We start from the raw sequence: 57,671 nt of genomic DNA, 5'->3' as shown, positions 1-57,671 counted from the left end.
TAATCTGGTTACAACTCAAACGCTGGATCAAAGCAAACATCTTTGTTTTGAATGGCAAAAACTTACTGTTCACTTTTCTTGGCTACATCGCTTTATCGTGGTCGATGCTGTATTTGGCGGGTGAAACAGATTTAACCAGTTCGGTTACCGTATTCGCTTACTACTTGGTGGTGACGGCTTCTACGGTTGGTTATGGTGATTTATCACCGACCACGGTAGCGGGGCAGTGGATCGTTATTCTATTTGTGATTCCAGGCGGGTTGAGCCTTTTTGCCGCGTTGCTCGGTAAAGTGGCGACAGAAGGTGTTGAATATTGGCGAGCGGGCTTGCTAGGAAAAAGGAGAGTTAGAGTGGACAACCACATTTTGATGTTGGGGTGGAATGAGCAAAGAACCATTCATCTCATCCGCATGCTACAACACGAAGAAACGGGTAAACGACCAATCGTGCTATGTACGCGTTCAGATATCGAGAACCCGTTACCCGGTGAAATCAATTTCGTCAAAGTAAACAGCTACACCGATGGCAAAGAGATGGAGAAAACGGGCATTGAGTCTGCAAGTTGCATCCTGATTGATAACCCAGAAGACGACATTACGTTATCTGCGGCGCTTTACTGTGCCAACCGAAACCCTAAAGCGCACCTTCTTGTTTACTTTAAAGATGAAGCGCTGAGCGATTTGTTACACAAGCATTGCCCTAACTCAGAATGTATTCCAGCGGTGGGTGCTGAGATGCTAGCAAAGGCTGCGGTAGACCCAGGTTCCAGTGCGCTTCACCAAGAATTATTGAGCTCAACAAGAGGCATGACACAGTATTCAACGTATTTCCCTGAAGACGCTGAGTCTGTCACCGTCGCGCCTATTTTCTCAGTGTTTAAAGAGAAGTATCAAGCAACTCTGATCGCCATTGATACGGGGAGCGGTATTGAACTCAACCCAGAGTTAGATCAAGTGGTCAGCAGTGGCACTAAGCTGTTTTATATTGCTGATGAGCGAATTGATGACTTCGATTGGAAAGGCTTCTAAAGCGACTATTTTATTTCGTCTGAAAACTAAAAAAGGCCTCATAATGAGGCCTTTTGGCTTGTATAAAGCTAACTGTTATTGAGCTTCAGCCAGTGCAATGCCACGCTGCGTTAGTCCGCAAAGCATCACAGGAACAGCGTTAAAGATCTCTTCGAACTGCTCTAGGCCTTCGATGCCTTGCTCTGCAAGCGTAGCAATTGACGTTTCTGGATCGTAAAGCATGCTCAGTGACAGCAGGACACCGCCAACGAGTGCGTTATCTTCGCTCTCTTCAGGCATTAGTGTTTCCCAATCGTCGCGAGCAATCTGCCAGCCTTGAAGCAAGCCTTCACAAAAATCACGAGCGGCAGTGTTCACCACTTCTTCGTCGTCTAATTGACAAGCTTCAGGCCAAACCCAAGTCCCTTCAATCAGTTCTGGGCGGGTTTTATTCCAAAGCTCGATGATAACTTCAATGTAGCTTTCTAGCTGTTCACCATCCGTAAAAGGTGCGACTTCTTCGCCACCCCATAAGAACGGTAGCCACTCATGCGGGGTTAACACATTCGGTGCCGCTGCCATTGCAGTGACAAAGCCCATTGTTTTGTGTTCTGTGATTAGCTTTCCTTCCAACTCTGGAAGCGCAAGAATATCTTGTAAAGTCAAAGTGAGGTACCGTAAAAGGGAACATATTTGCGCTTATAGTACCAATGAACTTGTGCCAATCAAGCTTCAATCTAAAAAGGCTTGATGTCATGGATGATAAACACTAGGTTTAACAGAAAAGAAAACAATAAAAGAATTATGCAGATACGGTCGTCTTTAAAGAAAAAAAGCATGGTAGCGCTTGGATTATACCTTGCGATGTTTATTGCCATTGTCGGTAGTGTGACGTATTACGTCGTAGAATCCCCTGTGCGCGCCAAATTACAACAAAACCTCGACTTGCGTACGCAACTGTTATCCGCATTGATTACAGAGCCACTCAGTAGTTCTCGAGGCTTCGTAGACAGTCTCGTTGGGTTTGCTCAAGCGCATCGTAACGGTGATGATGTTATTCCGCTCTTTAAGTCCATGTTGGCGGCGAGCGACGATACGATTGTCAGTGCCGGTATTTGGCCCGAACCTTATGCGCTTGATTCTAAAAAGCTTCTCAACAGTTACTTTTTTAATAAAGCCGACGATGGAATAATCGACCAGATATATTCTTACAACAACCCCCAAAATGCCCCTTATCAAGAAGAGTATTGGTACACCTCTGTCGTCAACCAAAAACAAGGCACGATCTCTTGGAGCGATGTGTATATCGATCCATACACACACGTTCGAATGATTACGGCGTCTTCCCCTTATTATTACGACGGTACTTTTGCCGGTGTTGCCACGGTGGATCTCTCGCTCGAAGAGCTGCTTGGTTTTATCAAGAACCACGCCGAAGAATACAACCTTGGCATTACGCTCAGAGATAAGCTTAACCAAGTGTTGGTTTCGCATAACTTTAATCTCGTTGAAGGCATTTACATCAGTAGCAATCAATTTGGTGATTTCGGCTGGCAAGTGGATGTGGTGAACTCCAAATCACGAGTAGAAGACGAAGTGTTTCGTCAGGTGATGAGCATTGAAGGCGGTATTGTTCCGCTATTGCTACTTTGTGTCATGGCGGGGTATTACTTATTGAACCGTTATTTGATTAGTCCAATCACAAGGATTGCAGCACAGGTTGATAGTTCGAAAGCCGGCGAAATCATTGATGTGGATTACTCGAGTGATGACGAAATCGGCCATTTGATTAAAACCTTCAACGAAAAGACCATTTATCTCGAAGCGGAAAAGGTTAAAGCTCAGGCATCCACCAATGCAAAAACCGCTTTCCTTGCGACCTTGTCACATGAAATTCGCACTCCGATGAATGGGGTATTGGGTACCGCTCAAATCCTATTAAAAACGCCTCTAAATTCTGAACAAGAGAAGCATCTTAAGAGCTTGTATGAGTCCGGCGATCATATGATGACTCTACTCAACGAGATCTTAGACTTCTCGAAGATCGAGCAGGGCAGGTTGGATCTTGATGAAACGCGTTTCCCGCTTGATTCGATCATCGGCAGTATTAACAGTGTTTACTACACATTGTCTTCCGAGAAAGGGCTTCAATTCAACGTGTACTCTGAGGTGACTTCGGGTCGTTGGTACTTCTCAGATAAAGCTCGCCTTCGCCAAATTTTGTTTAATCTATTGAACAACGCGGTGAAGTTCACCTCCAGAGGCTTTGTTGAGGTGTACCTGAAAGAAGTTGTAGAGGGGAGTGACACCTATCTGAGCATTCGAGTTCGTGATACCGGAATTGGTATTTCTAAAGAAGCTCAGAAGCGTATTTTTAAACCGTTTGAACAAGCGGAGTCTTCGACCACAAGGCGTTTTGGCGGTACTGGCCTTGGCCTCGCGATTGTGAAGAAAATTGCCCAGTTGATGGATGGCAGTATTACCGTCACCAGTGAAGAAGGGATAGGCACGAGTTTTGATGTTCGCTTGAAGATTCAGCCATGTCAGCCAGGAGAAATCGAGAGTTTGCCACATAAGAAGTTGGACTACTCTGGCTTAAAGGTACTGATCGTCGAGGACAACCGAACGAATACGGTGATCATTGAAGCCTTCATGAGCAGTAAAGGCTTTACCTGTAAGAGCGTCGAAAACGGTGAACTTGCGATACAAGCCGTGGTTGCTGAGCGCTTTGATTTGGTGCTCATGGATAACCATATGCCTGTGATGGATGGCGTTGAATCAACCACTGCTATTCGTGCTTTGATAGGCGATGTGTCATCGGTATTGGTGTTTGGTTGTACGGCTGATGTCTTTAAAGAGACTCGTGAGCGTATGTTGGGGGCAGGTGTGGATTATATTATTGCTAAGCCGATTGACGAGCGTGAACTGGATGATGCCTTGTTCCGCTATTCAAATAAGCTTTATCAATACCATGAAGTAAAAGCGGATGAGCTCGAAAGCCAAGACGTAAAACCACACGATTCGAAAAGTAAAAGCGAGTCACTGCCTAAACCTGATCTTCGCAACAAAGATAACACTGAAGAGCTGTTAGTGACGTTGTATGTGGCGCTAGAAGACAACAACCTAGAACTGATTCAATTTGCACTAGAGAGCCTACGTGTCCACGTTGAAGCTATGAACAACGCGGAACTTACTGAACAAGTCGATAAAGCGTTAGAGCAGGTTGCTTTAGGATCACCACCTACACAAGATGTCATTAATATCATTACTGTAAATCTACCTATGGCTTAAATGTTGTTTAATTACGGTTAGTAAATGACGAACTGTCCAATATTTGACCTTGGTTGGATTTTTTGGTGAAAGTGACTGCTTTTAAAGTGGTTTTTGGTTGTTAATTTACAACTTGATTTTTAATTTGGAGTGTATGACTACTAATCTTGTGATTTAATAGCGACATTATCTGGTGAGGTGCAAATGTGCCTTGTTTATATGTTACTAAATCACTAATTAAGCAGTGATATATTTTAGGTTTGTCGTCAATGAAGTCTCGTGGTCCATTTTGTATTCGAAACGCAGCTGCGGATACATTTGCTATGGTCGTTTTCTGTTTTATTTCTGGCATGATCGTAGAAGTGTTTATTTCTGGTATGACGTTTGAGCAATCTCTTGCTTCTCGAACGTTATCTATTCCTGTAAACATTGCTATCGCTTGGCCTTATGGCGTTTTTCGTGATTGGTTCTTACGCAATGGTGCAAAACTTTCAGAAAGCTCATTGATGAAAAACTTGTCTGATTTGATGGCATACGTGTTATTCCAGTCTCCAGTGTATGCGGGTATTTTGTTGGCAGTGGGTGCTTCAGGCGACCAGATCGTTACGGCTGTCACCAGTAATGCAGTTATCTCGTGCGGTATGGGCGTACTTTACGGCTACTTCCTCGATATGTGTCGTAAATGGTTTCGAGTTCCTGGCTACTATCAACAAGCTTAAGAAAAGCAACAAGCGTAAGTGCAGCGAAAGAATGAAATTTGGTTTGTTTTTGATCTAATGAGTTAATTTGTAATCGAACAAACCGAAAAAGGCACTTTTTTTGAGAATGCCCCTTGACCAAAGCAAGCAGAATCAATAAAGTAGCGCCTCGTTGAGTGACATGCTCAACACACAATTTGTGGAAGGATGGCTGAGTGGCTTAAGGCGCTCGCCTGGAAAGCGAGTATACGTTTATAGCGTATCTGGGGTTCAAATCCCCATCCTTCCACCACTATTCAAAACCCTAGCAGAAATGCTGGGGTTTTCTCGTTTTAGAGCCTCTATATCCCACCTCATCTGTATACCTCCCTAATATCCGTTCCTTTAATCATTGCTTTATAGTTATAATCTCTATTAATACCGTCGCAGAATTAACCATATTAGGTGTTTTTATCATAGATAATCGCTTGATTTTTTGGCGTGAACCTAGATTATTAATAGTACGCAATATTATGAATAATCTAACTATTAGGAATCCATAGCCTCATGACAGAAACCCTAGTTTCTCCAATGCTCTCTTTTACGATCGCGATTTCATTACTGTTTATCGGTAAAGGTTTGATCGAGCGATCTGAAGTATTAAGAAAGTATTCACTGCCAGAGCCTGTGATTGGTGGCTTTGTCTGCGCAGCGACCGTAGCGGCGCTTTACTATATTTTTGAAATCCAAATCACTTTTAGCCTAGATGTCAGAGACTTTTTACTTCTCTACTTTTTTGCTGGCATCGGGCTCCAAGCGGATATTAAAACACTGATTAAAGGCGGGCGACCGTTGTTCATCCTACTGTGTCTTGCTGCCATTTTTATCGTGTTGCAAAACGTAGTCGGAATGGCAGTCGCTTCTGGCTTTGGAATGGATGCGAAAGCAGGCTTGCTATCTGGGTCTGTTAGCTTGATAGGCGGCGTAGGCACAACGTTAGCTTGGGCGCCAATGTTTGTGGAAGAGTTTGGTATTGCTAACGCGCTCGAACTTGGTGTCGCTTCAAACACGGTTGGTTTAATTGCAGCGTGTGTGATTGGTGGTCCGATTGCGAACTACCTGCTCAATAAACACAAAGTAAGCCCTTCTAATGAAGAAGAGGTTACGGTTGGTGCATTCCAAGAGAGTGAAACAAAAACAGAGCTTAGCCACTACGGCGTTCTGTGGGCGTGGTTGATTCTTAACTTAACACTAATGCTGGGTTACAGCTTGAGTGAAGTTATCGACTCGATGGGCCTAAAACTGCCGTTATTCGTTAGCTGTTTGATCGCAGGTATCCTAATCGGAAACGTTGGTCGCGCACTGTTTAAGAAACGTCGTACACAAGAGAAAATCGCTCAAGGCCGCAAAGGCTTAGCGATGATCTCTGATATTTGTTTAGGCATGTTCTTGACCATGGCATTGATGGGGTTGCGTATCTGGGATCTCGATGGACTGTTTGGCTATATCTCTGTTGTCATGAGTATCCAGATCTTGCTTTCCCTGTTGTTTACTGTGTTTGTCGTTTATTACTTGATGGGAAGAAACTACGATTCTGTGGTGATATGTTCAGGCTTCGGTGGTATCACTCTAGGCTCGACCGCAACAGCAATTGTGAACATGACCGCAGTAACTCACCGCTATGGCGCAAGCCCACAAGCGTTCATTGTGGTGCCATTAGTGTGTGGTTTCTTTGTTGATTTGATTAATGCGCTAGTGATCAGTTTCTTTGTTGGTCTGTAGCGCTAATTAAGAGCAATTGTCTTAAGCAAAAAAAGCCTAGCTGTGATGCTAGGCTTTGTTGTATTCAAGTATGAGCATTCTCTTCTACTAAGTGTATGTTTAGCTCCGAAGGTAATTGGCTGCTATTGGTGTATATGCGGTCAAAGTCATTCAGTGACGCTACCTTTAGAGCGGCAAAGCGTCCCCATTTACTGGCATCCGCGACAAGCCAGCTTTCACGGCTGTTCTTTATGATTGATTTGGATAGGTCAGCCTCAACTTGCTCATGTTCCATAGCGAAATGACTGTCTGTTACTGAGCCACACCCACAGATGCCAATGTCAGCTTCAAAATCGGAAAAGAAGTGGACCACGCTACTGCCCACCATGTCTTGGTGTTCTCGTCTGAACAAACCACCGGCCAAATACACTTCAATTTGCTCGTTTGCTTCTAAGATACGGGCCACTTGTAGGTTATTGGTGATCACTCGTAACGCGGGCTTTGCCAACAAATACTGCGCAATTCGAGTGACGGTCGTACCAATGCCCATCATGACGGTTGAACCTTCAGGTATCGCGTCGGCAACCGCCATCGCAATACTGTCCTTTGTCTCTGACTCAACACCAGCACGGAATCGGTAGCTCGTGTTGGTGAGCGTTGTGGGTAAGCTAACGCCTCCGTGCACTCTTCGTGCTAGGCCTTGCTCGCACAGGTGGTTTACATCACGACGAATGGTTTGAGTGGTAACAGAAAAAAGCTCGGCTAAGTGGTCGATCTGTATATCTTGATTAGCCTTAAGCGTTGCGAGTATTTCTTTCTGACGATGGTTCAGTTCCATAGAAGCTCACTAAAATTGGTTTGGTACGTCGGTGATGATGTTATCGACACCAAGGTTGAAATATTTAGCCGCCAATTGAGGATCGTTCAGTGTCCATATTTTCAGAACCGCGCCTGAAGCTTTGATTGCTTTTGCTATTTTCTCATCAAGAATGCGGTGATCGATATGAATGCTGTAAAGATCAAGTGATTGAAGGGATTCTAGGCTGAAATCGTTCCACACTTCGCAGATAAAGCCTCTTTTAACCTCTGGCATTATTTGCTGGCAAAGGCTTAGTGCCTCCTTTTTGAAGCTTGAGATGAGTAGCTTTTCAGTAGGGAACTGCTTTTGTTCAATCAGTGCCGCGACTTTCTCAACTAAAGGTTGGATAGCCTTATCGTCGTAAATTTTGATCTCAAGGTTCAAAGTCACATCGAGCTCTAGACACTTGTCGAGCGCTTCACTCAACGTAGGAATAGTTGTCCCCGCGAACTCGCTACCAAACCAACTGCCAGCATCTAGAGCCTTGAGTGCAGTTAAATCTAAGTCTGCAATATTGCCCGTTCCGTTAGTACAACGATTGACTGTCTTGTCATGAAAAAGCATAGGGATGCCATCAGCGCTCAACTGGGTATCAATTTCAATCCATTTAGCACCAGCTTTCGCTGCTTGTTCAATACTCACTAACGTATTTTCAGGTGCTAAAGACGCGGCACCGCGGTGGCCTGTGATCATAATTCAATCTCGATGTTCATTTGAAAATTCAGGAAACAGTAGCTCTACTTTATTACAGATTTATTATCTATCCGCTATATCTACTTATTTTAAATGAGAGCTAGCTAAAAGGTGTTGTACAGAGTTTATACAATAGTGAGACCTTATACTCACAATGTTCAAGTCGGTAATATTAATGTTCATATGAATGTAATAATTCACTCACATACTCTACGAAAACTTAATAACCCCCTCTATATTTAGAAAACGATAGCCACATAAAGGTGATAAAAAATGAAAAAGCTATTAGGTACAGTAATTATGGCGGCAACGCTGCTTGTTGGTTGTGGTGAAGCTGACAAGGCTGGTTCTGAAGCTAAAGACGAGCCGATCAATATCAACATGAGCCTTGTGTTCACTCAAAATGAGCTGCTTACACAAGAGCTAATCAAAGCGACCGACAAAATTCGAGAAAGAACCGATGGCTCGGTAAACATTAAAGTTTTCCCTGGTGGCCAATTGCCTGTTTACAAAGATAACTTGGAACAAGTGGTTAACGGTGCCAACTGGATTGCCGTAGAGGATTTGACTTATCTAGGTGATTACGTGCCTGACTTTGCTGCACTTGCAGGTCCAATGCTGTACAACACCTACAATGAATACTTAGCGATGATGGACACTGATTTCGTCGCTGGCCTTAAGACTAAAGCGGAAGAGAAAGGCATCAAAGTATTGAATGCAGACTACATGTTTGGATTCCGCCACATGATCACCAATAAAGAGATCGTTAACTCTGATGACATGAAAGGCATGCGTATTCGTGTTCCACAAAGTCAGCTGTTCATTAGCACACTTTCAGCAATGGGCGCAGCTCCAGCTTCTCTTCCATTCCCTGAGACCTATGCAGGTGTTCAACAAGGCGTTGTTGACGGTCTTGAAGGTTCTATCCTGACAATGTACTCAACCAAGATCTACGAAGTGGCTAAGAACATGTCTTTGACTAAGCACTTCCTTGGCACAGTGGGTATCTACATTTCACCAACGCTTTGGGACAAATTTACGCCAGAGCAACAACAGATCATCAACGAAGAGCTAGAGGCTGGCGCTGAATCTAACACTGCTGAGCTAGTTAAATTGGATGTTGAATACACTCAGAAACTTGAAGAGCTAGGCGTTACCTTCAATGAAGTGAATTCTGAAGAGTTCAACCAGTTGACGGCAGATGTGTACAACCAGTTCCCAAGCTGGAGTGAAGGTATACACGCGACGATCATGAAAGAGCTAGAAACGATCCGAGCTGCACAGTAATCCTGCATACGTCAATTAATTAGTTAATGATTACGGCCTAACTATTCTTAGGCCGTTTTATTCCTGAAATACCCACGTTGTATTCGGTATTTCGCTGGAGAAGTCTTTTGTTTTTATTGAAAAATATTGAAGAAATCCTCGCTTCTATCGCTATATCGATCACCGTTTTGGTTGTTATCGTTAACGTCGTCCTGCGTTATGGATTTGGCTTTGTTGTCCCGTGGAGCGAAGAGTTGTCGGTTATTTGCTTCATTTGGGCTGTCTACTTAGGGATTAGCTCCTGTTACAAACACAAGCTTCACATGGGTGTGGACGTGGTGGTTGCCATGTTGCCAGAAAAAGCAAAAATCCCATTTAGGCTATGTGTTTCCGTTTTCCTACTGGCTCTGAACCTCTTAATGGCAGTTCTGAGTTATCAATATCTCATGTTATCTAACAAGGTAACGCCAGTCATGGGCGTATCATATTTTGTTATCAATGGCGTGTTGTTGCTTTGTTTCTCATTGATGGCGATCCACACCGTTCGATTTATTGCGAACGATGTCGCTTCTCTAAAGCGCTCTTCTAAGTAGGTACGATTCATGGAAAGCTATCTTCCAATCCTTATTCTGTTTGTTCTATTTCTTTTGAACATCCCCATCGCGTTTTCTCTGATTGCATCGGCGATGGTTTACTTTCTTTTTATCAATGACTCTATTCCGGTGAGCTTGATTATGCAGCGCTTTATTAGCTCTGCTGAGTCTTTTCCGTTGTTGGCTATTCCGTTCTTTATCATGGTGGGTTCGGTGATGAACTATGCGGGGATCAGTAAGAGCTTACTTGCCTTTGCTGATTCTATGATTGGTCACAAAACCGGTGGCCTTGCTCAAGTGAATGTAGCATTGAGTACTCTGATGGGCGGTATCTCTGGATCTGCCAATGCGGATGCGGCGATGCAGTCTAAGATTCTTGCTCCTGAGATGACCAAGCGTGGTTACGACTTACCATTCACGGCCGCTGTAACAGCTGCTTCATCAAGTATCAGCCCTGTGATTCCACCGGGTATCAACCTAATCATCTTTGCTTTATTAGCGAATGTGTCGGTCCATCAAATGTTTATTGCGGGTTACGTTCCGGCATTTTTGATGGCGCTGTCGCTGATGGTGACGATCGCGTTCATCGCTCGCAAACGTCGTTACAAACCGTCGCGTTCTGAGCCAGCTTCTGCCAAAGAGCGCTTTCATTATTTCCTGAAAGCGATTCCGGCACTGTTGATCCCATTTGGCATTATTTTAGGCATGCGTTTTGGCTTGTTCACGCCTACTGAAGCGGGTGCGATTGCTGTATTACTCTGCGCGATTATTGGCATCTTTGTCTATCGTCAACTGGGCTTCCGCCATATCCCGCTGATCATGCGTGAAACAGTGCAAGGCACCAGTAGTGTCATGTTCATCATTATCGGTGCCATGGTCTTTGGTTACTACATGACGCTAGAGCAGATCCCACACAATGTTGCGTCTGCGTTGATTGAACTTACCGACAACAAGCTCGTCTTGCTGTTGTTGATTAACGTACTGCTGTTAGTGGTTGGCATGTTCATCGAAGGCGGTGCTGCGATGATCATACTCACGCCATTACTATTGCCAGCTGTGCTTAACCTAGGCGTTAACCCGGTTCACTTCGGCATTATTGTGATTGTGAATATCATGATTGGTGGTGTGACTCCGCCATTTGGTTCGATGATGTTTACGGTTTGCTCGATTTTAAAAGTTCGTATTGTCGACTTCGTAAGAGAAGTGGCTCCGTTGTTGCTAGCACTACTTACGGTTCTGATGTTGCTGACTTTCTCTGAAAGCTTAGTGATGTTTTTACCGAATTTGCTTTAACACTGTTTAGTGATTGATTGTTTAGAGGTGTAGAAATGAATTCGGTATCGAATGAATTGAACCAAAATTGGAAAAAGATAGATTGGGTGTTAACCGATGTGGATGACACCTTAACGTGGCAAGGTCAATTGCCTCCTGAAACCTTGATTGCGTTAAGCAAGCTACGTGATTCAGGGAAAAAAGTAGTTGCGGTAACGGGCGCATGTGCAGGGTGGTGTGATCACATTGCTCAGTTGTGGCCTGTTGATGCGGTTCTCGGCGAGAACGGCGCGTTCATTATGGAAAAGAAAAACGGTTATCTGACATTGCGCTCTGATATCCCTTTGCCAGAAGTCAGTGCCAATCAGAGTAAGCTGAAAGAACAAGTATTGGCTATTTTGGGCGATTACCCAGAGCTCAGTTTAACGCTGGATCAGTCTTACCGCCTGTGTGAGGTGGCAATCGATATCGGTCAAAACCGTCCTAAAGTCGACGATGCCATTATCGAAGAGATAGTCTCTAAGATTCACGCGTTAGGTGCACATGCGACAGCAAGCTCTATTCACATCAATGCTTGGTATGGTGAGCACTCTAAGAAAGCGACATCGACCGCTTTTCTTAAAGAGAAGGGGTTATCTGACCAAGAGATACTTGAGCGTAGTTGCTATGTCGGTGACTCGATGAACGACCAATATATGTTTGAAGCCTTATCAAATAGCGTTGGGGTATCTAACATTCAGCACTATTGGCAACGCCTTGAACACCATCCAGTCGTTGTGATGACTCAACCTGGCGGATATGGTTTTGCCGAGTTTACGGACAAGTTACTCGCGCTAAAATAGTCAGAAAGACATGCTCAAACCCTTCATAGATAAAAGTGAAACTACCCTTAAGGTGGTATCTGTACTTTCTGTCTATGAAGGTTATTTTTAATAAGGATTCATTGTCTGTTGGTGTTTTATTTGGTTTCTTGGTTCGATTTAAATAGAAACTAAAAATAATTTATCTTCCCACAAGATCTACTTCCCATCTTTATTTATCCGCTAATGGCCTATATTTCTGATATCCATTTAATTAGACCTTATTTTCATTTTTATCAGTATTGGCATGAGAAATAGACAGCTCATTTCTGTAAATCCCGCGCGATAGTGATTTATTAACATTTTTGTGATTAACGGAATTTCATTTTTTCGAGTGTCTGTCTGGTATCTTTATTTAGGGTAGAGACTAAAATCTGCTGTTAATATCAAATTTGTCATTGAGATCAGTATCTCACTTTTATTGAATGAATATCACTTTTTTAATCAAAGTTATGTGTATTTTTTGAACCGAAATTCGGTTTTTTCAAGACTTTGTTCACGTTTTTATCAATGGAAAATAAAGAGTTATTGTGTAATTTATAATTTACATTAATTGCCTAAAAATCAAGGCTTTGTATTGTCTTTTTTGTTAATTAACGGAGGTTTTGTATGAATTTGATGTGTGAGATCAATAGAAAATAAATATATTTGGCTCAAAAATGAATCAAACTATAAATTTGGTCGTTTGAATGTTTAATTTTGAGGATATAAGATTGCGACAAACTTTTTCGATGTTGGTTCCAAATGTCTTCAAATAAAAAAATAGTTCGCTTTTTCATAGCGCTATTCGCGTTGCTTGTTCTTTCTGGCTGTCAATCTACAAAACCTGAATGGTATCTAAAGCCTAAAGTAGACAGTGACGAGTACATTTATGCAGTTTCTCAAGCGCTAACTCTGTCTCATGCTAAAAAAATTGCTGTAAACAACATCAACGAAAAGTTATGGACTCAAGTCGAGTCGTCTTTTTACATGAGAGACACCGTTCGAGAAACCAATGGTAAGGGTTTTTCAAATAGTCTAGTTGATAACAAAGTTAATACTAAGACTGAATCCTTGACCTTAAATGGTATCGAATATGTACAAATGGAAGAGAATGATCTTGGTGCGTTTGTCGAAGTAAGAGTGAAAAAGTCACTCGTGACTCAACAGTTGATTCGCGAAATAAAAGATCTAAACCGTAAATCTCAAATCGAACTTGATGCGCTTTCTCACGAAGATAAATTACTTTGGTGGTTAGACAATCGCAGTGTATATCAAACTGAACACGATGCTTCTGTGCGTATCGCAATGCTTTCATCTCTGAAGCCTAGTTATAAAGCTGACATCAGCGCAATCGAACTGCTGACTATTACACACCAAAAACTAAGCAGCCAAATTAACATCCGTCTCTCTTCAGATAGAGAGTCAAGAAAAGCAATTGAACTGCTGGGGAACCAGTTATCAGAGTTCAATATCGCGACCTCAACTTCAAAGAACAAAAACCAAACTCATGTGTTGAAAGTGGATTCTGAGCGTCGAAGAAACAAAGTCGGAGACGCGTATATTTCAACCTTGGTCTCTAATGTCAAAATTATAAATAAGAAATCTAAAACAGTGTCACGTAGTGAAATTATCTCTACAGGAAATTCTGTAACTAGCTACAAATATGCCGACGAAGGGGCTGCTCGCCACTTTGATGAGCAAATAAAAGAGAAAGGGATTTGGACTGCGCTGGGCTTAATTAAATAGCGAACCTCTAGTCCTAGAAAAATAAAATAAACATATTCGGGAGAGAATATATGTTAAAGAAAACGTTAATGGCTAGTGCGGTACTTACTATCTTGACTGGTTGTTCGAGTACGCCTGTAGAGGTTTGCACACCTGATACTCGCGTCGAAATTGAGCAAGCTGACGTAACTATCCCATCAACAGAAGACGTTAAAGTTATCGTACTTTCGCCAGATATTTCTTTTCAAGATGAAGCGCGAACAAAGCTGATTTCTTCAATGCGAAATGAGCTTGAAAGTCAGATTTCCAGCTCCGGTGCAGAATTGGTCGATCGTACTTTAGCTAATAAGCTTAAGAAAGAGCTAATGTTCGCCGAGCAAAGTGGCCGATACAACACCAAAGGAGCGTCGGTAGCAGATATTGCAATCATTACTGAAATAACGGCATCAGACCTTACTTACAAGTACAAAGAAGCTCGTAAGAAAACTAAGGATGATGGTGAAGTGAAATATTACCCAGCTGAATGTAGATTCGAGGTTGATGTTAAAGCAGTCACGAAAGTGGTTTCAGTCCCAAGTATGACATTGCTTAAACGCTTTGAAATGGAAGGTGATGAGCAAATTACAGTAGAAGAGCGCAGTTCTGATTGTCCAATCACAATTGGACAATATCAAAGCCTAGCTAGCAAAGCGGCTATGGAAGCGGTTGAACATACCTATGACTTAAAGCAAATGTTGGCAGCAAGTGCTCATGTATCCGAGCTTCGTCAGTGCCAACACGGCAGCATGGTGAAGTTAAATATGGGTAAGAATAAAAAGGTCACACCAGGGGCTGAGGTATTGTTTTCAAAAGCAATGAAGTCAATGGAAGGCGATACGGAAATATTCCCTATTGGTACCGGCCATGTTGTAAACAATGAACACAACGCAGTGACACCAAATTATTCTTGGGTGTCGATTGACGAAGAAACAGCTCTTAAAGTTCAAAAAGGCTCTTTAGGCAAAATGGTGCCAGAAGGCTGTCACTGGGCAGATATAGAATGCACGCTTAAATAGTCAGGTAATTAAAAAATGAAAAAACTACTTATTGCAACTTCACTAGTAGCAGTTCTAGCTGGCTGTCAGAGCAACAACGCGACGGTTAAGGAAGCGCAAAACTTCGCTCCATGTACTTTCCCAGATGCACCTACCGTATCTGCGCCTGGTTGGATTTGTGACGTGATACCAAGCGATATCGCTGCAGCGGCAAAAGGCTACTCCAAGAAGAGTGCAGCTGGTATGAGCGTTATGCGAAAAGTTGCAGTCAATGATGCTCGTGTAAACCTTGCAGCTGAGTTTGAAACTGACGTGAGCAACCTATTCCAAGCGGCTACTGAAGGTGTGATTTCTACATCGGCAGCAGAGGGTGTAACGCTAGTGACTGAAGATGTTCAAGAGACATTCGAGAACATCACTAAGACAGTCGTGAATAAAACGCTTACTAACAGCCGCATTATCGTAAGCCAAGCAAGCCCAACGGGTGGCCTGTACGTTCTAGTCGGTATGGACCAAGCTGCATACGATGCGAATATGAACAAAGTAATTGATGAAGTTGGTGGTGAAGATTCTGCTTTGTGGGACCAATTCAACAATGAGAAAGCGGCAGCAGACCTTGCGGCGGCGTTCGACGCATTGAAAAAATAACCGCGAACGGAACCGCGATTAGTATTAGTGAAAAAGGCCGCCAGTTGAGTGGCCTTTTGTCTCTATACACTCTGGGAGTGAACTATGTACAAAATGATCAATAAGACCGTGTTAGCTGCAGTTATTTCGGCAGCTATTAGTTCTCAGGCATTTGCTGTGTCAGAAGAACAAAAGCAGCAGCTAAACAATGCTGTTGCCAAAGCAAGCCAGTCTCAAGAAGACAAGATCAAAGAGTTTCATGCTTACGTTAATGCTTATCTGGATGAGTACGAAGCTTGGCGTGATGAATATACTAACAACCTCGATGAGCGAAGAACCGATCTAATCAAGACATGGGGTGAGGGTGAGGTTTCATCTCAAACCAAGCAGGTGGATTACTCTCAAGACGATCAGGTGAAAACTTCAGTCGATTACGAAACCAATACTGCAACAGTATCTGTATTGGTGGATGAAGATAGCAGCCCAGAAGAGATCAAAGCGCTTGTTAAAAACATTCCGGTTGAGGTTGCTGGTCAAAACGTTGAGCTAGCGGAGCTAAAAGCAGAAGACCACGCGGTGCTTTACTCTTTGGAGAAAGAGCAAGAAGAGAAAAACTTCGTTATCCAGCAGACGCAAAGCCAGATGAATGAGTTGGATGTGCAAGCCGAGCGATTGATTTTATCTGATACTGGTATTCCAGACTCTTTCATTTACCAGCGTGCTCATAACAAGAAAATGGCACTACTGGCAAAAGCTCAGGAACGTATTGCGGCGCAAACCAAGCTGTATGACGAAATGCGTGCCAAACATGGTATTGAGGTTAAACGACCAGAGCCAGAAGTTGAGATCGTAAAGCCAGCTGAAAAGGTTGAAGTATCAAAAGAGGTTGCCAAGCTAGAGCCTGTGCCAACAGAAAAGCAGCCGCCAAAAGTTGTGGAAAAAGTCGTCGAAAAAGCACCACAGCCACAAGTGGTAAAGCCTAAGCCAGCCGTTGACGTTGCGGCGGCCCCGGCTAAGCCGAAAAAAGTGATCAGTTACAAAGTTAAGCTTCCTGAGAACAGCTTAAAAGCGCGCGCGAGCAAGTACAGTGCGTTGGCTGAAAACGAGAGTAAAAACTGGGAAGTTGATGCTGCACTGATTATGGCAATCATGCACTCGGAATCGGCGTTCCGTCCGGATGCGAAATCACACGTGCCTGCGTTTGGTTTGATGCAAGTGGTACCAACCAGTGCGGGTCATGACGTTAACAAACAAGTCCGTAATATCGACGCGCCAATGAAAGTGGCGGATCTGTATCAACCAGTTATCAACGTAGAAACAGGTACGGCCTATTTAGACATCCTAAACAGTAAGTATCTTCGCAAGATAAAGAATGACGAAAGCCGTTTGTACTGTGTCATTGCCGCATATAACACTGGTGCGGGTAATGTGGCTAGAGCGTTCAATAAAGATCGCTCCACCAGTATTGGCAAAGCATCGAAGATTATCAACCAGCTGACGCCTCAACAAGTCTATGATCAGCTAGTGGTTAATCTGCCGTACGACGAAACCAAAAATTACTTGAAGAAAGTAAACAGTCGTATCGCTTTGTATAAGTAATAAATTAGTTAAGCAAAACAAACAAGTACATGTCATTGGCATGTACTTGGATTACCAGTTAATGAATTGAGAGTAGCAATGTTTAAAATTTTCGCTTTAGTATTTATCGGTATCGGCATTTATCTTGGTCTTAATTACAGCGATGAAATTGAAAGCACCATGGACACGGATGCTTTTGAGCGAGTTCAAGAGAAGGCTGAAGATGGTACAGATGCGCTAATGGATAAAATCGACGAGATCAAAGGTTAAAAATGTCTGAAGAGCAAAACAAGGATATTCAAAAAGATATACAGGAAGAGTTACAAGAACTTCAAGACACTCAAGAGTCTCTGTTGGAAGAGCAGAAGAAGGGCGGTATGGCACGCACTATCGGCTTAGTGTCGGTTATTTCCATTGCTTTGGGCGGCTTTAATGACAGCTTTGACGCGCTAGAAAAGATGTTCGATTTTGGTCTTTCTCAAATGACAGACATTCCATCGCATAGAAAGTTGGACAAAATCTATATTCGTTCATCTGCCGAAACCTTAGACCAAACATTTGGTGCGCCTGTTTATATTAAGCGCGCTACAACGGATGATGTGATTAAGTACTACCAGGACGACAACTTCATCCTTTCTGCGATTACTCGAGATAATGCGATCGTCGCTTATCTGGTCTTCCCAAATGAAGACTTTGCTCCAGAAACATTCGAGCATGCAGGTGGTTCTGAGTTTTTTGCACAGACGTTTAGTTCTATTGAAAGTGTCAATGAGATCCGTGCATCGTTTGCAAGAACAGGTAACTACTACATTGAAGAGAATAATGGTGGCGAATTTGGCTACTTGTACTCATCAATCAGTGGTGCGAGTGAGTTTATTTCGCCGATGTCACAAGAGAACAGGAAGTTGCTTTCGGAAGTGGTAGACGCTTTAACAATGGACGAGAACGTTGTAGAAAGCGTACAGTCTTTACGTTTGAATGCGAAACCTAATTTCTATGGTTACAGTACGTTAGGTGTGGGGGCTTTAGAAGAAGCTATTTTGTCTAACACCGAATATCGTTTAATTCATAAGAGTTAACCATTAACGCATCAGTTCTAGCTTATGATCAAGCTAGAACTTTATTAGCAGTGGGATTATGGCAAATTTAAAGTTCGAAAGCTTTCTAGAACGGCTTAAGGGTGATGACAGAATCATTATTCAAGCTCATGACTTTCCTGACCATGATGCGATTTCTTCCGCATACGCCTTAGCATACTTATTAAAAAGCAAAGGGTTGCGCCCATATATTACGTTTCATGGTTATATAGATCGAGTGTCACTCAGGAACTTAATAGATTGGCTAGATATTCCAATCTATCAGCCAAAAGATTTGAAACTACAACCGGATGACAAGGTTATTGTTGTTGATGGCTGTATTGGTGAGAAAAATGTCATCGATTTTCCGGGGCTTGAGGTCGGAGTGATCGACCACCATCAAGTGAAAGCACCTGATTTTGTATGGTATTCCGATATACGTTCAAACTATGGTTCAACAGCAACCATAATGGTTGAGTATTATCGTTATTTTTCTCTGCAGATGCCCCAAAATATTGCGACAGCACTATTGGTTGGTCTGAGTTTTGATACCGCAAACTTTACCCGAGGGGTAGGGACTGCAGATCTAAAAGCATTGTTGTATCTTCAAGCGAAGGCCAATAATGATATGGTTAACAAAATTTGTCGTAATCAAGTAGAGTTCCATGAATTAAAACTTTTCTATTCCATGCTCGATAGCTTACGTCGTGAAAAAAACGCAGCATTTGCTGTGCTTCCTGAAGGTTGCCCTAAAAATATGCTTGGCGTGTTAGGTGATTTCTTGCTGAGTGTTGATGAGCTCGATATTGTTGTTCTCACTGCTAGAAATAGAGAGAAGACCTTTATCTCTCTCCGTTCAGAGTGTTCAAAAAACAATGTCGCGAAGATAGTTAGAAGGGCCCTTAATGAAAAAGGGATTGGTTTTGGCGGCGGGCACCCTCATATGGCTGGCGGCATTATCAACAAACAGTTTGAATTCAGCAGTGAACTTGCTTGTGTTTATGACTTGATTCGACCGAACCTTTTACTTGATGCCTAAGTCCATCAGTGAAAATGATTGTTGCTCTACAAGAAGTAACAACTCAAAGGTGATGACGAAAGTTGTCGCCTTTGTTTTATCGACAGCAAGCTAAAACACGTATATCAGCCTTTGATGTGATGTCTTGAAGTGACTCGGTGCACAAGTTAGAAAGTGCAATTACAATCTTGATAAATTGGGATATATGTTCGTAGTAAAATTGTGAGACGCTTGATCAAGTGTTAGTCGAATCACAAGGAAGTTGAATGCACCACTTTAATATCCGTGCTCTTGAGTATTTAAATGCGTTGTCAAAATATGGGTCGTTACGTAAGGCATCTAAGATGATGAACGTTGACCCTGCCGCGATGAGTCGAATGCTGACACAGTTAGAAGCGCAAGCGGAAATGAAAGTATGGGAGCGCAACAACCGCCAATCTCTGCTGACTGAGGCGGGGAACGAACTGTTGAACTACTATCGCTCCATTGTTCGTGGAGAGGCGGCAGTGCTTGCTCGACTAACCAAGCTTAAAAACCTCAAGGGCGGTAATGTTAGCATCGCGATTGGAGAAGGATTTATTACTAACTTGGTCTCTAAACCGATGCAAACCTTCATGACTCGTTATCCTGATATCAATCTTTCTATTGAGATCGCTGGGGCATTGGATGCAGTCAATATGTTGGAAGATCAACAGATAGACTTTGCGATAACCTATGCGTCTGCACCGCACCCTAAACTGCACTCCCACGTTGAACGCAGCCATCCGCTCGAATTGATTGCTCCGAAGGGGCACTTCCTTACGATGAAAGAAGCACCAGTGGTAATGCAAGATATTCAAGACGCTTCTCTCGCCTTGATCGATAACTCGACCGGTATGGGGAGGCTAGTAAAGCAGGCTGAACAAATTTCCCATCTTACCTTGCAGCCAAAACTTCAAACTAACTCAGTCACGGCACTGACTAACTTCGTTTCAGCAGGGTTGGGCGTCACCTTTATGCCTAAGCTCACTGTGATCGATGAAATAAAGTCAGGGCAGATTGAAGTGGTTGCGACCGAGTTGGAGATGCTATCGAAGGCGACGGTTAAGGTTCAATCTTTGAAAGGCCGTGCACTTACGCTACAAGCCGAAACCTTGTTGGATTTCTTACTCGAGAACGCCACTTTCTTAAGCCATGACGCTTACAATATCTAGGCTTAGTTGATTTACTTAGCGACTCCTACCTAAGCTTTCAAATACCGCCAATATCACACTTTCAAACTGCCGAATTCGTTTTTAAGTCGAATTGAGTTTTTGTCAACGCTCTCTCTATTGTTAAGTCAACACGTGCGGAATAAGTTACAAACCATTAACGAAACGAGTTTTACACTGACAGTTGTGTTCGGCTGGTTTTGGCTTTGTCGGGCATTAGGGGAAGAGAATGGAAGTAATTGTAATTGGCAGCGGTGTGATTGGCTTGACCAGTGCTTGGTATCTGGCGAAAGAGGGCCACTCGGTGACGGTTATCGATCGTCAAGATAGCAGTGGCAAAGAAACCAGTTTTGCGAATGCCGGGCAAATTTCTTACGGTTATTCATCACCATGGGCGGCACCGGGCATCCCTTTGAAAGCGATGAAATGGCTTACCCAAGAACATGCGCCACTTAAAGTGAAGCCTTCTCTTTCTCCAGAGTTAATGTCTTGGGCGACTAAAATGCTCGCCAACTGTAATGAAGCCAAGTACGCACAGAATAAATCGCGGATGTTACGAGTCGCTAACTACAGCCGAGATTGCCTGACTCATCTAAGAATCAGTGAAGATTTGGCTTATGAGGGCCGGCAGAAAGGCACCTTGCAAGTATTCAGAAGCGAAAAACAATTGGACGCTATTCAGCAGGATATGAAGCTATTAACAGAGAGTGGAATCGAACACTCGCTGTTTGATGTTGAACAGTGTCTGTCAGTGGAGTCTGGTTTAGCAGACGTTAAAGACAAGCTGGTGGGCGGCCTGTATTTACCACACGATGAAACCGGTGATTGTCATCAGTTCTGTTTAACCTTGACCGAAAAAGCCAAGCAACTCGGCGTTCAGTTCGTGTTTAATACCGAAGTGGTTAGGCTCAATCATCAGAATCAAACCATTGAGAGTATTACAACGACTCAAGGCGAGTTCAAAGCGAATGCTTACGTGGTCGCTTCAGGAAGCTATTCTCGAGAACTGTTGAAGCAAGTCGATTTGTCGATCCCGGTTTATCCAGTGAAAGGCTATTCGCTAACACTGCCGATCGTGAATGCAGATAAGTCACCAACCTCGACTGTGATGGATGAAACTTACAAGGTAGCGATGACGCGATTTGATGATCGTATTCGCATTGCAGGGACGGCAGAACTTGCGGGGTTTAATTACCTTATCCCTGAAAAACGCAAAGCCACGATTGATATGGTGATTAAAGATCTTTTCCCACAAGCGGGTGACTTTTCTAGGGCTGAATACTGGACTGGGTTAAGACCAATGACGCCGGATGGTACGCCTATTATCGGTAAGACGCCTATCAAGAACCTATTTACAAATACTGGACATGGGACATTAGGTTGGACAATGGCATGTGGCTCAGGAAAGATCTTGGCAAGCGTGGTCAGTGGCTCTGATTGCGATATAAAAGCAGACGACTTGAGCATCCATCGTTACATGTAGTTCATCCAAATCCTTGGTCATACGAATTAGCCCATGTTTATTAAGCATGGGCTAATTTGGTTTGAGTGTCGCGGCTTATCGGGTGGTGGTTTCTAACACATGAGTGAATCGTTCCCACGATTTTTGGTCAGCTTCATTTTGGTAATTATTAGAGCCGAACACGGTAAAGGCATGCGGCGCCCCACTGTAGGTGATCATTTCATGCGGAACTTTGGTTGTTTCAAGTTCAGCGGCAAGGTTGCCAAAGTCTTGCATTGAAATCATGGCATCAGCCGTACCGTGGAACACGACAACCGGAGCCTTTGTCTGCGAGTAGTCTTGACCTTTTGGTGTTGATAAACCGCCATGGAAGGTGACATAAGCCTTCGAAGGAATGCCCGCACGAGCGGCTTCCAATACAGCGGCTCCGCCGAAACAGTATCCCATCATTACGTTGTTATCTAAGTTGCCGCCAAGTCTTTTCGCTTCCATGGCACCAGCGTTGAGCAACGTACGCATTTTTTCTCTGTCTTTATACAGTTCGCCTGTGTGTTGCTTTTTATCTTTCACTTCGGTCGGGCGAATGCCTTTACCAAATAGATCGATGGCGAACACGTTGTAACCGAGTTCGTTGAGCATCTCAGAACGTTTCTTTTCGTAATCGGTTAAGCCATCCCAATCGTGTATTAGCAGTACCAAAGGCGCTTGGTCACTGGCTTCACTCCAATAACCTTCGTAATCCATCCCATCGACTTGATAAGTGACGTTTTCTCCTGAAATCGCAGAGAAGGGCAGTAAAACTGAAAACAGGCCGAGCGTAGTGAGTTTTCGCATGCGTAATTCCTTTCGATGACAATTGACGTTCCAATCGAAAGTATAGATAACGCGATGATTCTCGCCAGATTTATGTCTCTAACTTGAAATGTATGGCAGGGATAGCAGGTGGCGATTACTGATAAACAGCCATCGAAAGGGAGTGCGATGGCTGTTCATGATGTGCTGAGAAATTCTCAGGTCCGCAGAAACGCGGGGGGTATTAGAGTAGAAAAGAACGGATTACTACCAAGTAGCGTTATCAGCGGTGTGACTACTTCGAAGTTCTGGGTACTTACGTTGATAGCGCGGCAACATCGACTCATTACCTAAGATGCCGCCTTGGTGGATATAGATGACGGTTTTTGTTGGGTTCTCTTCTTGCCATTGCTCTAGGCATTGCCACATCAATGGGTCGTAGAGCAGGTCGAATTCAATATCCGTCTGTTCTTGCAGATCCAACCAAGTTTGATAGTCCTGCTGGTAAAGCTTACCAAAGTGGTGTTTGGCTTTAAGTGGTAATATCTGCGGGTGATCGGTTTCGCCGAGTTCATTGAACTGCTGTGTTAGGTAATCACTGCCGCCAACACAAGCGCAAGTTAACACTGGGATGTTGTGCATTTTTAAATGCTTATGCAGATACAGAGCTGTGCTGCCTGTGCCTGCTGGAAGTGCTACCACGAAATCGTGTTTGTTTTCGAAACGCGTCCAGCTGAGTATTTCAATCGCCAGTTGCTTCACGCCGTATTCAGAAAGCTGAGAGCGTCCACCTTCTGGTAACACAATGCATTGTGAGTCAGGTTGTCTTACTTGCTCAATATACTCTTGTGGATGAAGCTCAGAGCCTGTTTCTTTGACTGAAATAACCTCAGCCCCAAGGTCGATAGCGCCACGGTAGTTGCCGAGTGGGCGTTCTTGTAGCCATTGAGGCAGGTGGTCGACGTAAAACTCAAGCGTCCAGCCTTTGATTTTCGCAAGTGCGGCGAGTGAGAACAAGGAGTTAGCCTGAGCGGAACCATAGCTTATTAGAGTGGTGGTGTTTGGGCTATCGTCTTCCAGTAGCTTCATGAACTTTCTGGCTTTGTTGCCGCAAAAGTGGGAGTGAAGCTGATCGTCACGCTTTAAGAAAAAGGTGTGCTCGTTGTATTGATGTTGAGTTACAGGGCTATTATTTAGTTTCATCGCACTTAGACAAAATGCTGACTCAGAGCCAGCATTTATAGTTCAAATAGGACTGACGAGTATCTAGTAGCTAGGGACCGCTGTAAACCAACTAAATCAAGTTTTCGTTCGATATTGAGCTTCGAACTATGAACTCATTTACTCTGGGGTGGATGCGGATAGATCGGTTTGAAAGGTGATCTTAGCGGTACATCCACCACAGCTGCGATTGACCAATTCAAAGCCCCATTGGAAGCGTTGACATAAGTCCTCGACAATCAATAAACCTAACCCATGCCCATTTGGATTGTATTGTTCTTGGAGGCCTTCTCCTTGGTCTTCAATCACAACACTCTCGTGGGACAGAGTGACCGTTACGGTGCCACTATTGGTCGCTGCAATGGCATTTCTCAACAAGTTTCCGACCAACATGTTCATTATCGCGCTGGTGGCTTGAATGGTGGGTTCGGATTGAACATGCATGGAAATTTCGACGTCTTTCTCATCTGCCTGTGCTGAGTTTTTTGAGACGATAGCCTCTAACTCTTGTTGGCTAAACAGTCGCAGTGGCGCATCGTCACTGTTTCTTTCGTAACGCACGAGGCCGAGTAGGGCATCGACCATCTCTGACATCTGAACAATGGCTTCATCAATGCGCTCAATCTGGCGAGATTGAAACTCGGTGGTTTCGCTTCTTAGCAGTAATTTATTTGCGCCACGAGCGACCGTTAACGGTGTTCTTAGTTCATGACTTGAGTAGCGAGCAAAGGCTTGTTCACGTTTGAGTAAGGAATTGATTTCTCTTCGGTACTGATTGAGTTGATCTGTGAGCTGACGAAACTCAACTGCGGCGTCGTCATTGACACTAAATTCTTCATTGAGGTTGAGCTTATTGGATTCAAGCTGTTCAGACAGGGAGTTGAAGGGCTCAATCAGCCGTTTAGACAACCGATAGAGCAGAGCTCCGAAGCTGAATATTAGAATAGAGAGAAGGGCTAATACAAATGTGGTGGCATAAACGAGCTCAAAGACACTAAGCTCGACACGGTCTATTTCAGAAAGCAGAACAATAGGGTGAGTTCTACCTTCATGAGTATACTCGCCTACATAGACCATGCGAGATTCTGGATCTTCACCGACCTCACCAATGAAATTTTCTTTGCCTTCAATATACTTTAAATACTTTTTCGGTAGATAGGAAAGATCGTTGTAAGCGATAGTCAGGTCATCAATACGAAGCTCTCCACTTTCACCTGACTGGAATAACCCGACTGCATAGTTGCGGTCAATTAGGATGCGTCTTTCACCCACGCGGTCTTCCGACAAGTACAGGGCTGTGATAAATACCACATAGACAAATGCCGACACAATTACGGCCATTAACCCAAAGAAAACCGCTAAGCGGCCCGTTAGGGTTTTTGTGCTTGTAAGAACATTTGAAATCAATTCGATGGCTCCAATCGGAAGCCAACTTTAGGCACCGTAATTAACATCTGAGTGTCGAAAGGCTTGTCGAGTTGATTACGTAACTGATAAATGTGACTGCGCAACACATCATTGTTGGGCTCGTTTTCTTCCCATAACTTGTAGGAAATAGCTTCACGAGTGACTACTTCAGGTGCTTTTTGGCACAACATCTCAAGGATGGTGTAAGTGGTTGGGTTGAGTGCGAGTAACTTATCTTGACGGTAAGCTTTACGCGTTTTTTGGTCGATGGTGAGTTCATCAAACTGCAATTTAGAAGAAGCCACTTTTCCTCGGTAACGACGAACAAGCGCTTTCATTCTGGCTTCCAAAATATCCAAATCAAAAGGTTTGGTTAGATAGTCATCGGCACCATGCTCAAACCCTTTTAACATATCATCGCGGCTATCTAACGCAGTCAACATCAAAATAGGTGTCGCGTTGCCTTGGTCTCGCAGTTTATTACAAACCGTGAGGCCGTCCATTCTTGGTAACATTAGATCCAATATGATGATATCAAATGAGTTTTCCAACGCGAGTTGCAGGCCGAGTTCGCCGTTGTCCGCATAATCGAGTTCCATGCCAATACACTCAAAATAATCAAACAAGACACCTGCGATTTCACGGTTATCTTCGACTAATAGAACTCGTTTCATTTTGATTCTCATACAGAAATAGACAGTAACATTATCCTGAGTGAGCGTGAAAAATATGTCAATAACATAACTTTCACTTATGAGGGGGTAGATTGGATTCAGATTAAAAAATAGAAGAACGTATTATGTCTGAACTTCATATTAGCCGACCTAAAGTCTCCACATCACGGATCAATCCCGCCGTTTCACTATCGATCATTGTGCCGTTTTACGATGAACAAGAGGTGTTAGAAGAGTTTCATTCTCGCTTAACCAAGGTACTGGATAGCTTACCGATCACGAGTGAGATTGTTTATGTCGACGATGGCAGCAAAGACAACAGCTTGGACTTGGTGAGTTCATTCACTTCAATCAATAGCTCAATTTCTGTGATTGGTTTAAGCCGTAACTTTGGTAAAGAGTCAGCCATGAGTGCTGGTCTTGAGCATTGCCGAGGACAAGCGGTGATCTTGTTAGACGCAGACCTGCAAGATCCGCCGGAGCTGATCCCACAAATGGTTGCCAAGTGGCGCGAAGGCTATGACGTTGTGAATATGCAGCGTAGCCAACGTGATGGTGAAACGTGGTTTAAGAAGTTTTCAGCAGCAAGCTTTTACAAAGTCATGAACGTGGCAGCGAAGATCGATGTTCCAGAAAATGTCGGTGATTTCCGACTGTTAAGCCGAGAGGTTGTCGACCATATCAACCAACTGCCTGAACGTAACCGTTACATGAAAGGCATCTTTTCATGGCCAGGTTTTAGACAAGCAACGATTCAGTTTAAGCGCGACGCTCGCTTCTGTGGCGAGACCAAGTGGAACTACCTGAAACTCATCGGATTGGCGATGGATGGCATCACATCATTTTCTATCCGCCCACTGCGTATTGCGACGGCCGTTGGTGGATTAGTGGCGCTTACTGCTTTCGTGTATGGCGTCTTCATCGTGTTCAAAACCATGATGTTTGGTGAGCCTATTACGGGCTACCCGTCAATGATGGTGGTTCAACTTGCCCTTGGCGGCATTCAACTTCTGAGTATTGGTTTAATGGGGGAATACATAGGTCGTATTTTCATCGAAACCAAGAACCGCCCTTTGTATCTGATCCAATCGGTGGTCGATACCCCTGCATTAAAAACGCATTTTAAATTAGAGGAGTCAGCATGAGCCTGAACCGAACGCACCTATGGTATTTGTTGGCTTTTGCATTGGTTCTAAGGCTCTTATCTCTGGCGACATACCCTTTAATGGATACTACGGAAGCGCGCTATGGAGAAATGGCTCGCTTGATGGTAGAAACCGGCAATTGGTTAACCCCTCAATTTGATTACGGCATCCCTTTCTGGGGTAAACCACCGTTGTTCACATGGATGAGTGCGGCTGGGATTGAGCTGTTTGGTTTGAGTGAGTTTGCTGTGCGTGCACCACACTGGCTAGCAGGTTTTGCGACGATTCTGTTGGTTGCATACATGGCTAAGCGTACCGGACAAAGTGCCTTGGTGGCGGCTGTGGTATTGGCGACATGTGGGATTTTCTCTATTGCGGCGGGTGCTGTGATGACCGACATGGCGTTAACGTTAGCGATGACCATTGCCATGTTAGGTTTTTACCTATGTTGGTTAGGAGGAGAGAGTTGTAAGGGAGAGGGCAATGCTGAGACTAATCGGTCTTGGGGTTATGTTGGTTTCATTGGTTTAGCACTAGGCTTGCTTGCAAAAGGGCCGGTAGCGATTGTGATCATGGGTATCGCTGTTTTCCCTTGGTTAGTATTGCAACATGGCTTCTTTGGCGCTTTCAAAGTGTTATGGCAACGCTTTCCACTGTTGTCTGGCTTAGGTGTGATGCTGGCGATTGCCTTGCCTTGGTACATCATGGCTGAAATGGCAACACCGGGTTTTATTGATTACTTTATTGTTGGCGAGCACTTTAAGCGTTTTGTTGTGAGTGGCTGGGAGGGCGATTTATACGGTTCTGCCCATGACCAAGCAAGAGGCATGATCTGGTTGTTTTGGCTTCAAGCGGCTGCACCGTGGTCGATTGTGTTGCCTATTTTGACTTTCGCCCGTCGTAAGAAAATCGCAGAAGTTAACGCTGAACATAGTGGATTGTTTTCATTCCTCGTGTGTTGGTTGGTCTCTCCTCTGATTCTTTTTACCATGGCGGGTAATATTCTTCCTGCCTATGTGTTGCCAGGCATTCCTGCCCTTGGCTTGTTGGTGGCAATGCTTGTAGTAGAAAAAGATAAGAAGTGGTTCTCGAGTGTGGCTTTAGTGCTACCTGTGTTGCTAATGATTGCAATGGTCTACCTCAACTTAGGCAAAGCGAATGAGAAAAGTGACCGTATTATCTTCGAACAGATTACGGATGAAGCGCCGAGCTTTTATGTCGGTAAACGACCGTTCTCCGGGCAGTTTTACAGTCATGGACAAGCGAAAAAGTTACTCGATGTTGAACAGTTAGATGGTATCGACAAGTTCTATCTGATTGGTAAAAGAGCGGAAGTAGAAACCAAGATTAAAGACAACGCGTTAACCTGTATTTTAGAACCGACGGTGAAGATCAAGCGCGCTCTATTTAGTTGTCATAGCCAAAATATCAAACCAAATCTATCGTTGAGCTATATTCGAAGTGATGGCGATGTTCAATTTTAACTCGTCATCGAGACTGTTTAGCCACAAGTTCGACGCGCTAAACAAAAAACTACAACCTCACCATAAGATGATTAAATTCGCTATGGTGGGGGCGGGTGGCTTTGTTGTCGATTGTGCCGTGTTTGCATTGCTGCATTACGTTATTGGGCTGCCTTTGATGAGTGCTCGAATTGGCTCTTTCATCGTTGCAGCAACGACAACCTGGTTTGGAAATCGAGTGTTGACCTTTGAATTCAAAGGGCAGGGGAATTGGTCCGAAAAGCTGATTCAATGGCAAAAGTTCATGTTCTCTGCATCAATATCGGCGATACCTAATTTGCTGTGCTTTAAGTTGATGACTGAATTGCTGCCTGCATTTACTGGGGCAGTGTTTATCGCAATGGCGGTTGGCATCTTGGTGGGCATGGTCAGTAACTATTTGCTTAGTCAGTATTGGGTGTTTGCTCGTTAGGCTATCTTGTAACAGACACAAAAAAGCGCAGCTAAATAGCTGCGCTTTGTGTTTTTACGATAGCGAAGTCAATCGGTTCGCGATATTAGCGTTGTGCTGCGCGCTGGCGGTTCTTGCCGTTACTTGCAGGTTTGCCACCTTGACCATTGCCCGCTTTGTTACGGTTTGGTTTGCCATTTCCGCCGCCATTACCTTGTGATTGCTGACCACCAGGACCTTTCTTAATGAAGCCAGTCGCTGGTTTACGAGCATTGCCATTACCGCCACCTTGGTTAGCATTACCTTGGCTACCGTTGCCGTTACCATTCGGCTTCTTGCCACCCGGTTTCTTACCAGAGTGGTTACGTGGGCTTTCGCCACCAAGACCTGGCTGAGATTTACTGTGCTTAGTCGCAAAGCGTTGTGAACCGTGACGACCAGACTTACGACGTTGTGCCGGTGTTTGTGCATCAAAGTCTTCTGCTGGTACTAGGCAGTTTGCTTTGTCACCAATTAGGTGCTGTTTACCCATGCTGATCAGTGCTTCACGGATGATTTTCCAGTTTTCAGGATCGTGGTAACGAAGCAGTGCTTTATGCAGACGACGTTGACGATCACCTTTCGGCACAGGAACATCTTCACGCTTCTTATATTTCACGCGTTTCAGAGGGTTAGTCTCTGAGTAGTACATCGACGTTGCATTACACATTGGCGATGGGTAGAAGTTCTGTACTTGGTCACACTCGTAGTTGTGCTTTTTCAGCCACATTGCTAGGTTAAGCATGTCTTCATCTTCTGTGCCCGGGTGAGCAGAGATAAAGTAAGGAATTAAGTACTGTTTCTTACCGGCTTCAGCGCTGTACTTCTCGAACATCTCTTTGAAACGATCGTAAGTGCCCATGCCCGGCTTCATCATCAGATCCAGTGGGCCTTTTTCAGTATGCTCTGGAGCAATCTTCAAGTAACCACCAACGTGGTGAGTCACAAGCTCACGAACGTATTCTGGAGATTCAATCGCTAAGTCGTAACGTACACCAGAAGCGATCATGATCTTCTTAACACCCGGTACTTTTCTCGCAGAGCGGTACAGGTCGATAGTGTGTTGATGGTCTGTGTTTAGCTTTTCACAGATTTTCGGGAACACACATGATGGACGACGACAGTTAATTTCAGCTTTTGGATCTGAACAACCTAAACGGTACATGTTCGCCGTTGGGCCGCCCAAGTCAGAAATAGTACCTGTGAAGCCCGGTACTTTATCTTTAATGTCTTCGATCTCATCCAAGATAGATTCTTTCGAACGGTTCTGAATGATGCGACCTTCGTGCTCTGTGATTGAACAGAAAGAACAACCACCAAAACAACCACGCATGATGTTAACCGAGGTTTTGATCATGTCGTATGCTGGGATTTTCGCTTTGCCGTACATCGGGTGCGGAACACGCTTGTACGCAAGGCCAAACACGTAGTCCATCTCTTCTGTGGTCAATGGAATAGGCGCTTGGTTAATCCAAAGCTCGCGATCACCGTGACGTTGAATCAGAGCACGACCTGAGTACGGGTTTGTCTCAAGGTGCAGAATACGACTAGCGTGAGCGTAAAGAATACGGTCATTGTTTAGCTTTTCGTAACCTGGGATACGAACCGCTGTAGTTTTTGCATCGTGACGAGAAGGGCGAATAGTAATAGGTTGCGCTTTTACTTCTTCTTTTTCGTCTTTCTTGGTATCACACTGAGTTTCAACTTCGTACGGGTTAACCGGAACATACGCTTTGTTCGGCTTTTCGATACGAGAAGAGTCAATGATCTTGAAGCCTTCAGGGGCCGCAGGAAGATTGATAGCAGTACCGCGGATATTGGTCAGCGTAGACATGTCTTCACCATCGGCAATGCGGTGTGCTACTTCAACCAGTGCACGCTCAGCGTTACCAAAAAGAAGAATGTCAGCTTTTGCATCAAACAATACAGAGCGGCGAACTTTATCTGACCAGTAGTCGTAGTGAGCTACACGACGTAAGCTCGCTTCAATACCACCAAGCACGATTGGCGTGCCTTTGTAAGCTTCACGACAACGTTGAGAATAAACCAGAGTTGCACGATCAGGACGCTTGCCACCTTCATTGTTCGGAGTATAAGCATCATCGTGACGTAATTTGCGATCAGAGGTGTAGCGGTTGATCATGGAGTCCATGTTACCCGCTGTGATGCCGAAGAATAGGTTAGGTTTACCTAGCTTCATGAAGGCATCTTTATTGTCCCACTTTGGTTGAGCAATAATGCCCACGCGGAAACCTTGAGCTTCAAGCAGACGGCCGATGATAGCCATACCAAAGCTCGGGTGATCGACATAAGCGTCACCAGTTACAATAATAATGTCACAGCTATCCCATCCAAGAGCATCCATCTCCTTTCTACTGGTAGGCAAAAAGGGTGCAGTTCCGTAGCACTCGGCCCAGTATTTTTTGTGTTCGTGAATAGGAGTGATATCGCTGTACATATTTCAACCTCTGATTTTTGAGGCGGGAATTATAGCGGCATGAGCCTAGACTAGCCAGTAGAACATGCCCCTGTTAGTTCTGGTGTCTTTCGTCTTTTTACGGTAAATGGCGACAAAAGAACCATACAACAGCATAGTTGAAGCCTTGAATAACGTCGCTAATTTGTGATTTTGATTAGTGTTCGCAGCAGTTTTTGATATTATTCGCGAAAATAAGTCTGAAGAAGTAGATCCACAATGGTCGAAACGTTATTAGTACAATTTGCTCCGATGCTTTTAGGAGCCCAACTGATCTTAACCCTCATCTTGGTGAAAGGGGATATTTGTCCGGGGCAGCGTGGTCGTATCCACAAGATGTTACCTGCGATTGGCGTGCTGTGGCTTGCCGTTGCCTCAGTAAAAATTGAAGCCTTTCTGGTCGTGTTTGCGATCTTTTATTTCTATTCTCAAGTTCAAACTAAGAAGACACGCGATTCTGGCCCTATTTGGGTGATGTACTTAGCTTGTGGTTTGGCATTGTCTTACGTTGCTATCCAAGCGACGGAACAAGCAACTACCGTTGGTATCATCACTACTGTATTGCTAGTGGCACTGTTAGGCTCAGCGTTTGGCCATTTACTGCTGACGATTGCAAGAACACGCTTACAGGCATTTCACCGTGTTCTGCCTGTTGTTGGTGTTTTGACGGGCATGTTGGTGGTTTTGGCAACAGTCGTGAGTGTCTATTCTTTGTCTGAAGCTCAACTAGAACCAGTGATTTCAACGCTACTGTTCAGCTTTGCTTTGCTAATCTCAGCTATCGTGGTGTGGTGTTGGCATCTACTGTTCGTTAAAACCCCGGAAAAACTTCAACTGACGGTTTCGTTACTGATGTTATTGGCTGCGGCTGTGGGTTTAACGCCAGTGTGGGCACTTTAATCGCGCACTTTCATTAATTACGTGCGCTCATTAATCACGCATTCTCTTTAAGAAGTGTGATCAGTTTTTTAGCATGGCCTTGGTAAGCGTTCTAAACTTAATTTTAGTCGGTGTGTTCGTAAGGAGTACGAGATGGATTTAAGCAACGTCAAAGGTTTCGATAGCATTATCTTGCTGGGAATCGTGAATGAGAAACTTCGCCTAGAGTGCGATAGCTTTGAAGAGCTGATCAGTATGTATGAAATGGATATAGAAAGTGTCGTGGGCAAGCTCGATATGCTTGGCTATCAATACGACCCATTGACTAACCAGTTTAAGTCTTATCCAAGATAGTCTATTTTCGCGAATCAACAGATATCGAAAATCATCGATACTGAAACTAAAAAGTCACAGATTATCTGTGACTTTTTTTGTTTCTGGCGTTTGCCTTTCCGATTTAATACAGGCTTAAGCTAGCTCAATAATGAACCTCTTAAACGACCTCAATACCATCTAAGTGACTCTTACTCTGCTGTCTTGCTGTGCTAAAGAAAGCCTGTAGGTAACGTTTGTCTTTTTCTGAGTTTCTTACTGCGGCAAACAGTCTTCTTGAAAGCCCTTTACCTAACGGTTTGCTGGCTATCAAACCTTGTCTTGAGAACTCACTGATCGCCCAATTTGGTAATGCCGCGACACCTAATCCTGCCGATACCATTTGCACCAACATTAAGGTGTTGTCTGCTTGTTTCCACTTCTTAGGTTCTACACCTGCTGGTTGCAAAAAGTGTTTCACGACGTCTAAACGTTGTTTTTGAACAGGATAGGAGAGCATGGTGAGATCGCTAAGATCTTGCGGATCAATGCTCGCTTTATCGGCCAAAGGCGAGTTGATCGCGGTGATAAGACGCATCTCAAAATCGAAAAGCGGCTCGTAATGAACCTCAGAGCGAGGCTGTATATCAGAGGTGATCACCAAATCTAGCTCGCCTGCCATTAGCGCGGGTAGCGGCTCAAACCCAAAGCCTGACGAGAAATCTAGCGTTACGCTTGGCCAAGCCACTTGATATTCCTTCAAAGCAGGCATTAACCATTGGAAGCATGAGTGACATTCAATCGCCATGTGCAAACGACCATTCACATCCTCTTTCAGGCTCGCGAGTTCGTTCTCCGCTTTAGCTATTCTTGGCTGTATCTCATCGGCAAGCCTAAGCAAAATATCACCTTCAGAGGTGAACTTAACTGGTCTAGTTTTACGTAGGAAAAGCTGACCACCGATACGCGCCTCAAGGTCTTTCAGTTGGTGAGAAAGCGCCGACTGCGTCAAATGAAGAGAGGTTGCAGTGGCAGTTAGTGAGCCGCTGTCTCTTAAGGTGGTCAATGTTCGAAGGTGTTTAAGCTCTATCATGAGTATTCCTCATATTCCCTAAGCCAATTCAATATTTCTTAATAATCACCCTACGGGGTTTTTTATCATTTGTAAACGTCTAGATGTCTAGATGGTTTTGAGTTCCTCATCTTTGGTTTATTCAAGATGAATATTTTTAATAAACAAGATGAATATTTGGACGTTGTTCATTATTCAGATTGGGTGGATAGTTTAGCCATCCAGACGCCTTTTTGATAAAGCGTAATCTTCAATAGGTGGTCTGAAAAGATACTAACAATTATTGAATAAGGAACAGGCTCATGACTACGACAACGCATATTCTTGGCTACCCACGCATTGGTGAAAAACGCGAACTGAAATTCACACTAGAGAAGTACTGGCGCGGTGAGATTAACCAATCAGATTTAAAGCAACTCGGTAGCGAACTAAGAAATCGTAACTGGAATGTACAAGCTAAGGCGAATCTAAGCTTTGCAACTGCGGGTGACTTCGCATGGTACGACCATGTTCTAACAACGACGTTACTTCTAGGTCATGTACCTGAGCGTCACGCTGGTGGATCAGAAGGTGAAAAAGCCTTCCCAGATTTAGATACCTTGTTCCGCGTTGGTCGCGGTCAATCTCAAACTCAAATACAATCTCAAAGGCAGCCAACTTGTTGTGGCGCTAAGCACGGCTCTGAAAGCGCTAAAGATGGTGCAGCAGCATCAGATATGACGAAGTGGTTCAACACTAACTATCACTACATTGTTCCTGAGTTCAGTAAAGACGACACCTTTGAAGTGAGTTGGCCACAACTGTTTGACGAAGTGAGTGAAGCGATTAAAGCGGGGCATAAGGTGAAGCCAGTTCTTCTTGGCCCATTATCTTATTTATATCTCGGCAAAGAAGTGGAAGAGGGATTTGACCGTTTAACCTTGCTCCCACGTTTGCTTACAGCTTACCAAGCGATTCTGGCAAAACTGGCCAAGTTGGGCGTTGAGTGGGTACAAATCGATGAACCTATCCTTTCTCTGGAACTTGAGACTAAGTGGGCAGATTCATTCAAATTGGCTTATCAGGTGATTCAAGGTGATGTGAAGCTACTCCTTACCACGTACTTTGATTCTGTGACTGACACGTTAGATAAAATCATGGAACTGCCCGTCAACGGCTTACACATCGATTTGGCTGCCGCACCCCAGCAACTCGATCAAGTGGTGAACAAGCTACCTGAAGATTGGGTGCTTTCTGCAGGAGCAATCAACGGACGCAATGTTTGGCGAGCAGACTTAGCCGCGCAGCTTGAGTTGCTGCAACCAGTGAAAGAAAAGCTAGGCGATAAACTATGGGTCGCAAGTTCATGTTCATTGCTGCATAGCCCAGTCGACCTTGAGTTAGAAGAGACGCTTAGCGAAGAAGTGAAGAGTTGGTTTGCCTTTGCAAAACAGAAAGTCACTGAGGTGAGCTTATTGGGTGCGGCGTTAGACGGCGACCAAAATGCCATTTTAGCGTGTGAGACGTATAGCCACCCGATTGTTGCACGCAAGAGTGCAACTCATGTGAATAAGCCGCAAGTTCAAGCTCGTATTAACACGATAACTAAAGCGCTAGCAGAGCGCACTGCTCCATACGCAGAACGTGCCGCGCACCAGTCTGAGGTGTTAGGCTTACCGCTGTTACCAACCACAACCATTGGTTCATTCCCACAGACAGGCGAGATCCGTGTTCAACGTAGCGCTTACCGCACTGGCAAACTGAGTGAAGCGGAATATAACACTGCATTGAAAGGCCATATTGCGGATGCCGTTAAACGTCAAGAAGCACTGGATTTGGATGTGCTTGTTCATGGCGAAGCTGAACGTAACGACATGGTGGAGTACTTTGCAGAAAACCTAGCAGGCTTTCAAACCACTAAGTTTGGTTGGGTACAAAGCTATGGCTCACGCTGCGTGAAGCCGGCGATTGTGGTCGCGGATATAGAGCGTGAGAAGCCGATGACCGTAGAATGGTCGACCTATGCCCAATCTCTGACCTCGAAGCAGATGAAAGGGATGCTGACAGGCCCAGTCACTATCTTATGTTGGACATTCCCACGTGAAGACATTTCACGCAAAGAGATCACTAATCAATTGGCATTTGCGCTGCGAGATGAAGTGTCTGATTTGCAAGACGCGGGCATCAACATTATCCAAATCGATGAACCAGCGATTCGTGAAGGTCTGCCATTGAAAAAGCGCGACCACGCAGAATACCTAGAGTGGGCGGTCGATGCCTTTAAGATCTCAGCGGCAAGTGCTAAACCAGAAACTCAGATTCATACCCACATGTGTTACAGCGAGTTCAACGAGATCATTGATTCAGTAGCCGCGCTAGATGCCGATGTGATTACCATTGAGACTTCTCGCTCGAACATGGAACTGCTGAAAGCATTTGAAGAGTTCAACTACCCGAATGCGATTGGACCTGGCGTTTATGACATTCACTCACCAAACATCCCGTCAGAAGAGTGGATTGTTGATTTACTTAAGAAAGCGGCAGAGAAAATTCCAGCGGAACGTTTGTGGGCAAACCCTGATTGTGGGCTGAAGACACGGAACTGGGCAGAGACGGAAGCGGCGCTGACTAACTTAGTTTCGGCAACTAAAGCACTGCGTAAAGAGTGGGAATCAACCGAGGCATAATTCAGCTTAGGATTTTGATTGCTTCATAAAACAAAGGCCTCGCATTTGCGAGGCCTTCTGGTTTTATACTTGTTCGAATCTCGAGCTAGAATCTAGCTGCTGCTCTGACACGTCTCTTTGCTGATCAACTTCTCAACCATCAGTTGTCCGCGAGTGTTGCGAATCTTGATGTTGTAAGCCAAGCCCATATCAAGGTTTGCTCTCACTTCAGAGTTGGTGCAGTAGCTATTCACACTCATGTCTACAACTTGGTTTAAAGGCTTAGCACCTTTTGCATCTTGGTTGTAGATCATCATGATTTCGATAACCGTGTTTTTTGCTAGCACGCGCATGACCGACAGTGGGCCATACTCAATCGGCAGGCCTGCAGATAAAACGCCAGCTCGGTGCTGCGCCATCATCTCTAGCTGTCTTTGTTCGTCTTGCTCACTTGAAGCACAGCCTGCAAGCAGAGCTAAAGCCAGTGAGCCAATAATCCATTTTTTCACGTTAAAATACTTTCTTGAATGGTTTTACAATCACATTTTGGTAAACGCCAGCATCAATGTACGGGTCAGCGTCTGCCCATGCTTGTGCATCTTCCAAAGAGTTAAATTCAGCAATCACAGTTGAACCTGTAAAGCCTGCTTCGCCAGGGTTATCTGAATCAATCGCTGGCATTGGACCTGCTGTTAACAGTCGGCCTTCATCGTGAAGTGTTTGTAGGCGTTCTAGATGTTGTGGGCGAACACTTAGGCGTTTTTCTAATGAATTTTCGACGTCTTGAGAAAAAATCACGTACCACATATTGAGATATCCTTATTTTACTTCACTAAATTTGGGGCGTTTAAATTCGCTATCTTGCTAATTTACGCGAACTAATTGGTATTGGAAGGGCTAATGATAAGAAATTGTGAATTGGTGCGGGAGAGTGAGAAGGTCTTTAGCATTTTTAATCGAAATGGCTAAAGACCTTACAGTGCGATAGGGCTGTCGAAAGTCCTATTTATTGATAGAGCGAGGCTTACCACTTTCATCAACCGCAACGTAGTTGAATGTCGCGCCACAAACCTTGTAGCGGTCGCCGATACCGTGATCAAGTACAGGCTTAACCCAGACTTCTAGGTCGATATTCATCGAGCTGCGACCAATCTTAGTGCAGTCACCATAAACACACACAACATCACCCACTGAAACCGGCTGTTTGAACTCGATACTCGATACTGAAACCGTGACTATCTTGCCGTTAGATATCTCTTTTGCCAGTATGCCGCCAGCAAGGTCAAGCTGTGACATTATCCAACCACCGAAAATCTGGCCTGCTGCATTTGTATCAGAAGGCATCGCTAATGTGCGAAGAAGTAAAGAACCAATCGGGTTCAAAGTTGATTGAATAGTCATTGTCGTACTCTTAATGGTATTGATTGTTTTATATAAAAATAGATGTGTTTACGAGACTCGTGGTGGTCTAATTTTTAACGTCTTCACCGAACACAAATAATCAGCGGCCAATGATCACGAGTATCATTGGCCAATCGCATATTGATAATAATTGTATCAAATAGGGTATGAGGACTCATCCCTAAGGGCTATTTCTCGTCGGTATTTTTATCCGTTAACTCTTTCTGCTGGTCTTTTGGTAGATGCTTATAGATATAAACACCAGTGAGCAAGGTGAAGAGCAAGGTCGCGATGAGTAGACCAAACACTTTGAAGTTGACCCAAACATCCAACGGTAGGCTGAAAGCAACGTAAACGTTGAGAACGGCACATAGGGTAAAGAACAGCGTCCATGCCCAGTTGATCTTGCCCCATACCGAATCAGGCAGTGTGATCTCTTTGCCTAACATACCTTTAATCGCTGATTTGCCCATGATGTGACTGACCGTCAGGCCAATCGCAAACAGTGCGTAAACGATGGTGACTTTCCATTTAATGAAGTTGTCGTCGTGCAAGAAGATGGTCATGCCACCAAATACGGCAACCATTAGAAAGGTGATGACCTGCATTTTTTCGACTTTCTTGTAGATGAAATAAGTCAAAATAATTTGAACTGCAGAGGCAACGATCAAAGCGCCGGTCGCGGTATAGATGTCGTACATCTTATAAAGCGCAAAGAAAATAATGAGAGGAATGAAATCAAGAATTTGTTTCATGAGACACTGACTATCCAGTTAGTTGAGTTGCTGACAGTCTAACGAAAACTGTCTCGATGCTAAATAGCTCGAGACAATTGGGTGCCAATTAATTCAATCTAACCACTCATCGTGTTTAAAGAGTTGAAGCAGGTTATCGCATTGACGAGGTTTGATAGCGAGGTATCAGCTTTTTGATATCTTCAAGGTAACCTTCGCTCTTTAAGCTGTCTAAGGTGTTTTCGAGCTCTTGCTCACTCATGGCAAAACATGTCGATTTACCGGTCGTTAAGTCGAGATACTCGTGATATTCACGCTCTGTGAAGTGGCCAATTCTGTCCATTAATAGGGTTTTAATTCCATGGTGAATCAAGCCGTAATACGTATGTCTTTGTAAGGTCATAGCCTATCCTCCGTGACAAGCTGCAGTGAAACTGGTGCAACCTGCTGTATATTGGTTGGGTTATCTATGACAAAGCAACTCGAATGCCATTTCTCCAACGGAACAGAATAAATTCCCGGCTAAATAGAATTGAACTTCTTTTCAAATAGTTAAAGGAAGGTACGTTCTATTCTCTGACAATCAATACGAAACAGACATCAAATAGTTTCATTTTGAGAACGGAAAAATTCTCATTATGACGCTCTCCTGCCGCTTATAAAGAGGCCTACCAACAATGATTGCCGCTAATCGACGAGCCAATCAACAAGCGTAGATAAGGATGTATTTTGTCGATTCTTGGGTTGCAGCAAGAAGTAACCATTTCCAGAGAAAACACTGCCTTCACTCACTTTTACCAATCTACCTAAATCAATATCTTGCTTGGCCAGTGTGATGTCGCCTATGGCAATGCCAAACCCTTGAATGGCGGCGTTCATAGCTTGATCGAGTGTCGCGAATTGTTGGTTGTTCTTGCTTGAAAGGTCGTGGCTGCCTATGTGCTCTAACCAAAGTCGCCAATCACTTTGCTCATTGTTGGCGTGTAGCCAAGTGTATTGGGCAAGCTTGTGTGGCTTGATGATGGTCGATGCGTCGTCGACAAGATGGCTCTGTGTAATGCTTTGTGCTTGGCAAACGGGCGCTAGCTGCTCGTTAAACAATAATTGGCTGATAATCGATTGTTGGTTTGGCTTCTTACCATAGGTAATTACGGCGTCAAACGGATCAAAGCTTGGTTCGAAGACGTGCTTGATGGTCGACGTCAGTTCGACATCAATTTCAGGATAGGCTTGCTGAAAAGACATCAACTTAGGTAGTAGCCAAGAGGTAATACAGCTCGGTGCGTTGAGTTTGATCTTAGACGGAGAGCTAGCCACTTGATTTAGAGCTGATTGCAGCTGATGAATCGTTCCTTGTATCAGGGGAACCAGTTCTTCTCCTTTCGGCGTTAAAGACAATCCGCGAGCATGGCGATAGAAGAGATCACAGCCAAGGCTTTCTTCAAACGACAATACCTGACGACTCACTGCACCTTGCGTAACATTGAGCTCATGTGCCGCGCGTGTAAAGTTGAGATGCCTTGCCGTAGACAAAAACGCGAGCAAGGTTTTGGTTGAAGGAAGTGTGCGATTCATATCTTTACCTATGACTTTTTATCATGGCTATTATGTGATTATTTCGATTCATTTATCAATATTGTTCTGTTTGAATGTAAATACTTAATCATCATTTGTGATTCAATATGTGTATAAGTCACATTTTTTGAATATGAAGGCAATGATGAAGACATTGTGATTTTGTGAAAGGGATAGCTTCTTGACATCTTTTATTGATAGCTTAGTGCCTCAGGCTGTAAAAAAATTAATACCTTATCAATCGGCAAGAAGAATTGGTGGTGATGGACGTGTCTGGCTAAACGCCAATGAATTGGAAAGCTCGCTGTTTCAAGGAGAAGCAAGTCACAACCGATACCCAGACTTCTTACCACAAGATATTGCTAAGGCTTATCAAGATTACTGTAGTACCGATGCCGCGACTGTGGCTGTTCGTGGTGCAGATGAAGCGATTGATTTGCTGATCAGAACATTCTGTAAACCGGCGTGCGACAACATACTTATCTGCTCTCCAACGTATGCGATGTATGAGTTTTGCGCTGATGCATTGGCGATTAATACCTTGGACTCTCCATTGCAGGAAGACTTTAGCCTGAACGTCGCTGATATTGTGAATAAGGCAAAACTGGCGAATATCGTGTTTCTTTGCTCACCAAACAATCCAACGGGCAATGTGATTCCTAAATCGGATTTGATTCAGGTACTGGAAGGCACGACTGGAAAATCTCTAGTGGTCGTCGATGAAGCGTATATCGAATTTGAACCACAAACGTCAGCCGTTAGCCTTATTGAGCGTTATCCGCACTTGGTTGTGATTCGCACTTTGTCTAAGGCATTTGGACTGGCTGCAGTTCGTTGTGGTTTTATCTTAGCGAGTCAAAATGTGATGCAGTATGTCGCGAAGCTGATTCCACCTTATCCGATGCCAGATTGCTCATCTCAAATTGTATTAGACGCGTTGTCTGATGAACGAGTCTCAGTGATGCAAGATGCGACGCAGAATCTGGTTGAGCTGCGTAACTGGTTTGCTTGTGAGTTAACGCAGTTTGATTTCATCGAGTCTGTTTACCCTTCATCGACAAACTTCATTTTGCTGCGTCAAAAAGCTGGGCATCAAGTGTTCAGTGTCTTGGCGAAGGACGGCATTGTGACAAGGAACCAAAACCATGAACCGGCTTTGCGTAACTGTGTTCGAATCAGTATTGGTAGCCAAGAGAGCATGCTAGAAGTGATAACGTCACTAACACGTTACCAAACCGAATTAGAACAGAGTCAACAAGGCAAACACATTCAACAAGCTCAACATAAAGAAACTCAATCTCAACTCGATAAAGATCATATCTAGGATGGCAATGATGAAAAAGATAATACTAGGACTCGCTTGTGCGGTCGTTTTACTTGGTACAACGGTACAGGCGAAAGAAATCCGTTTGGCGTCGGACTTTACGTATCCGCCATTCAACTATAAAAACAGCGACGGTGTGCCTGTCGGGTTTGATATTGAGATAGCTGATGCTTTGTGTGAGCAAGCTAAACTCGATTGTACTTGGGTTTCACAAAGCTGGGACTCGCTAATTCCAAGTTTGTTGGCAAGAAAGTCAGATGTGATCATGGCGTCAATGCGTATCACCGAAGAGCGTAAGCGTAAGATCTTGTTTACTGATAAGTACTACCAAACACCAGCCGTATTTGTTGCTGCTAAAAGCGCTGAGTTCAGCGTCGATCAGGCAGGCTTAGCGGGCAAAACCATAGGTGTTCAGCAAGGTACGATTCACGATCGCTACGTAACCGACAAGTTTGGCAATGTTGCCAACATTAAGCGTTACACAGGGCAAGATGAAGTTTATCTGGATCTGCAAAATGGTCGTCTAGATCTAACCTTTGGCAACTCGGATCAACTGTCATTAGCTTTCTTAGATAAAAAAGAAGGTGAGGGCTTTGAATTTAAAGGTAAAGCAGTAACCGACAAAGCCTACATTGGCGAGGGTACGGCGTTAGCACTAAGAAAGCAGGATTCAAAACTGGCGAAACAATTCAATGCCGCGATTGAAGAGATCAGAGCGAACGGTACTTACGACAAGATCGCCGCTAAGTACTTCACGTTTGATATTTATGGCGCTGATTTGTAATTCGTTTAACGCCTAAAAACTAGAACACCAAAAACAAAAATCCGAGGGCTGTGAAGCTCTCGGATTTTTGTTACAAATAATTCGTCTTAGTAAGATTCCCACCGTTGTCTTTATCCCTGCTTATCCACTCTTGTTCCATACGCTCAGCCTAAAACCTTACCTCGACCACCTCAGAAATCGCCGTTCACGATTCGCTTTTTCAATCGATGAGACCTTCTTTGTCCGTGCTTAATTACTGATTTTAAGATCTTAAAATAACACAAATTTGCGCGTGATTTTTGCTAATAGACTGTTCTAAAAGCAGTTGAAAGCGCTCGGAATTCCCCAAAAATCCGAAGTTAGACTGCTTAATGGTCTAATTGGTGCCAAATATGATTGGTATCACAATCAATTCAGCTCTCTGGCAAATAGATGAACCTTAGCTCACAAAATATACGCATAGTATTGTAATACAAAATATATGAAGGTAAGAATATTGTAATGAAACGTTACTGCTATGAGCGATGTGCAATTGAACGTTAGATTTCAAACTTAGCTATAGCGTTGCATATAAAAACTGTACCTCTTACAAAATGGATTCTGGAGAAGAACATGAAAAAACACCTACTGACGATTGCAGCGGCTTCAATTCTTATGGCATTTGGCGCTCAAGCAAAAACTTTGACGTTAGGGCATGCAATGTCATTAGAAAGCGCAGCTCACCAAGGCATGGTGATCATGGCTGACAAAGTTAAAGAAAAATCGAATGGTGACCTTACGATTAAGATCTTTCCAAACGGTCAATTAGGCTCTGAACGTGACCAAGCTGAGCAGGTTGTTACTGGCGCGATTGATATGGCCAAAATCAATGGTGGGTTAGCCGAATCTTTTGAACCAACGTTTAAGGTTAATGCACTGCCTTTCTTATTCCGTGACGTTCCACATATGAGAACGTTCATGCGAAGTGAAGCTGCACAAGAGATGTTGCTTTCAAGTGAAGGTAAAGGCTTCATCGGTCTTACATTCTATGACTCAGGCACACGTAGCTTCTACGCTAAAAAAGCCATTAACTCACCGGCTGATCTCGCTGGTATGAAAGTTCGAGTTCCGGGTTCTCCAACCATGATGGAAATGGTTAACCTATTAGGTGGTAAAGCAACGCCTGTACCTTTCAATGAGGTATACACGGCGCTGCAACAAGGCGTAATTGACGGTGCTGAAAATAATATTTCTAGCTTAGTTGAAATGAAACACAGCGAAGTTGCCAAATTTTACTCTATGGACCAGCACATGATGACACCTGACGTGATCATCATTTCAGAATACAAATGGGGTTCATTAACGGCAGAAGAGCAAAAGATCTTAAAAGAAGCTGCTGCTGAGTCTCTTGAAGAGCAGATCAAAATCTGGGATGCAACAGATGACATGAACAAAGAGAAAGGAATGAAAGAAGGTGTCACGTTTGTTGAAGTTGATAAAGCCCCTTTCCGTGCAGCTGTTAAACCTATGATTGATGAGGCGAAAAAAGATCCAAAACTAGCTCCATTCATTGAAAAAATTGAAGCTCTTTAATCAGTCTTAGTGAAAATATAATTTTGCCTTGGCTTTGCTAAGGCAAAATTTTTTGAGGTATCACACCATGTTAGCAACTTTCAGAAACCTACTTGATAGGCTGATTCTTTTTGTCTCTTCTTTTGCACTAATGTTACTTGTCGTTACTGTCACTTGGCAGGTCTTTAGTCGTTATGTTTTGAATGATCCAAGTAACTGGACTGATGAACTTGCTCGTTATGCGATGGTATGGCTTGGCTTATTAGGAGCAAGCTACTTATTCGGTATCAAAGGACACTTAGCAATAACGTTATTGGATGGTTATCTTAAGGGTAAAGCACATATCGCATTACATGTACTCATCAATATCATTTCTGGCGCATTTGTATTTCTAGCAATGCTTCAAGGTGGCATCGCCCTAATGGGAAGAACCACACAACAACTCTCTCCAGCACTGCAATTACCGATGTCGACGGTGTATTCAATATTGCCGATTTCAGCCGTTATTATCCTCATTTATTTGGTCATGAATACGTTTGATCTTTTTTGTGAACCCAACAAAAAATAAGTTTTAAAAGGACTCTATATTATGGATTTGTCCATTGGTGTTTGGCTGCTAGGCCTATTCTTATTCATGATCGCGATAAGCATGCCGATTGCGATTGCAATTGCCATGTCATCTTTAACGATCATGTATTTCATATTACCGTTTGAAGTCGCGAGTATTACTGCGGGTCAAAAAATCATTACCGGTATCGATAGTTTCAGTTTATTAGCTATCCCTTTCTTTATCCTCGCTGGGAATATAATGAATGTTGGTGGCATCGCGAGTCGACTTATCAACCTTGCAAAGCTCTTGGTTGGTTGGATTCCGGGCTCACTTTTTCACGTGAACATCTTCGCCAATATGATGTTTGGCGCTGTTTCAGGATCAGCCGTTGCAGCAGCGGCTGCGGTTGGTAAAACCTTAGGTCCTGAATTAGAAAAAGATGGCTATGATAAAAACTTAGCAACAGCAGTAAACGTTGCATCCTGCCCAGCAGGCTTACTAATACCGCCGAGTAATTCACTGATCGTATTTTCAGTAGTATCGGGCGGAACATCCGTTGCGGCGTTGTTTATCGCAGGTTATGTCCCAGGTATTCTAATGGGCTTAAGTTGTATGGTCGTCGCCTATTTCATCGCTAAAAAGAAAGGCTATAAAACAAGTGCCAATGACGGCTTCACAGCGAAAGATGTGCTGAATATTGTTTGGCAAGCAACGCCCAGCTTAGGGCTTATTGTAGTGGTTATTGGCGGTATTATTGGTGGTGTTTTCACTGCAACAGAAGGGGCATGTATAGCGGTTCTTTACTCTTTTATACTGTCACTCTGTTACCGAACCCTCAAATGGGCACACTTCCCGATAATTTGTAGAGAAACCGTTCAGGTCACTGGCATTATGCTGTTTTTGATTGGTGCTTCTACCATCATGTCATGGGCTATGGCGTTTACCGGTCTACCAACCATGATCAGCGATTGGATGCTCTCTATTTCAGACAATCCAATTATCATCTTTATTCTGATGAACCTGATTCTACTGATTGTGGGTATGTTTATGGACCTTACGCCAGCCGTATTGATCTTTACCCCTATCTTTATGCCGATTGCTGAGCACTTAGGCATGCATCCAATTCACTTTGCGATGATGATTATCTTCAACTTATGTATTGGTATTGCAACGCCACCCGTTGGCACGGCGCTATTTGTGGGTTGTAGTGTCAGTGGCTCTAAGATTGAGAATGTTATAAGAAGTATCATGCCGTTTTGTGCCGTACTGATCGTCACACTGTTGGCTATTACTTTTATTCCTGAAATTAGTTTGGCTCTGCCTCGTGCGTTTGGACTCATCAATTAGCCTAACAAGGGTAAGGTTTACCGACTCAATATTGATCATCACCTAATAAAAAACCGCCTGTGTGAAGGCGGTTTTTTTATCAATCAAAACTGAAGCTTAATATTACGCTTGCTGTTTTTGTAGCTCAGTTTCTTTCGCTTCGTCTTCGATTAGAGAATCAACGATGACTGCACATGCTGCATCACCAGTGATGTTCAGAGCAGTACGGATCATGTCGAAGATACGGTCTAGAGCGAACAACAGAGGTAGACCTTCGATAGGGATACCAGCCGCTAGAAGAACTGCAACCACTAGGAAAGAAGGACCAGGAACACCTGCTTGACCAACTGCACCTAGGGTAGACGTTACGATGATAGCAACGTAAGCACCCATAGAAAGGTCGATGTTGAACAGCTGTGCGAAGAAGATAGCAACTAGGCCGTAGTAAATTGCGTTACCAGACATGTTGATCGTCGCACCAAGAGGCAGAACGAATGAAGCCGTAGAGTTACGAACGCCAAGTTCTTTCTCTACCGTTTCCATTGTTACTGGCAGTGTCGCCATTGAAGATGCTGTTGATAGTGCAACCGCTTGAGGCTTCTTCATCGCCACTAGGAACTTCTTCGCAGAAGTCTTAGTGAAGATTTGAATCATTAGCGGGTAAGCAACAAAGCCGAAGATTAGAATCGCAGCGATGTAAACAACGAACAGTTTGAACACAACCATAAGTGCGCCAAAACCGAATGTACCCACAGCTTCTGCCATTAGGCCGAATACGCCAAGTGGTGCAATGATCATAACCTTGTTGATCATCCAAACCATAGCGTCAACAATCGCGTTTACGCCATTGATGATAGGGTCACGTTTCTCTTTCGCTTGTTTAGAAATCGCAATACCGAAGAATAAGCAGAAGACTAGAATTTGCAGAATGTTTGCTTCATTCAGTGATTGGAAAACGTTGGTCGGGATCATACCCGTGATGGTTGCCCAGAACGTTGGAAGTTCGCCTTTCGCAGCGTATTCAGAAGAGAACATGCCTTCAACGCCAGAAACATCGATACCACGACCCGGTTCGAATATTTCACCCATTACTAGCGCTAGTGCTACAGCAAGTGCAGACGTTAGTGCAAAGTAACCTAGAGTGGTCACGCCCACTTTACCTGCTGATGAGCTGTTGCCTAGACCAGCAGCACCTGAAATTAGGGCAACCGCGACTAGAGGGATAACCAGCATCTTGATCAAATTGATGAAGATAGCACCCAGTGGAGCGAACATAGTTGCGCTGTCACCCATCATCGCACCGACTAGGGTACCGATGATCATTGCAATAACGACTTGAACGCCGATGTTGCTTAGTAAACTCTTTTCTTTTAACACTTCCATAACCTCTGTGCTACTAAATATAAAAATCCCAGAACTACTCACCAATGTACGATGTACCATTGGATTAATATTTCGCGAGAAGTTTTACACGTATCCTTTACATTTATCAATATGAGCAGAGATGAAAGAACACCAAAAAGCAGTAATCAAATGTCATTTGATGATTTTTTACGCTAAAGCAAACGATTGCTTTTTTGATTTATCATTATTTTTATAAATGGTAGTGATATTTGGGTGGGGTATTATAGATGTGCTACGGGTTTGTATGAGGTGTTGTTTTTATCAGAAATTTAACAATTGAGAGGGTTTGGACGTGTTCTCGGAGAAAAACTCCCACAGCGCAAATTATCGCACTAGTGGGAGCCTATTTATTATTTTTGCGTTGCCGCTTTCATTGGTGTAACAAACTCAGCAAGTGCTTTAAGCATTGCTTCTGGTTGTTCAACGTTGTTTTCAATGATTTTCACAACTGCTGAGCCAGAGATAGCACCAGCAGCGCCAGCTACAATTGCTTCTTTCACTTGTTCAGGAGCCGAGATACCGAAACCAAGCAGTGCTGGTGGCGCATCAAACTTGTTCAAACGATCAAGTAGGGCAGTCACAGGCATGTTTGCTTTGGTTTCTGCACCCGTTACGCCAGCACGAGAAAGTAGGTAAGTGTAACCACCCCCTAGCTCAGAAACCGATTGAAGCGTCTCATCACTTGCTGTTGGTGGAGCAATAAAGATTGGGTGAACGCCAAACTTCTTAGCTGCAGCAACAAACTCGCCACTCTCGTTGGTTGGTACATCAGCAATCAATACTGAATCGATACCTGCATTAGCACAACGCTCGTAGAAGTTCTCGATACCACGTGCGTACACCAAGTTTGCGTACATCAGTAGGCCGATTGGTAGCTCTGGGTATTTAGCACGAATTTGACCAATAAGATCAAAACACACATCTGGCGTGACTTTAGAATCTAACGCACGAATGTTTGCACCTTGGATTGTCGGGCCATCTGCAAGCGGATCGGAGAATGGAATACCAAGCTCAAGTGCATCTGCACCCGCTTCAACCAAAGTTTCCATGATCTTAAGCGATTGCTCAGGGTTAGGATCGCCAACTGTTACGAATGGTACGAATGCGCCCTGATTCTTTTCAGCTAAGCGAGTGAAGAGTGATTGATAGCGATCCATTATAATGCTCCTTTCTCTTTAAGAATGTCGTGTACAGAGAAAATGTCTTTGTCGCCACGGCCAGATAAGTTAACGACTAATAGCTGTTCTTTCTCTGGATCATCGTGAGCCATTTTGATTGCATGAGCCAAAGCATGAGATGACTCTAGCGCTGCGATAATACCTTCGTTACGTGCGATAGCTTGGAAAGCTTCTAGTGCTTCGTCATCGGTTACGTTGTCGTATTCAGCACGGCCAATAGCATTTAGGTGCGCGTGTTGAGGGCCAACTGATGGGAAGTCTAGACCCGCAGATACAGAGTAAGACTCTTCTACTTGACCATTCTCATCTTGCATCAGTGGTGCTTTCATACCGAAGAAGATACCAGTTTTACCGTGTTTAAGCGGCGCGCCGTGTTGGTCGGTATCAATACCTTTACCAGCAGGCTCTACACCGATTAGGCGTACAGACTCTTCTTCAATGAAATCCGCGAACATACCGATAGCGTTTGAACCACCGCCGACACACGCGATAACTGCATCAGGAAGGCGACCTTCACGAGCTAGAATTTGGTTCTTCGTTTCTTCACCAATCATGCGTTGGAAATCACGAACAATCGTTGGGAATGGGTGAGGGCCCGCTGCAGTACCCAATAGGTAGTGCGCGTCTTCATAAGTTGCCGACCAGTCACGTAGCGCTTCGTTACATGCATCTTTTAGCGTTGAAGAGCCAGAATGAACAGGGATAACCTCTGCGCCCATTAGCTTCATACGGAACACGTTCGGGCTTTGACGTTCAACGTCTTTCGCACCCATGTATACACGACACTTAAGACCTAGTAGAGCACACGCTAGAGCCGTTGCCACACCGTGTTGGCCTGCCCCAGTTTCAGCGATGATTTCCTGCTTACCCATACGTTTTGCTAGCAATGCTTGACCAAGTACTTGGTTTGTCTTGTGGGCGCCACCGTGAAGTAGATCTTCACGCTTAAGGTACAGTTTGGTTTTTGTGCCTTTAGTTAGGTTACGAGTCAACGTTAGTGCCGTTGGACGACCAGCGTACTCTTGAAGAAGCGTCATGAATTCGCTGCGGAACTCAGGATCGGCTTGTGCATCGATAAATGCTTGTTCAAGTTGGTCTAGTGCTGGCACTAGGATCTGCGGTACGTATTGACCACCGTATTCACCAAAGTAGGCATCGAGTTTAGCCATTGTGTTATTCCTTCAATTCTACTGATGTGTATTCACACCAAGTCATTTAATCTTGTTTGAGCTTCGCAAAAGGCAAAGCTCACAAATATGTTTTTAGTTTCTGCTTTCTAATTTCTAGCGCCGAGTTTGGACTAGTAATTGCGAATCGCTGCAAAAGCACGTTGCAGTTTGTCTGCGTCTTTTTTTCCTGGAGCGGATTCAACGCCAGAGTTTAGGTCTAATCCTAAGCAACCCAACTTAGCGGCTTGGTTAGCATTTTCTGGGTTTAGGCCACCCGCCAACATGATTGTGCTTTGGTTGTTGATTAGGTTCCAATCGAACACTTGGCCTGTGCCACCAGTTTGAGAACCCACTTTAGTATCTAGCAGGTGACGAGTCACGTTGCTTTCCAGTAATTCTGGTAGCGAGCTCTCAGCATCGGGAGCAACACCGTAAGCTTTCCAAATCTCAACGCTTTCAGGTAGTGACTGTTTTAGCTCATCGACAAACGCTTGAGACTCATCACCGTGCAATTGCACAGCGAACAGGCCTAGCTCAGAAACCGTTTTCGCAACGTCAGTAACGCTGTGGTTTTGGAACACACCCACGTAGTTCAAAGGTGCGCCGCTCATAGTCAAACGAGCCGCTTCGATATCCACATGACGCTTAGATGCTTCAACGAATATCAGACCACCGAATACCGCACCAGCTTGATAAGCCTTTGCTGCATCGTCAGAGTGAGTTAAACCACACACCTTGTTTTCACCCAGTGTTACTTTGCGTACCGCAAGCTCGAGGTTCTTCTCTGCCATTAGAGAGCTACCGATTAGGAAGCCATCTGCAAACGTTGAAAGGTCACGAACTTGTTGATGTGTGTAGATGCCAGACTCTGAAATCACAACTGCGTTTGGAGCCAGTTCGCGAATCAGCGGCGCCAACTCTTTAGTACGGTTCAAATCAGTCGAAAGGTCACGAAGATTACGGTTGTTAATGCCGATCACCTTAGCGTTTAGAGCGACTGCACGGTGAAGCTCTTCTTCGTTGCTGACTTCGGTCAATACACCCATGTTGAGTGAGTGAGCGACTTCCGCCAGCGCTTTGTACTCTTCGTCATCTAATACCGATAGCATTAACAAGATAGCATCAGCTGAGTAATGACGAGCTAGATACACTTGGTAGGTATCAACCATGAAGTCTTTACACAGGATAGGCTGCTTAGCAATGCTGCGAACTTTAGGTAAAAACTCAAAGTCACCTTGGAAGTACTTCTCGTCTGTCAGCACAGAAATCGCGTTTGCGTGGTTGTTGTAAACAGAAGCAATGTAGTCGAGGTCAAACTCGTCACGGATTAAACCTTTTGACGGAGAGGCCTTTTTACATTCAGTGATGAAAACCGTTTGTTCTCCGCTCAGAGCGTCATAAAAGCTGCGGTCTGTTGCAGTTAGTGACGCTTTAAACTCGTCTAATGGTTGAGTCTGCTTACGTGCTTCAACCCATTGGTATTTATCACGAACGATTTTTGCTAATACTTCCGCCATTTCAGCTTCTTTGACTGAAACGTGGGTCGACAGTTTATCGGTAGTCTGTGTCATGTTCTTTGTCTCGATTCGTCGTTCGTTAGGCGTGTGCAGCAAGCTTTTGTACAAGCTCGTACGCTTTGCCAGAGTTCATCGCGTCAATCGCTTGCTGTGCGTTGGCTTTTAAATCTTCGTGACCAAATAGACGCATCAATAGAGCAACGTTCACGGCTACTGCGCCAACTTGGGCTTCAGTGCCTTTACCCGTTAGGATATCGGTTGTGATGGCTTTGTTCTCTTCTGGCTCACCGCCCTTGATTGCTTCAAGAGGGTGAGTGTTCAAACCAAAGTCAGCCGGAGTCACTGTGTACTCGTGAATCTTGCCATCTTTAATCTCAGCAACGATAGTCTCGCCGTGAATCGCTACTTCATCTAGGCCGCTACCGTGCACAACAGCTGCACGCTTCATGCCCATTTGCAGCATGGTTTCTGCGATAGGGCGTACCAGCTCTTTGCTGTAAACACCCATTAGCTCGATGTTAGGGCGAGCAGGGTTAATCAGTGGGCCAAGAATATTGAAGATAGTGCGCGTTTTCATTGTTTGACGAACCAGCATCGCGTGACGTACACCAACGTGATATTGCGGAGCAAATAGGAATGCTACGCCAAGTTCATCAACAGCCGTACGTGTGTCTTCAGCTGTCATCGCTAGGTTGATACCGAACGAATCCAATAGGTCAGAAGAACCTGATTTGCTCGATACGCTGCGGTTACCGTGCTTCGCGACTTTTAAGCCACACGCTGCGGCAACAAATGCAGAAGTCGTCGAGATATTGATGGTGTTGTGACCGTCGCCACCTGTACCTACGATGTCTGCGAAATCGTAATCAGGGCGCGGGAACGGGTTTGCATTCGCAAGTAGTGCTTTTGCTGCGCCTGCAATTTCATCGGGCGTTTCGCCTTTGATTTTCAGTGCAGTTAGCGCAGAAGCCATCAAGATTGGGTCTAGTTCACCCTTGATGATCACATCAAATAACTGTTGGCTTTCTTCTTGAGTAAGAGACTGCTGTTCGTAAAGTTTATTAATCTGTTCCATGATCGTTTCCTATATCGTCTTTTTCTCAAGAGCCCATTCGATAGCGTTTGCTAGAAGCGTTGCACCGTAGGTCGTCATAATTGATTCAGGGTGGAATTGGAATCCACACACCTTGTCTTGTTCTTGAACCACAGACATCACCAAATCATCTACTTCAGCGGTCACCGTTAGGCTATCAGATACATGCGTTGCCACTAAAGAGTGGTAGCGAGCGATAGCCAATGGCGAAGGTAAGCCTTGGTAAGTCGCATGGTTTTGGTGTTCCATCATCGACACCTTACCATGAATGATTTCGCCAGCGCCTGCAACGGTGCCGCCATAGGCTTCAACAATCGCTTGGTGGCCTAAGCAAATACCAATCATTGGCACTTTACCTTTTAGAAGCTGAATCAGCTCTGGCATACAGCCCGCATCTGCTGGAGCGCCAGGGCCTGGCGAAAGCAGTGCAACAGGGTTGTCTAGTTCGTTGATCGCCGCTTCAACTACTTTTGCAGGAATGTTGTTACGGTAAATTTTTACGCTGTGACCTAATGAACGAAATTGGTCTACAAGGTTGTAAGTGAACGAGTCGAAGTTATCGATGAATACAATATCAGCCATGATTACGACTCCTTCTTATTTGTCAGGTTCTTAGTATGAGCTGCTTGAATCGCTGAGATAACCGCTTGTGCCTTGCCGCGAGTTTCATCGGCTTCTGCTTGTGGGTCTGAATCGAATACCACACCAGCGCCAGCTTGTACTTGTGCTACGCCATCTTCAACGTAAGCAGAGCGAATTACGATACAAGTATCTAGAGTCCCTTCACCGGTTAGATAACCGACTGCACCACCGTAGCTACCACGACGCGTTTTTTCTACGTCACGAATAAGCTGCATTGCGCGGATTTTTGGTGCGCCCGTTAGCGTGCCCATGTTCATACAAGCTTGGTAAGCGTGCAGAGCATCTAAGTCTTCACGGAGCTGACCAACAACACGAGAAACCAAGTGCATTACATGGCTGTAGCGGTCTACTTTCAGTAAGTCTGCTACGTGGCGAGTGCCAGCTTCGGCAATACGTGCCACATCGTTACGCGCTAGGTCAACTAGCATCATGTGCTCGGCGTTTTCTTTCTTGTCGGTACGCAGTTCAAGCTCGATACGGCTGTCTAGGTCGAAATCGATTTGACCGTCAGGGCGCTTACCACGACGACGAGTACCAGCAATCGGGTAGATCTCGATTTGGTTGGTTTCTGTCTCGTATTTCAGCGCGCTTTCTGGAGATGCACCGAACAGAGTAAACAGCTCGTCTTGCATGTAGAACATGTAAGGGCTTGGGTTGCTTTGTTTGAGTTCTTTATAAGCCGCCAGTGGGGCAGGGCAAGGTAGAGTGAAGCGGCGTGAAGGTACCACTTGGAATACATCGCCTTTAACTACGTACTCTTTTAAATCACGAACCGTTTGGCAGAAGTCTTCATCTGAAACGCTAGGTACAGCTTCAACGTTGTCTAACGGCGTTACTTCAGTGATGGCTTTCAGGGACTGACACTGAGTTTGAATGTCGGCTAGACGGTCAGTTAATTGCGCTTTGATGTTGTCATCTTGAGCAAATAAGCTCGCGTGAAGTAGGCCTTCGTTCTCTTGATGATCGAAACGCAATAGTGTTTCAGCTACGTAGAATACAAAGTCAGGACAATTGTTGGTTGCTTCAGCATCACCTAGTGGCTCAAAGTTTGCCACGATGTCGTAAGCGAATAAGCCCGCCATGAATAATGCGTGTTTGTTATCCGCGTCTTGCTCAAAGCTGTGCTGAACCAAACGCAGTGCATCGAATGAAGAGGCTTCTCTTAAACGTGAGTCTTCGTCTAATTCGTTGCTTGGTTCGATAAAAGTCAGCGTCAAAACGTTATCAGTAAGGTCAGATTTAATTTCTGCTTTCACGTTTTGAGTGAGATGTTCGATAAGCGCTTGACCGTTTTCAGTCAATGCTTGAAAGGTTACTTCATGTCCGCGACATACGATGCGAACAGCAGAGTCGATAAGGAGTAGGCTTGTCAGGTTCTGTTTGGATTCAATCTCGGCAGATTCCAACAAAAGACTATCAGTTTTGTTTTCACACAAAGTATGAAAAACGCTGGTTGGATCTTGCGAGTAAGGAACTGAGGAATTGATGACCTCAATGGTTCCCAGCTTTTTGATTTCAATGGCCTTGTTCACAAGACCTCCTTTATGATTCTTTAAATTTCCTGCCGTACATAGTCGCATAAAGATACCTTTCACCCAATCTAGAATATGGTCAATTCGATGATTTGTTAGTCAGTTGAATGTGAGATGTTCGACAAATTAAAAAGCCCGCTATTAAAGCGGGCTTAGTGATAACTTTTTTATAAACAAACTGTTTAATTAGAAGTACACGTTAGCCCACCAAGAACTTGTCCAAGTGCGCCACCAATTAAGCTCTGAACTTGCTTCTACTGAAGAAAGTTCTAAAACTTTATCTTTATGGTTTTGGTTAAATTCTTGTAACATGGTGAACCTATCAAATGTGATACTTCGTATTTGTGTACTAGTTAACTAGTTTTCTGCTTGCGGGTCAAGTGTGTTGGCACAAATATAACGATAAAAATTGAAAACAATGAAAAAGAATATATGAGAATTGATCTACATAGTCATACAACAGCCTCAGATGGCCGACTTACTCCACCTGAGCTAATTGACCGAGCGCTTGGCTTTAACATCGAAGCGCTAGCGATTACAGATCATGACACGACTGATGGGCTTGCTGAAGCACGCAGCTACATTGCGGATAACAACCTTCCTATTCAGTTGATAAACGGCATTGAGATTTCGACTGTTTGGCAAAACAAAGATATCCATATTGTTGGGTTAAACGTTGATCCTGAGTCACCAGAACTCAAAGCGCTCATTGAACAACAGAAGCAACACCGTATTGGGCGTGCTGAGATGATCGCTCACCGTCTTGAGAAAGCGACTCGTGAAGGGGTGTTAGAAGAAGTTAAATTGATTGCGGGTGATGCACCAATCACTCGCGCTCACTTTGCTAAGTGGCTAGTCGACAATGGCTATGCGAAAACTATGCAGCAGGTGTTTAAAAAGTTTCTTACTCGTAATAACCCAGGTTATGTGCCGCCAACTTGGTGTTCAATGAGTGATGCTGTCACGGCTATTCATGCTGCTGGTGGACAAGCCGTACTCGCTCACCCTGGGCGATATGGACTTACAGCCAAGTGGGTTAAGCGCCTGCTAGCGGCATTTGTTGAAGCGAAAGGGGATGCGATGGAAGTAGCTCAACCTCAGCAAGCGCAACAAGAAAGACGCACACTCGCGGATTATGCTATACAATACAAACTATTAGCCTCCCAAGGCAGTGATTTCCATTACCCATCTCCGTGGATGGAACTTGGACGCAATCTCTGGCTACCTTCTGGGGTCGAAGAAGTATGGAAAGATTGGGAGTTTCAAACGGTTTCACCATCTGAATAGTCTTTAGGTGAGCCAGCTCCTTCTGATGATAGAGTCGAGAGATTCGATAACGAGGATCAACAATGAGCCAGTTTTTTTATGTACACCCAGATAACCCACAAGCACGCTTAATTACTCAAGCGGTTGCGATTATTCGCAATGGCGGCGTTGTGGTTTATCCAACAGATTCCGGTTATGCGCTGGGCTGTCAGCTTGAAAACAAACAAGCACTTGAACGTATCTGTAAAATTCGTCGCATCGATGACAAGCACAATTTCACCTTGTTATGCCGTGATCTTTCTGAGTTATCACTGTATGCACGCGTTGATAACGTGGCTTTCCGTCTGCTGAAAGCACACACGCCAGGTGCTTACACGTTTATCTTTAAAGCAACTAAAGAAGTGCCAAAGCGTTTGATGAACGCCAAGCGTAAAACGATTGGTATTCGTGTCCCAGACAACAAGATTGCACTCGACCTGTTGGAAGCGATGGGCGAACCACTGATGTCGACGTCTCTGATTCTTCCGGGTAACGAGACTACAGAGTCGGATCCAGAAGAAATTCGTGACAGCCTAGAGCATGCGGTTGATGTGATTTTGAATGGCGGTTACTTAGGTGAGCAACCGACGACCGTTATTGACTTCAGTGACGATGATGCCGTGGTTCTACGTCGTGGTGCTGGCGATCCTGCGCCGTTTGAATAATCGCTTTACTGATTAACAGTCTGTAACGATACAGCAAACCTGCCACAGTAAATAACAAGTGCTTTTTGGCAGGTTATTTGCGATAATACGCGACCGCGATTTGGTCGCGAAAAATTCATTCGACGTCTGTGAAGACGACAATTAGGTAGAAAAGAGTAAATGAGCGAAAAATTACAGAAGGTTTTAGCGCGAGCTGGTCACGGTTCTCGTCGTGAACTAGAAGGTTTAATCAAATCTGGTCGTGTAAGTGTTAACGGTCAAGTTGCGAAACTGGGCGAGCGTCTTGAAGACGAGAACTCAGTGATCCGTATCGATGGCCATACTGTTTCAGGCAAGGCTTCTGAAGAAGTGGTTTGTCGTGTACTTGCTTACTACAAACCTGAAGGTGAGCTTTGTACTCGTCACGATCCTGAAGGCCGCCGTACTGTTTTCGATCGTCTACCTAAGATCCGTGGTTCTCGTTGGATTTCAGTTGGTCGTCTTGATGCAAACACATCAGGCCTTTTGCTTTTCACTACTGATGGTGAGCTTGCAAACCGTCTAATGCACCCAAGCCGTCAGGTTGAACGTGAGTACCTAGTACGTGTATTCGGTGAAGTGACTGAGCAGAAAGTTAAAAACGTTACTCGTGGCGTACAACTAGAAGACGGCATGGCTCGTTTTGAAGATGTGGTTTACGCTGGTGGTGAAGGTATGAACCATACTTTCTATGTAGCGATTAACGAAGGTCGTAACCGTGAAGTTCGTCGTCTTTGGGAATCACAAGAAACAACAGTAAGCCGCCTGAAACGTGTACGTTACGGTGATATCTACCTTGATAAGAAACTGCCTCGTGGCGGTTGGAAAGAGCTAGATCTTCAAGAAGTTAACTACTTGCGTGAGCTTGTTGAGCTTAAGCCTGAGAAAGAGACACTGTTGGATCTTGATCCTTCAAACACTTCTCGTAAGCGTGAGCGTTCTCGTAGCCAAAAAATTCGTCGCGCTGTTAAGCGTCACGAAGAGCGTGCAAACGCACCAAAAGGCCGTAGCAACCAAACTAAGCGTAAGAAGCCTGCAACTCGCGGTACTACAACACCTGATTCAGGTCGTAGCGCTCCAGCTGCAAACAAAGGCAAACCTCAGGCTAACAAAAGTAAGCCTAAACTGAACAACGGTCGTCCGGCTAAACCAGCTAAGCCAAGAACACGTCAGTAATTACGTAATTTATTGCGCGTAAAGCTTCATTAGCTAAAAGCACTGAATACTAAAAAACCTGCTCATTGAGCAGGTTTTTTTACGTCTAGAAGAAATAAAAGATTCGGGATGCGAGTAATCGAGTATCGAAAACATACTGCCATAATCGGCAGTAAGCATGCTCTTCGCATCTCTTATCTCGTGTAGGCGCATCTATAATCTGCTCGTATCTCGTATCTCGTA

Annotated in this window: 54 protein-coding genes, 1 tRNA gene and 1 other annotated feature (1 of these 56 cut by a window edge); of the genes, 32 read left to right on the top strand and 23 right to left on the bottom strand. The window is 44.3% G+C overall.

The features are described 5' to 3' along the window. On the top strand, positions 1-1,028 hold the 3' portion of the coding sequence (locus tag AB4263_RS05510; RefSeq protein ID WP_017063519.1) for a potassium channel family protein. Its footprint begins 4 nt before the window's first position; 1,028 of the gene's 1,032 nt are visible here — the last part of the coding sequence; the start codon falls outside the window, past its left edge; it ends in the stop codon at positions 1,026-1,028. Positions 1,029-1,103: 75 nt separating this feature from the next. Here the strand turns inward: AB4263_RS05510 and AB4263_RS05505 are convergent, their stop codons facing one another. Further along, positions 1,104-1,673 carry a UPF0149 family protein gene (locus AB4263_RS05505; RefSeq protein WP_017062064.1) on the bottom strand — a complete coding sequence of 190 codons (570 nt, stop codon included), beginning with the start codon at positions 1,671-1,673 and terminating at the stop codon, positions 1,104-1,106. A 171-nt stretch (positions 1,674-1,844) separates the two neighbouring features. On the opposite strand from AB4263_RS05505, the gene AB4263_RS05500 reads away from it, so the two are divergent. From AB4263_RS05500 to gltS, 4 genes are all read left to right on the top strand, one after another. Continuing rightward, positions 1,845-4,298, top strand: a complete 2,454-nt coding sequence (locus AB4263_RS05500; protein WP_372097826.1) for an ATP-binding protein — start codon at positions 1,845-1,847, stop codon at positions 4,296-4,298. 248 nt (positions 4,299-4,546) lie between these two features. Then, positions 4,547-4,996 carry an L-alanine exporter AlaE gene (locus AB4263_RS05495; RefSeq protein WP_017062062.1) on the top strand — a complete coding sequence of 150 codons (450 nt, stop codon included), beginning with the start codon at positions 4,547-4,549 and terminating at the stop codon, positions 4,994-4,996. A gap of 180 nt (positions 4,997-5,176) precedes the next feature. Continuing rightward, positions 5,177-5,267: transfer RNA gene (locus AB4263_RS05490), tRNA-Ser, on the top strand. A gap of 254 nt (positions 5,268-5,521) precedes the next feature. Next, the gene (gene gltS / locus AB4263_RS05485) at positions 5,522-6,736 is read left to right on the top strand and encodes a sodium/glutamate symporter (RefSeq protein WP_017062061.1); all 1,215 of its coding nucleotides are present in this window, start codon (positions 5,522-5,524) and stop codon (positions 6,734-6,736) included. Positions 6,737-6,800: 64 nt separating this feature from the next. On the opposite strand, the gene AB4263_RS05480 is transcribed toward gltS, so the two are convergent. Both AB4263_RS05480 and AB4263_RS05475 read right to left on the bottom strand, forming a co-directional pair. Then, positions 6,801-7,553, bottom strand: coding sequence for a DeoR/GlpR family DNA-binding transcription regulator (locus tag AB4263_RS05480; protein ID WP_052879051.1), 753 nt, complete (start codon positions 7,551-7,553; stop codon positions 6,801-6,803). Positions 7,554-7,562: 9 nt separating this feature from the next. Beyond that, positions 7,563-8,267: a glycerophosphodiester phosphodiesterase family protein gene (locus AB4263_RS05475; protein ID WP_372097823.1), complete on the bottom strand. Its 705-nt coding sequence runs from the start codon at positions 8,265-8,267 to the stop codon at positions 7,563-7,565. Between the two features lie 273 nt (positions 8,268-8,540). Here AB4263_RS05475 and AB4263_RS05470 point away from each other — a divergent pair, with 273 nt between their 5' ends. From AB4263_RS05470 to AB4263_RS05410, 13 genes are all read left to right on the top strand, one after another. Continuing rightward, positions 8,541-9,554 (top strand): C4-dicarboxylate TRAP transporter substrate-binding protein, encoded by a 1,014-nt coding sequence (locus AB4263_RS05470; protein ID WP_017062050.1) that lies wholly within the window; start codon positions 8,541-8,543, stop codon positions 9,552-9,554. Between the two features lie 107 nt (positions 9,555-9,661). Further along, entirely contained in the window at positions 9,662-10,126 is a 465-nt protein-coding gene (locus AB4263_RS05465) for a TRAP transporter small permease (RefSeq protein WP_017062049.1), read from the top strand. 9 nt (positions 10,127-10,135) lie between these two features. Beyond that, positions 10,136-11,419 carry a TRAP transporter large permease gene (locus AB4263_RS05460; protein ID WP_372097821.1) on the top strand — a complete coding sequence of 428 codons (1,284 nt, stop codon included), beginning with the start codon at positions 10,136-10,138 and terminating at the stop codon, positions 11,417-11,419. Between the two features lie 35 nt (positions 11,420-11,454). After that, positions 11,455-12,240, top strand: coding sequence for an HAD-IIB family hydrolase (locus tag AB4263_RS05455; protein ID WP_017062047.1), 786 nt, complete (start codon positions 11,455-11,457; stop codon positions 12,238-12,240). 762 nt (positions 12,241-13,002) lie between these two features. Beyond that, complete coding sequence (locus tag AB4263_RS05450; RefSeq protein WP_017062046.1) at positions 13,003-13,986, top strand: LPP20 family lipoprotein; 984 nt, start codon at positions 13,003-13,005, stop codon at positions 13,984-13,986. A 50-nt stretch (positions 13,987-14,036) separates the two neighbouring features. Further along, the gene (locus tag AB4263_RS05445) at positions 14,037-15,020 is read left to right on the top strand and encodes a hypothetical protein (protein ID WP_029236521.1); all 984 of its coding nucleotides are present in this window, start codon (positions 14,037-14,039) and stop codon (positions 15,018-15,020) included. A 15-nt stretch (positions 15,021-15,035) separates the two neighbouring features. Continuing rightward, on the top strand, positions 15,036-15,647 hold the full coding sequence (locus tag AB4263_RS05440; RefSeq protein ID WP_017072104.1) for a lipoprotein: 612 nt from the start codon (positions 15,036-15,038) through the stop codon (positions 15,645-15,647). An 84-nt stretch (positions 15,648-15,731) separates the two neighbouring features. Beyond that, entirely contained in the window at positions 15,732-17,225 is a 1,494-nt protein-coding gene (locus AB4263_RS05435; protein ID WP_372097819.1) for a transglycosylase SLT domain-containing protein, read from the top strand. Positions 17,226-17,303: 78 nt separating this feature from the next. Then, the gene (locus tag AB4263_RS05430) at positions 17,304-17,474 is read left to right on the top strand and encodes a hypothetical protein (RefSeq protein ID WP_017062042.1); all 171 of its coding nucleotides are present in this window, start codon (positions 17,304-17,306) and stop codon (positions 17,472-17,474) included. 2 nt (positions 17,475-17,476) lie between these two features. Beyond that, positions 17,477-18,283: an ETEC_3214 domain-containing protein gene (locus AB4263_RS05425; protein WP_017062041.1), complete on the top strand. Its 807-nt coding sequence runs from the start codon at positions 17,477-17,479 to the stop codon at positions 18,281-18,283. Positions 18,284-18,341: 58 nt separating this feature from the next. Then, complete coding sequence (locus AB4263_RS05420) at positions 18,342-19,319, top strand: bifunctional oligoribonuclease/PAP phosphatase NrnA (protein ID WP_017062040.1); 978 nt, start codon at positions 18,342-18,344, stop codon at positions 19,317-19,319. A gap of 245 nt (positions 19,320-19,564) precedes the next feature. After that, a complete protein-coding gene (locus AB4263_RS05415; protein ID WP_372097817.1) occupies positions 19,565-20,491 on the top strand; it encodes a LysR family transcriptional regulator in 927 nt (308 codons plus the stop codon). Between the two features lie 226 nt (positions 20,492-20,717). After that, the gene (locus tag AB4263_RS05410; protein ID WP_372097815.1) at positions 20,718-21,971 is read left to right on the top strand and encodes a D-amino acid dehydrogenase; all 1,254 of its coding nucleotides are present in this window, start codon (positions 20,718-20,720) and stop codon (positions 21,969-21,971) included. Between the two features lie 75 nt (positions 21,972-22,046). Here AB4263_RS05410 and AB4263_RS05405 read toward each other — a convergent pair whose 3' ends face one another. From AB4263_RS05405 to AB4263_RS05390, 4 genes are all read right to left on the bottom strand, one after another. Next, complete coding sequence (locus AB4263_RS05405; protein WP_372097813.1) at positions 22,047-22,784, bottom strand: dienelactone hydrolase family protein; 738 nt, start codon at positions 22,782-22,784, stop codon at positions 22,047-22,049. A 225-nt stretch (positions 22,785-23,009) separates the two neighbouring features. Next, positions 23,010-23,945, bottom strand: coding sequence for a 1-aminocyclopropane-1-carboxylate deaminase/D-cysteine desulfhydrase (locus tag AB4263_RS05400; protein WP_372097812.1), 936 nt, complete (start codon positions 23,943-23,945; stop codon positions 23,010-23,012). 138 nt (positions 23,946-24,083) lie between these two features. After that, positions 24,084-25,370, bottom strand: a complete 1,287-nt coding sequence (locus tag AB4263_RS05395; RefSeq protein WP_372097810.1) for a sensor histidine kinase — start codon at positions 25,368-25,370, stop codon at positions 24,084-24,086. Beyond that, entirely contained in the window at positions 25,367-26,044 is a 678-nt protein-coding gene (locus AB4263_RS05390; protein WP_372097808.1) for a response regulator transcription factor, read from the bottom strand. Before AB4263_RS05390 ends, AB4263_RS05395 begins: the two co-directional genes overlap by 4 nt. 125 nt (positions 26,045-26,169) lie before the next feature. On the opposite strand from AB4263_RS05390, the gene AB4263_RS05385 reads away from it, so the two are divergent. The 3 genes from AB4263_RS05385 to AB4263_RS05375 are packed head-to-tail and all read left to right on the top strand — an operon-like array spanning position 26,170 to position 29,124. After that, positions 26,170-27,189, top strand: coding sequence for a glycosyltransferase family 2 protein (locus tag AB4263_RS05385; protein WP_102398635.1), 1,020 nt, complete (start codon positions 26,170-26,172; stop codon positions 27,187-27,189). Continuing rightward, a complete protein-coding gene (locus tag AB4263_RS05380; protein ID WP_372097806.1) occupies positions 27,186-28,673 on the top strand; it encodes an ArnT family glycosyltransferase in 1,488 nt (495 codons plus the stop codon). Before AB4263_RS05385 ends, AB4263_RS05380 begins: the two co-directional genes overlap by 4 nt. Beyond that, positions 28,660-29,124, top strand: coding sequence for a GtrA family protein (locus AB4263_RS05375; RefSeq protein ID WP_372097804.1), 465 nt, complete (start codon positions 28,660-28,662; stop codon positions 29,122-29,124). The genes AB4263_RS05380 and AB4263_RS05375 overlap by 14 nt, the downstream gene beginning before the upstream one ends. 85 nt (positions 29,125-29,209) lie before the next feature. Here AB4263_RS05375 and AB4263_RS05370 read toward each other — a convergent pair whose 3' ends face one another. Beyond that, a complete protein-coding gene (locus AB4263_RS05370; protein ID WP_017067347.1) occupies positions 29,210-31,507 on the bottom strand; it encodes a YgiQ family radical SAM protein in 2,298 nt (765 codons plus the stop codon). Positions 31,508-31,837: 330 nt separating this feature from the next. On the opposite strand from AB4263_RS05370, the gene AB4263_RS05365 reads away from it, so the two are divergent. Next, the gene (locus tag AB4263_RS05365) at positions 31,838-32,518 is read left to right on the top strand and encodes a hypothetical protein (protein WP_017062029.1); all 681 of its coding nucleotides are present in this window, start codon (positions 31,838-31,840) and stop codon (positions 32,516-32,518) included. Between the two features lie 132 nt (positions 32,519-32,650). Beyond that, the gene (locus tag AB4263_RS05360; protein WP_004736508.1) at positions 32,651-32,851 is read left to right on the top strand and encodes a DUF4250 domain-containing protein; all 201 of its coding nucleotides are present in this window, start codon (positions 32,651-32,653) and stop codon (positions 32,849-32,851) included. Between the two features lie 139 nt (positions 32,852-32,990). On the opposite strand, the gene AB4263_RS05355 is transcribed toward AB4263_RS05360, so the two are convergent. Continuing rightward, positions 32,991-33,902 carry a LysR substrate-binding domain-containing protein gene (locus tag AB4263_RS05355; RefSeq protein ID WP_372097802.1) on the bottom strand — a complete coding sequence of 304 codons (912 nt, stop codon included), beginning with the start codon at positions 33,900-33,902 and terminating at the stop codon, positions 32,991-32,993. A 281-nt stretch (positions 33,903-34,183) separates the two neighbouring features. Between AB4263_RS05355 and metE the strand changes: the two genes are divergently transcribed. Further along, a complete protein-coding gene (gene metE, locus AB4263_RS05350) occupies positions 34,184-36,547 on the top strand; it encodes a 5-methyltetrahydropteroyltriglutamate--homocysteine S-methyltransferase (protein ID WP_136979792.1) in 2,364 nt (787 codons plus the stop codon). A gap of 92 nt (positions 36,548-36,639) precedes the next feature. Here metE and AB4263_RS05345 read toward each other — a convergent pair whose 3' ends face one another. The 6 genes from AB4263_RS05345 to AB4263_RS05320 all read right to left on the bottom strand — a co-directional run bounded on the left by AB4263_RS05345 (position 36,640) and on the right by AB4263_RS05320 (position 40,236). Further along, complete coding sequence (locus AB4263_RS05345; RefSeq protein WP_017062026.1) at positions 36,640-37,035, bottom strand: GspS/AspS pilotin family protein; 396 nt, start codon at positions 37,033-37,035, stop codon at positions 36,640-36,642. 1 nt (position 37,036) lies between these two features. Then, entirely contained in the window at positions 37,037-37,333 is a 297-nt protein-coding gene (locus AB4263_RS05340) for a YciI family protein (protein ID WP_004741234.1), read from the bottom strand. Between the two features lie 195 nt (positions 37,334-37,528). After that, on the bottom strand, positions 37,529-37,927 hold the full coding sequence (gene yciA / locus AB4263_RS05335; RefSeq protein ID WP_009846426.1) for an acyl-CoA thioester hydrolase YciA: 399 nt from the start codon (positions 37,925-37,927) through the stop codon (positions 37,529-37,531). Between the two features lie 188 nt (positions 37,928-38,115). Beyond that, on the bottom strand, positions 38,116-38,682 hold the full coding sequence (locus tag AB4263_RS05330; protein ID WP_017061509.1) for a septation protein A: 567 nt from the start codon (positions 38,680-38,682) through the stop codon (positions 38,116-38,118). Positions 38,683-38,815: 133 nt separating this feature from the next. Further along, on the bottom strand, positions 38,816-39,064 hold the full coding sequence (locus AB4263_RS05325; RefSeq protein ID WP_017069991.1) for a hypothetical protein: 249 nt from the start codon (positions 39,062-39,064) through the stop codon (positions 38,816-38,818). A 284-nt stretch (positions 39,065-39,348) separates the two neighbouring features. Further along, the gene (locus AB4263_RS05320) at positions 39,349-40,236 is read right to left on the bottom strand and encodes a LysR substrate-binding domain-containing protein (protein ID WP_017063534.1); all 888 of its coding nucleotides are present in this window, start codon (positions 40,234-40,236) and stop codon (positions 39,349-39,351) included. 181 nt (positions 40,237-40,417) lie between these two features. Here AB4263_RS05320 and hisC point away from each other — a divergent pair, with 181 nt between their 5' ends. The 5 genes from hisC (at position 40,418) to AB4263_RS05295 (ending at position 45,771) form a co-directional block, all read left to right on the top strand. After that, positions 40,418-41,560, top strand: coding sequence for a histidinol-phosphate transaminase (gene hisC, locus AB4263_RS05315; RefSeq protein WP_017067399.1), 1,143 nt, complete (start codon positions 40,418-40,420; stop codon positions 41,558-41,560). A 10-nt stretch (positions 41,561-41,570) separates the two neighbouring features. Beyond that, positions 41,571-42,344 carry an ABC transporter substrate-binding protein gene (locus AB4263_RS05310; RefSeq protein ID WP_372097799.1) on the top strand — a complete coding sequence of 258 codons (774 nt, stop codon included), beginning with the start codon at positions 41,571-41,573 and terminating at the stop codon, positions 42,342-42,344. A gap of 591 nt (positions 42,345-42,935) precedes the next feature. Continuing rightward, entirely contained in the window at positions 42,936-43,895 is a 960-nt protein-coding gene (locus tag AB4263_RS05305; protein ID WP_017076380.1) for a TRAP transporter substrate-binding protein, read from the top strand. A gap of 67 nt (positions 43,896-43,962) precedes the next feature. Further along, positions 43,963-44,442 carry a TRAP transporter small permease gene (locus AB4263_RS05300; protein ID WP_004736522.1) on the top strand — a complete coding sequence of 160 codons (480 nt, stop codon included), beginning with the start codon at positions 43,963-43,965 and terminating at the stop codon, positions 44,440-44,442. Positions 44,443-44,463: 21 nt separating this feature from the next. Then, positions 44,464-45,771, top strand: a complete 1,308-nt coding sequence (locus AB4263_RS05295; protein ID WP_017083908.1) for a TRAP transporter large permease — start codon at positions 44,464-44,466, stop codon at positions 45,769-45,771. A gap of 102 nt (positions 45,772-45,873) precedes the next feature. Here AB4263_RS05295 and AB4263_RS05290 read toward each other — a convergent pair whose 3' ends face one another. The 8 genes from AB4263_RS05290 to AB4263_RS05255 all read right to left on the bottom strand — a co-directional run bounded on the left by AB4263_RS05290 (position 45,874) and on the right by AB4263_RS05255 (position 54,597). Then, a complete protein-coding gene (locus AB4263_RS05290) occupies positions 45,874-47,193 on the bottom strand; it encodes a dicarboxylate/amino acid:cation symporter (RefSeq protein ID WP_372050086.1) in 1,320 nt (439 codons plus the stop codon). 311 nt (positions 47,194-47,504) lie between these two features. Continuing rightward, a complete protein-coding gene (gene trpA / locus AB4263_RS05285; RefSeq protein WP_102332470.1) occupies positions 47,505-48,311 on the bottom strand; it encodes a tryptophan synthase subunit alpha in 807 nt (268 codons plus the stop codon). Further along, entirely contained in the window at positions 48,311-49,501 is a 1,191-nt protein-coding gene (gene trpB, locus AB4263_RS05280) for a tryptophan synthase subunit beta (protein ID WP_060982409.1), read from the bottom strand. Before trpB ends, trpA begins: the two co-directional genes overlap by 1 nt. A gap of 131 nt (positions 49,502-49,632) precedes the next feature. Continuing rightward, positions 49,633-51,072 (bottom strand): bifunctional indole-3-glycerol-phosphate synthase TrpC/phosphoribosylanthranilate isomerase TrpF, encoded by a 1,440-nt coding sequence (gene trpCF, locus AB4263_RS05275; RefSeq protein ID WP_136982011.1) that lies wholly within the window; start codon positions 51,070-51,072, stop codon positions 49,633-49,635. 25 nt (positions 51,073-51,097) lie between these two features. After that, entirely contained in the window at positions 51,098-52,093 is a 996-nt protein-coding gene (gene trpD / locus AB4263_RS05270; RefSeq protein WP_372097797.1) for an anthranilate phosphoribosyltransferase, read from the bottom strand. A 9-nt stretch (positions 52,094-52,102) separates the two neighbouring features. Further along, complete coding sequence (locus tag AB4263_RS05265) at positions 52,103-52,693, bottom strand: aminodeoxychorismate/anthranilate synthase component II (protein ID WP_010438041.1); 591 nt, start codon at positions 52,691-52,693, stop codon at positions 52,103-52,105. A 2-nt stretch (positions 52,694-52,695) separates the two neighbouring features. Then, the gene (locus AB4263_RS05260) at positions 52,696-54,285 is read right to left on the bottom strand and encodes an anthranilate synthase component 1 (protein WP_017063545.1); all 1,590 of its coding nucleotides are present in this window, start codon (positions 54,283-54,285) and stop codon (positions 52,696-52,698) included. Between the two features lie 125 nt (positions 54,286-54,410). Beyond that, positions 54,411-54,525 (bottom strand) — a sequence feature (Trp leader region). Next, positions 54,472-54,597, bottom strand: coding sequence for a trp operon leader peptide (locus tag AB4263_RS05255; RefSeq protein ID WP_009848753.1), 126 nt, complete (start codon positions 54,595-54,597; stop codon positions 54,472-54,474). Its footprint overlaps the feature before it by 54 nt. A 120-nt stretch (positions 54,598-54,717) precedes the next feature. Here AB4263_RS05255 and rnm point away from each other — a divergent pair, with 120 nt between their 5' ends. The 3 genes from rnm (at position 54,718) to rluB (ending at position 57,449) form a co-directional block, all read left to right on the top strand. Beyond that, a complete protein-coding gene (rnm, locus tag AB4263_RS05250) occupies positions 54,718-55,572 on the top strand; it encodes an RNase RNM (RefSeq protein WP_017061496.1) in 855 nt (284 codons plus the stop codon). Positions 55,573-55,634: 62 nt separating this feature from the next. Then, a complete protein-coding gene (locus AB4263_RS05245) occupies positions 55,635-56,255 on the top strand; it encodes an L-threonylcarbamoyladenylate synthase (protein WP_009848751.1) in 621 nt (206 codons plus the stop codon). A 159-nt stretch (positions 56,256-56,414) separates the two neighbouring features. After that, complete coding sequence (gene rluB, locus AB4263_RS05240) at positions 56,415-57,449, top strand: 23S rRNA pseudouridine(2605) synthase RluB (protein WP_017055112.1); 1,035 nt, start codon at positions 56,415-56,417, stop codon at positions 57,447-57,449. Positions 57,450-57,671 lie beyond the last annotated feature (222 nt).

The sequence above is a fragment of the Vibrio sp. 10N.261.55.C5 genome (genome assembly GCF_041470505.1).
Lineage (GTDB): Bacteria > Pseudomonadota > Gammaproteobacteria > Enterobacterales > Vibrionaceae > Vibrio > Vibrio crassostreae_C.
Note: the sequence above shows the minus strand (reverse complement) of the source record. Positions and strands in the feature narration are given on the sequence as shown.

Bases quoted from the DNA above. Each gene is read 5' to 3' on its own strand.
- AB4263_RS05385 (WP_102398635.1), top strand. From the start codon at position 26,170: ATGTCTGAACTTCATATTAGCCGACCTAAAGTCTCCACATCACGGATC.
- AB4263_RS05400 (WP_372097812.1), bottom strand. From the start codon at position 23,945: ATGAAACTAAATAATAGCCCTGTAACTCAACATCAATACAACGAGCAC.
- AB4263_RS05290 (WP_372050086.1), bottom strand. From the start codon at position 47,193: ATGGTACATCGTACATTGGTGAGTAGTTCTGGGATTTTTATATTTAGT.
- AB4263_RS05405 (WP_372097813.1), bottom strand. From the start codon at position 22,784: ATGCGAAAACTCACTACGCTCGGCCTGTTTTCAGTTTTACTGCCCTTC.
- AB4263_RS05440 (WP_017072104.1), top strand. From the start codon at position 15,036: ATGAAAAAACTACTTATTGCAACTTCACTAGTAGCAGTTCTAGCTGGC.
- AB4263_RS05325 (WP_017069991.1), bottom strand. From the start codon at position 39,064: ATGACCTTACAAAGACATACGTATTACGGCTTGATTCACCATGGAATT.
- AB4263_RS05375 (WP_372097804.1), top strand. From the start codon at position 28,660: ATGTTCAATTTTAACTCGTCATCGAGACTGTTTAGCCACAAGTTCGAC.
- AB4263_RS05300 (WP_004736522.1), top strand. From the start codon at position 43,963: ATGTTAGCAACTTTCAGAAACCTACTTGATAGGCTGATTCTTTTTGTC.
- AB4263_RS05420 (WP_017062040.1), top strand. From the start codon at position 18,342: ATGGCAAATTTAAAGTTCGAAAGCTTTCTAGAACGGCTTAAGGGTGAT.
- yciA (WP_009846426.1), bottom strand. From the start codon at position 37,927: ATGACTATTCAATCAACTTTGAACCCGATTGGTTCTTTACTTCTTCGC.
- AB4263_RS05450 (WP_017062046.1), top strand. From the start codon at position 13,003: ATGTCTTCAAATAAAAAAATAGTTCGCTTTTTCATAGCGCTATTCGCG.
- AB4263_RS05435 (WP_372097819.1), top strand. From the start codon at position 15,732: ATGTACAAAATGATCAATAAGACCGTGTTAGCTGCAGTTATTTCGGCA.
- AB4263_RS05305 (WP_017076380.1), top strand. From the start codon at position 42,936: ATGAAAAAACACCTACTGACGATTGCAGCGGCTTCAATTCTTATGGCA.
- AB4263_RS05475 (WP_372097823.1), bottom strand. From the start codon at position 8,267: ATGATCACAGGCCACCGCGGTGCCGCGTCTTTAGCACCTGAAAATACG.
- metE (WP_136979792.1), top strand. From the start codon at position 34,184: ATGACTACGACAACGCATATTCTTGGCTACCCACGCATTGGTGAAAAA.
- AB4263_RS05430 (WP_017062042.1), top strand. From the start codon at position 17,304: ATGTTTAAAATTTTCGCTTTAGTATTTATCGGTATCGGCATTTATCTT.
- AB4263_RS05415 (WP_372097817.1), top strand. From the start codon at position 19,565: ATGCACCACTTTAATATCCGTGCTCTTGAGTATTTAAATGCGTTGTCA.
- AB4263_RS05245 (WP_009848751.1), top strand. From the start codon at position 55,635: ATGAGCCAGTTTTTTTATGTACACCCAGATAACCCACAAGCACGCTTA.
- rluB (WP_017055112.1), top strand. From the start codon at position 56,415: ATGAGCGAAAAATTACAGAAGGTTTTAGCGCGAGCTGGTCACGGTTCT.
- AB4263_RS05480 (WP_052879051.1), bottom strand. From the start codon at position 7,553: ATGGAACTGAACCATCGTCAGAAAGAAATACTCGCAACGCTTAAGGCT.
- trpA (WP_102332470.1), bottom strand. From the start codon at position 48,311: ATGGATCGCTATCAATCACTCTTCACTCGCTTAGCTGAAAAGAATCAG.
- trpB (WP_060982409.1), bottom strand. From the start codon at position 49,501: ATGGCTAAACTCGATGCCTACTTTGGTGAATACGGTGGTCAATACGTA.
- AB4263_RS05460 (WP_372097821.1), top strand. From the start codon at position 10,136: ATGGAAAGCTATCTTCCAATCCTTATTCTGTTTGTTCTATTTCTTTTG.
- AB4263_RS05365 (WP_017062029.1), top strand. From the start codon at position 31,838: ATGGTCGAAACGTTATTAGTACAATTTGCTCCGATGCTTTTAGGAGCC.
- AB4263_RS05495 (WP_017062062.1), top strand. From the start codon at position 4,547: ATGAAGTCTCGTGGTCCATTTTGTATTCGAAACGCAGCTGCGGATACA.
- AB4263_RS05330 (WP_017061509.1), bottom strand. From the start codon at position 38,682: ATGAAACAAATTCTTGATTTCATTCCTCTCATTATTTTCTTTGCGCTT.
- AB4263_RS05425 (WP_017062041.1), top strand. From the start codon at position 17,477: ATGTCTGAAGAGCAAAACAAGGATATTCAAAAAGATATACAGGAAGAG.
- AB4263_RS05360 (WP_004736508.1), top strand. From the start codon at position 32,651: ATGGATTTAAGCAACGTCAAAGGTTTCGATAGCATTATCTTGCTGGGA.
- AB4263_RS05355 (WP_372097802.1), bottom strand. From the start codon at position 33,902: ATGATAGAGCTTAAACACCTTCGAACATTGACCACCTTAAGAGACAGC.
- AB4263_RS05265 (WP_010438041.1), bottom strand. From the start codon at position 52,693: ATGGCTGATATTGTATTCATCGATAACTTCGACTCGTTCACTTACAAC.
- AB4263_RS05380 (WP_372097806.1), top strand. From the start codon at position 27,186: ATGAGCCTGAACCGAACGCACCTATGGTATTTGTTGGCTTTTGCATTG.
- AB4263_RS05455 (WP_017062047.1), top strand. From the start codon at position 11,455: ATGAATTCGGTATCGAATGAATTGAACCAAAATTGGAAAAAGATAGAT.
- AB4263_RS05370 (WP_017067347.1), bottom strand. From the start codon at position 31,507: ATGGATGCTCTTGGATGGGATAGCTGTGACATTATTATTGTAACTGGT.
- AB4263_RS05295 (WP_017083908.1), top strand. From the start codon at position 44,464: ATGGATTTGTCCATTGGTGTTTGGCTGCTAGGCCTATTCTTATTCATG.
- rnm (WP_017061496.1), top strand. From the start codon at position 54,718: ATGAGAATTGATCTACATAGTCATACAACAGCCTCAGATGGCCGACTT.
- AB4263_RS05470 (WP_017062050.1), top strand. From the start codon at position 8,541: ATGAAAAAGCTATTAGGTACAGTAATTATGGCGGCAACGCTGCTTGTT.
- AB4263_RS05445 (WP_029236521.1), top strand. From the start codon at position 14,037: ATGTTAAAGAAAACGTTAATGGCTAGTGCGGTACTTACTATCTTGACT.
- AB4263_RS05340 (WP_004741234.1), bottom strand. From the start codon at position 37,333: ATGTGGTACGTGATTTTTTCTCAAGACGTCGAAAATTCATTAGAAAAA.
- AB4263_RS05255 (WP_009848753.1), bottom strand. From the start codon at position 54,597: ATGTTACAAGAATTTAACCAAAACCATAAAGATAAAGTTTTAGAACTT.
- trpCF (WP_136982011.1), bottom strand. From the start codon at position 51,072: ATGACACAGACTACCGATAAACTGTCGACCCACGTTTCAGTCAAAGAA.
- AB4263_RS05410 (WP_372097815.1), top strand. From the start codon at position 20,718: ATGGAAGTAATTGTAATTGGCAGCGGTGTGATTGGCTTGACCAGTGCT.
- AB4263_RS05390 (WP_372097808.1), bottom strand. From the start codon at position 26,044: ATGAAACGAGTTCTATTAGTCGAAGATAACCGTGAAATCGCAGGTGTC.
- AB4263_RS05500 (WP_372097826.1), top strand. From the start codon at position 1,845: ATGGTAGCGCTTGGATTATACCTTGCGATGTTTATTGCCATTGTCGGT.
- AB4263_RS05310 (WP_372097799.1), top strand. From the start codon at position 41,571: ATGAAAAAGATAATACTAGGACTCGCTTGTGCGGTCGTTTTACTTGGT.
- gltS (WP_017062061.1), top strand. From the start codon at position 5,522: ATGACAGAAACCCTAGTTTCTCCAATGCTCTCTTTTACGATCGCGATT.
- AB4263_RS05320 (WP_017063534.1), bottom strand. From the start codon at position 40,236: ATGAATCGCACACTTCCTTCAACCAAAACCTTGCTCGCGTTTTTGTCT.
- trpD (WP_372097797.1), bottom strand. From the start codon at position 52,093: ATGGAACAGATTAATAAACTTTACGAACAGCAGTCTCTTACTCAAGAA.